The organism is Streptomyces dengpaensis (genome assembly GCF_002946835.1).
Taxonomy (GTDB): domain Bacteria; phylum Actinomycetota; class Actinomycetes; order Streptomycetales; family Streptomycetaceae; genus Streptomyces; species Streptomyces dengpaensis.
In genome coordinates this window covers 2,119,935-2,177,373 of sequence record NZ_CP026652.1, presented here as the reverse complement: position 1 = coordinate 2,177,373, position 57,439 = coordinate 2,119,935, and the positions used below count along the sequence as shown (strand labels likewise).

Annotated in this window: 48 protein-coding genes and 2 pseudogenes (2 of these 50 only partly in view); 23 read left to right on the top strand and 27 right to left on the bottom strand. The window is 71.7% G+C overall.

Annotation, left to right across the window (positions count from 1 at the left end; genetic code table 11):
- The 4 genes in view from C4B68_RS09865 to C4B68_RS09850 are tightly spaced (each overlapping or abutting the next) and all read left to right on the top strand, a layout consistent with a single transcriptional unit that may run on beyond the window.
- Positions 1-921 carry the 3' portion of a TIGR02677 family protein gene (locus C4B68_RS09865; RefSeq protein WP_099506146.1) on the top strand. It extends 636 nt beyond the left edge of the window, so only the last 921 of its 1,557 coding nucleotides appear in the window; its start codon lies off the left edge, out of view; its stop codon occupies positions 919-921.
- Entirely contained in the window at positions 918-2,153 is a 1,236-nt protein-coding gene (locus tag C4B68_RS09860; protein ID WP_099506145.1) for a TIGR02678 family protein, read from the top strand. Before C4B68_RS09865 ends, C4B68_RS09860 begins: the two co-directional genes overlap by 4 nt.
- Positions 2,150-6,286: a TIGR02680 family protein gene (locus C4B68_RS09855; RefSeq protein WP_099506144.1), complete on the top strand. Its 4,137-nt coding sequence runs from the start codon at positions 2,150-2,152 to the stop codon at positions 6,284-6,286. Before C4B68_RS09860 ends, C4B68_RS09855 begins: the two co-directional genes overlap by 4 nt.
- A complete protein-coding gene (locus C4B68_RS09850; protein WP_240634282.1) occupies positions 6,277-7,527 on the top strand; it encodes a TIGR02679 family protein in 1,251 nt (416 codons plus the stop codon). Before C4B68_RS09855 ends, C4B68_RS09850 begins: the two co-directional genes overlap by 10 nt.
- A 245-nt stretch (positions 7,528-7,772) precedes the next feature.
- Here the strand turns inward: C4B68_RS09850 and C4B68_RS09845 are convergent, their stop codons facing one another.
- From C4B68_RS09845 to C4B68_RS09825, 5 genes are all read right to left on the bottom strand, one after another.
- Positions 7,773-10,157 (bottom strand): ATP-binding cassette domain-containing protein, encoded by a 2,385-nt coding sequence (locus C4B68_RS09845; protein WP_099506143.1) that lies wholly within the window; start codon positions 10,155-10,157, stop codon positions 7,773-7,775.
- A gap of 505 nt (positions 10,158-10,662) precedes the next feature.
- Positions 10,663-11,073, bottom strand: a complete 411-nt coding sequence (locus C4B68_RS09840; RefSeq protein ID WP_099506161.1) for a VOC family protein — start codon at positions 11,071-11,073, stop codon at positions 10,663-10,665.
- A 5-nt stretch (positions 11,074-11,078) separates the two neighbouring features.
- Positions 11,079-11,528, bottom strand: coding sequence for a helix-turn-helix transcriptional regulator (locus C4B68_RS09835; protein WP_099506142.1), 450 nt, complete (start codon positions 11,526-11,528; stop codon positions 11,079-11,081).
- A gap of 185 nt (positions 11,529-11,713) precedes the next feature.
- Positions 11,714-12,928: an acyl-CoA dehydrogenase family protein gene (locus C4B68_RS09830; protein ID WP_099506141.1), complete on the bottom strand. Its 1,215-nt coding sequence runs from the start codon at positions 12,926-12,928 to the stop codon at positions 11,714-11,716.
- Between the two features lie 5 nt (positions 12,929-12,933).
- Complete coding sequence (locus tag C4B68_RS09825) at positions 12,934-13,968, bottom strand: phosphotransferase family protein (protein WP_099506140.1); 1,035 nt, start codon at positions 13,966-13,968, stop codon at positions 12,934-12,936.
- A gap of 394 nt (positions 13,969-14,362) precedes the next feature.
- On the opposite strand from C4B68_RS09825, the gene C4B68_RS09820 reads away from it, so the two are divergent.
- The 4 genes from C4B68_RS09820 (at position 14,363) to C4B68_RS09805 (ending at position 17,616) form a co-directional block, all read left to right on the top strand.
- A complete protein-coding gene (locus C4B68_RS09820) occupies positions 14,363-14,698 on the top strand; it encodes an ArsR/SmtB family transcription factor (protein ID WP_099506139.1) in 336 nt (111 codons plus the stop codon).
- Positions 14,698-15,378, top strand: a complete 681-nt coding sequence (locus C4B68_RS09815) for a cation efflux transmembrane domain-containing protein (protein ID WP_099506138.1) — start codon at positions 14,698-14,700, stop codon at positions 15,376-15,378. Before C4B68_RS09820 ends, C4B68_RS09815 begins: the two co-directional genes overlap by 1 nt.
- A gap of 174 nt (positions 15,379-15,552) precedes the next feature.
- The gene (locus tag C4B68_RS09810) at positions 15,553-16,104 is read left to right on the top strand and encodes a DUF7144 family membrane protein (protein WP_240634280.1); all 552 of its coding nucleotides are present in this window, start codon (positions 15,553-15,555) and stop codon (positions 16,102-16,104) included.
- Between the two features lie 159 nt (positions 16,105-16,263).
- Positions 16,264-17,616 carry a hypothetical protein gene (locus C4B68_RS09805; RefSeq protein ID WP_240634279.1) on the top strand — a complete coding sequence of 451 codons (1,353 nt, stop codon included), beginning with the start codon at positions 16,264-16,266 and terminating at the stop codon, positions 17,614-17,616.
- 176 nt (positions 17,617-17,792) lie between these two features.
- Here C4B68_RS09805 and C4B68_RS09800 read toward each other — a convergent pair whose 3' ends face one another.
- Positions 17,793-18,212: a TOBE domain-containing protein gene (locus tag C4B68_RS09800; RefSeq protein WP_099506137.1), complete on the bottom strand. Its 420-nt coding sequence runs from the start codon at positions 18,210-18,212 to the stop codon at positions 17,793-17,795.
- Between the two features lie 226 nt (positions 18,213-18,438).
- Between C4B68_RS09800 and C4B68_RS09795 the strand changes: the two genes are divergently transcribed.
- The 4 genes from C4B68_RS09795 (at position 18,439) to C4B68_RS09780 (ending at position 21,280) form a co-directional block, all read left to right on the top strand.
- Positions 18,439-18,828, top strand: coding sequence for a cell division protein SepF (locus tag C4B68_RS09795; RefSeq protein WP_099506136.1), 390 nt, complete (start codon positions 18,439-18,441; stop codon positions 18,826-18,828).
- Positions 18,829-18,959: 131 nt separating this feature from the next.
- Entirely contained in the window at positions 18,960-20,153 is a 1,194-nt protein-coding gene (locus tag C4B68_RS09790) for an AAA family ATPase (protein ID WP_167459061.1), read from the top strand.
- Entirely contained in the window at positions 20,150-20,482 is a 333-nt protein-coding gene (locus C4B68_RS09785) for a nucleotide pyrophosphohydrolase (protein ID WP_099506135.1), read from the top strand. The genes C4B68_RS09790 and C4B68_RS09785 overlap by 4 nt, the downstream gene beginning before the upstream one ends.
- Positions 20,483-20,770: 288 nt before the next feature.
- Complete coding sequence (locus tag C4B68_RS09780; protein WP_240634277.1) at positions 20,771-21,280, top strand: DUF6099 family protein; 510 nt, start codon at positions 20,771-20,773, stop codon at positions 21,278-21,280.
- Between the two features lie 102 nt (positions 21,281-21,382).
- Here the strand turns inward: C4B68_RS09780 and C4B68_RS09775 are convergent, their stop codons facing one another.
- Positions 21,383-22,306, bottom strand: a complete 924-nt coding sequence (locus tag C4B68_RS09775) for an LLM class F420-dependent oxidoreductase (protein ID WP_099506134.1) — start codon at positions 22,304-22,306, stop codon at positions 21,383-21,385.
- A 267-nt stretch (positions 22,307-22,573) separates the two neighbouring features.
- Here C4B68_RS09775 and C4B68_RS09770 point away from each other — a divergent pair, with 267 nt between their 5' ends.
- From C4B68_RS09770 to C4B68_RS09745, 6 genes and pseudogenes are all read left to right on the top strand, one after another.
- Positions 22,574-24,097 (top strand): 3' terminal RNA ribose 2'-O-methyltransferase Hen1, encoded by a 1,524-nt coding sequence (locus C4B68_RS09770; RefSeq protein WP_240634275.1) that lies wholly within the window; start codon positions 22,574-22,576, stop codon positions 24,095-24,097.
- 5 nt (positions 24,098-24,102) lie between these two features.
- On the top strand, positions 24,103-25,326 hold the full coding sequence (locus C4B68_RS09765) for an RNA-guided endonuclease InsQ/TnpB family protein (protein ID WP_099506158.1): 1,224 nt from the start codon (positions 24,103-24,105) through the stop codon (positions 25,324-25,326).
- 97 nt (positions 25,327-25,423) lie between these two features.
- A pseudogene (locus tag C4B68_RS09760) lies at positions 25,424-25,960 on the top strand (polynucleotide kinase-phosphatase); the annotation flags it as partial.
- 252 nt (positions 25,961-26,212) lie between these two features.
- On the top strand, positions 26,213-27,436 hold the full coding sequence (locus tag C4B68_RS09755) for an arginine deiminase (protein WP_167459060.1): 1,224 nt from the start codon (positions 26,213-26,215) through the stop codon (positions 27,434-27,436).
- 113 nt (positions 27,437-27,549) lie between these two features.
- Complete coding sequence (gene argF / locus C4B68_RS09750; protein ID WP_099506132.1) at positions 27,550-28,560, top strand: ornithine carbamoyltransferase; 1,011 nt, start codon at positions 27,550-27,552, stop codon at positions 28,558-28,560.
- Positions 28,561-28,713: 153 nt separating this feature from the next.
- Positions 28,714-29,088, top strand: a pseudogene (locus C4B68_RS09745) (amino acid permease C-terminal domain-containing protein); the annotation flags it as partial.
- On the opposite strand, the gene C4B68_RS09740 reads toward C4B68_RS09745, so the two are convergent.
- Positions 29,048-29,554, bottom strand: coding sequence for an ATP-binding protein (locus tag C4B68_RS09740; protein ID WP_180289389.1), 507 nt, complete (start codon positions 29,552-29,554; stop codon positions 29,048-29,050). The pseudogene C4B68_RS09745 and the gene C4B68_RS09740 overlap by 41 nt on opposite strands.
- Before the next feature lie 346 nt (positions 29,555-29,900).
- Between C4B68_RS09740 and C4B68_RS09735 the strand changes: the two genes are divergently transcribed.
- A complete protein-coding gene (locus C4B68_RS09735; RefSeq protein WP_099506131.1) occupies positions 29,901-30,728 on the top strand; it encodes an enoyl-CoA hydratase family protein in 828 nt (275 codons plus the stop codon).
- Positions 30,729-30,730: 2 nt separating this feature from the next.
- The gene (locus tag C4B68_RS09730; RefSeq protein WP_099506156.1) at positions 30,731-33,052 is read left to right on the top strand and encodes a bifunctional salicylyl-CoA 5-hydroxylase/oxidoreductase; all 2,322 of its coding nucleotides are present in this window, start codon (positions 30,731-30,733) and stop codon (positions 33,050-33,052) included.
- Positions 33,053-33,069: 17 nt separating this feature from the next.
- Here C4B68_RS09730 and C4B68_RS09725 read toward each other — a convergent pair whose 3' ends face one another.
- Positions 33,070-33,903, bottom strand: coding sequence for a PaaX family transcriptional regulator (locus tag C4B68_RS09725; RefSeq protein WP_099506130.1), 834 nt, complete (start codon positions 33,901-33,903; stop codon positions 33,070-33,072).
- 15 nt (positions 33,904-33,918) lie between these two features.
- Positions 33,919-35,634, bottom strand: a complete 1,716-nt coding sequence (locus tag C4B68_RS09720; RefSeq protein WP_099506129.1) for an AMP-binding protein — start codon at positions 35,632-35,634, stop codon at positions 33,919-33,921.
- Between the two features lie 122 nt (positions 35,635-35,756).
- On the opposite strand from C4B68_RS09720, the gene C4B68_RS09715 reads away from it, so the two are divergent.
- Both C4B68_RS09715 and C4B68_RS09710 read left to right on the top strand, forming a co-directional pair.
- A complete protein-coding gene (locus C4B68_RS09715) occupies positions 35,757-36,884 on the top strand; it encodes an acyl-CoA dehydrogenase family protein (RefSeq protein WP_099506128.1) in 1,128 nt (375 codons plus the stop codon).
- The gene (locus C4B68_RS09710; RefSeq protein WP_099506127.1) at positions 36,881-37,279 is read left to right on the top strand and encodes a RidA family protein; all 399 of its coding nucleotides are present in this window, start codon (positions 36,881-36,883) and stop codon (positions 37,277-37,279) included. The genes C4B68_RS09715 and C4B68_RS09710 overlap by 4 nt, the downstream gene beginning before the upstream one ends.
- A gap of 19 nt (positions 37,280-37,298) precedes the next feature.
- On the opposite strand, the gene C4B68_RS09705 is transcribed toward C4B68_RS09710, so the two are convergent.
- The gene (locus C4B68_RS09705) at positions 37,299-37,493 is read right to left on the bottom strand and encodes a DUF5999 family protein (protein WP_099506126.1); all 195 of its coding nucleotides are present in this window, start codon (positions 37,491-37,493) and stop codon (positions 37,299-37,301) included.
- Positions 37,494-37,745: 252 nt separating this feature from the next.
- On the opposite strand from C4B68_RS09705, the gene C4B68_RS09700 reads away from it, so the two are divergent.
- A complete protein-coding gene (locus tag C4B68_RS09700; RefSeq protein WP_099506125.1) occupies positions 37,746-38,216 on the top strand; it encodes a DUF6299 family protein in 471 nt (156 codons plus the stop codon).
- A 47-nt stretch (positions 38,217-38,263) separates the two neighbouring features.
- Here the strand turns inward: C4B68_RS09700 and C4B68_RS09695 are convergent, their stop codons facing one another.
- The 16 genes from C4B68_RS09695 to C4B68_RS09615 all read right to left on the bottom strand — a co-directional run.
- Positions 38,264-39,832: an acyl-CoA carboxylase subunit beta gene (locus tag C4B68_RS09695; protein ID WP_240634273.1), complete on the bottom strand. Its 1,569-nt coding sequence runs from the start codon at positions 39,830-39,832 to the stop codon at positions 38,264-38,266.
- Positions 39,829-40,545 carry a 4'-phosphopantetheinyl transferase family protein gene (locus tag C4B68_RS09690; protein WP_167459059.1) on the bottom strand — a complete coding sequence of 239 codons (717 nt, stop codon included), beginning with the start codon at positions 40,543-40,545 and terminating at the stop codon, positions 39,829-39,831. The genes C4B68_RS09695 and C4B68_RS09690 overlap by 4 nt, the downstream gene beginning before the upstream one ends.
- On the bottom strand, positions 40,508-41,551 hold the full coding sequence (locus C4B68_RS09685; protein ID WP_167459058.1) for a Gfo/Idh/MocA family protein: 1,044 nt from the start codon (positions 41,549-41,551) through the stop codon (positions 40,508-40,510). The genes C4B68_RS09690 and C4B68_RS09685 overlap by 38 nt, the downstream gene beginning before the upstream one ends.
- Complete coding sequence (locus C4B68_RS09680) at positions 41,548-42,945, bottom strand: NDP-hexose 2,3-dehydratase family protein (protein WP_099498972.1); 1,398 nt, start codon at positions 42,943-42,945, stop codon at positions 41,548-41,550. Before C4B68_RS09680 ends, C4B68_RS09685 begins: the two co-directional genes overlap by 4 nt.
- A 194-nt stretch (positions 42,946-43,139) precedes the next feature.
- A complete protein-coding gene (locus tag C4B68_RS09675) occupies positions 43,140-43,883 on the bottom strand; it encodes an NAD-dependent epimerase/dehydratase family protein (protein ID WP_099498971.1) in 744 nt (247 codons plus the stop codon).
- Positions 43,884-43,962: 79 nt separating this feature from the next.
- Positions 43,963-45,267, bottom strand: coding sequence for a lipopolysaccharide biosynthesis protein RfbH (gene rfbH, locus C4B68_RS09670; RefSeq protein WP_099498970.1), 1,305 nt, complete (start codon positions 45,265-45,267; stop codon positions 43,963-43,965).
- On the bottom strand, positions 45,267-46,418 hold the full coding sequence (locus C4B68_RS09665) for an NAD-dependent epimerase/dehydratase family protein (protein ID WP_099498969.1): 1,152 nt from the start codon (positions 46,416-46,418) through the stop codon (positions 45,267-45,269). The genes rfbH and C4B68_RS09665 overlap by 1 nt, the downstream gene beginning before the upstream one ends.
- Entirely contained in the window at positions 46,411-47,397 is a 987-nt protein-coding gene (gene rfbB / locus C4B68_RS09660) for a dTDP-glucose 4,6-dehydratase (protein ID WP_099498968.1), read from the bottom strand. The genes C4B68_RS09665 and rfbB overlap by 8 nt, the downstream gene beginning before the upstream one ends.
- Positions 47,394-48,461, bottom strand: coding sequence for a glucose-1-phosphate thymidylyltransferase (locus tag C4B68_RS09655; protein ID WP_099498967.1), 1,068 nt, complete (start codon positions 48,459-48,461; stop codon positions 47,394-47,396). Before C4B68_RS09655 ends, rfbB begins: the two co-directional genes overlap by 4 nt.
- Before the next feature lie 145 nt (positions 48,462-48,606).
- A complete protein-coding gene (locus tag C4B68_RS09650; protein ID WP_167459057.1) occupies positions 48,607-49,740 on the bottom strand; it encodes a glycosyltransferase in 1,134 nt (377 codons plus the stop codon).
- A complete protein-coding gene (locus tag C4B68_RS09645; protein WP_099498966.1) occupies positions 49,737-50,318 on the bottom strand; it encodes a dTDP-4-dehydrorhamnose 3,5-epimerase family protein in 582 nt (193 codons plus the stop codon). Before C4B68_RS09645 ends, C4B68_RS09650 begins: the two co-directional genes overlap by 4 nt.
- Complete coding sequence (locus tag C4B68_RS09640; RefSeq protein ID WP_099498965.1) at positions 50,312-51,508, bottom strand: nucleotide disphospho-sugar-binding domain-containing protein; 1,197 nt, start codon at positions 51,506-51,508, stop codon at positions 50,312-50,314. The genes C4B68_RS09645 and C4B68_RS09640 overlap by 7 nt, the downstream gene beginning before the upstream one ends.
- A gap of 108 nt (positions 51,509-51,616) precedes the next feature.
- Entirely contained in the window at positions 51,617-52,906 is a 1,290-nt protein-coding gene (locus C4B68_RS09635) for an activator-dependent family glycosyltransferase (protein WP_099498964.1), read from the bottom strand.
- A 133-nt stretch (positions 52,907-53,039) separates the two neighbouring features.
- Positions 53,040-54,263, bottom strand: a complete 1,224-nt coding sequence (locus tag C4B68_RS09630; protein WP_099498963.1) for an MFS transporter — start codon at positions 54,261-54,263, stop codon at positions 53,040-53,042.
- A 158-nt stretch (positions 54,264-54,421) separates the two neighbouring features.
- Positions 54,422-56,512, bottom strand: coding sequence for an SDR family oxidoreductase (locus tag C4B68_RS09620; protein ID WP_276311565.1), 2,091 nt, complete (start codon positions 56,510-56,512; stop codon positions 54,422-54,424).
- 3 nt (positions 56,513-56,515) lie between these two features.
- A protein-coding gene (locus C4B68_RS09615; protein WP_099498960.1) for an aromatase/cyclase crosses the window boundary here: on the bottom strand, positions 56,516-57,439 show its 3' portion. The gene runs 15 nt beyond the window's last position; only the last 924 of its 939 coding nucleotides appear in the window; its start codon lies off the right edge, out of view; it ends in the stop codon at positions 56,516-56,518.

Here is a 57,439-nt window from a genome sequence, read left to right as displayed (position 1 = left end):
CTGATCACCCTCGGCGGGCGCATCGCCCAGCTCATCCTGAGCCTGGAGACGGACGGCCGCATCGATGTGCTGCTGCGGGCCGCTGCCGCACGTGAGGCCGCCGACGCCGCGCCCGAGCAGGCCGGGCATGCCGAGCAGGAGGCTTACCTGCGGTGGGCCGGACGGTGGGACGGGCTCGCGGCGTGGTTCATCAGCCGGGACGGGCGCGAGTCGCAGGCCCGGCTGCTGCGCGGCCGGGCCCTCGGGGCGATCCCCCAGATGCTCGCCGTCGTACGGTCGCTGGGGGAGCGGCGGGCCGGGCGTTCCGACCGGTCCGCCGACTTCCGCACACTCGCCCGCTGGTTCGCCGAAGCCCCCGACGACGACTCCCGGCACCGGCTGTGGCGTACTGCGTTCGGGCTCTACCCCGGACGGCACCTCACCATCGACGCCGACACCCTTGCCGCACGCGCCGCCCGCCCGGTTCCCGCCGCCACACCCTGGGCCTCGGCCGACCCGCTGCGGATCAGCCCCCAGCTGCGCCGCACAGGCAGCTACGAGCGGCGCGGCAAGCCCCGCAAGGTCGAGGACCGGCAGGATCGGCGCCGCCACCTCGGCGAGGTGGCGGCCAAACAGGCCGCCGAGACCGCCGCGGCCCGCGCCCGGCTCGTCACCGACGGCATCACCCGGCTCTCCGAACTCGGCGAGCTCGACCCGGCGTCCTTCCAGTTCTTCCTCCAACTGCTCGGCGATGCCCTCGCCACCTGGCGGCCTGGTATGCGGCACACGGTGGCCACCAGTAACGACGGTTCCATGGAGATCCGGATGAGCGCACTCGCCGACGGTGGCGAGGCTGAGGTCCGGACGCCCTCCGGCACCTTCCGGGGACCGGATCATCTCATCGAGATCGTCGATCTGACGGACGGAGGCGGCCACCGATGACCACCCCCCTCGCCGAGGTGCTCGACGAACAGCACGCCGCCGACCTCCGCAAAGCCGCCCGCACGCTGCTGAAAGCGCCTCTCCTGCTCGCCCGCGGCCGGCACGCCGACGAGTTCCGTCTCGTCCGCCGCCATGCGTCCGAGCTTCGCGAGTGGTTCGACCGCAACACCGGCTGGTCCCTCCAGGTGGACGCCGAGACGGCCAGGCTGCGGAAGATCCCGGGCGTCTTCACGGACGCAACCCACCCTGCACGGGAGGCGACCCGTGCTGCCAACCCCTTCACTCGCCGCCGCTACGTGCTGCTCTGCCTCGCGCTCGCCGCCCTCGAACGCGGCGAGGCCCAGATCGCTCTCGGCCGCCTCGCCGACCAGGTCGTGCTGGACGCCGCGGACCCGCAACTCGCCCGTGCCGGAATCGAGTTCACCCTGGACCGCCGTGACGAACGCCTCGACCTCGCCGCCGTCGTACGGCTTCTGCTCGGCCTCGGTGTGCTGCGCCGGGTCGCCGGCGACGAGGAGGCGTACATCAGCGGAGCCGGAGACGTCCTGTACGACGTCGAACGGCGGGTGCTGGCCGGGCTGCTCGCCACCCGCCGGGGCCCCTCCACGGTGCACGCCGAGGCTCTGGACGACCGGTTGCACGAGCTCGTCTCCGAGACCGCCCTGGACAGCGATGAACTGCGCTTCCGCGCGATGCGCCACTCGCTCACCCGCAGGTTGCTGGACGACCCGGTGCTCTACTACGACGAACTGACCGACGCCGAGCTCGGCTACCTCACCCGGCAGCGGGGCTTCCTCACCGCCCGCATCACCGAACTGACCGGCCTGGTCCCCGAGATCCGGGCCGAGGGCATCGCCATGGTCGACCCCGACGACGACCTCACCGACGTCCGGATGCCGGAGCAGGGCACGCACGGCCACATCACTCTGCTGCTCGCCGAGTACTTGGCCGGGGCGGCCGACGCGGTCACCACCGACCAGCTGGCCCGCCGGGTACGCGAACTTGCCGCCGAGCACGGTGGATTCTGGGCCAAGTCCGCGCGGGACCCCGGCATGGAGGCCGAACTCGTCGAACAGGCCGTCACCCGGCTCACCGCCCTCGGGCTGGTCTCCCGCACCGCCCACGGGATCGTGCCGCGCCCCGCACTCGCCCGATACGCGGTCGGCGATCCCGTCGTACTCGAACCCGGCACCGCACGCATGCCGGCGCAGCGAAAGGCCGGCCCATCGTGACCACCGCTCTGCCCGCGCCACTCCGTTCCCGCTGGCAGCCCCTGCGTATCGGACTCGTCGATCTCTTCCACTACGACGTGGAGGAGTTCCACTTCCGGGACGGACGACTGTTGCTGCGCGGCAACAACGGCACCGGCAAGTCCAAGGTGCTCGCTCTCACCCTGCCCTTTCTGCTGGACGGGGACCTCAGCCCGCGTCGGGTCGAACCGGACGGCGACCCCGGCAAGCGGATGGAGTGGAATCTGCTCCTCGGCGGTGAGCACCCGCATTCCGAGCGACTCGGCTACACCTGGATCGAGTTCGGCAGACTCGACGGGTCCAGCGGCGAGCAGCACTTCCGCACGCTGCTCTGCGGACTGAAGGCCGTCAGCGGACGCGGCATCGCCCGCCACTGGTACGCGCTCACCTGTCAGCGTGTCGACCATGGCCCCGGCGCCCGCGCCGAGGAGTCCCTGAGCCTGCTCGACGCCACCGGCACGGCCCTCTCCCGGGACCGCCTCGCCGAGGCGATCGCCGGGCACGGCATGGTGTACGACCAGGCCAGGCCGTACCGCAAGGCCGTGGACGAAACGCTCTTCGGGCTCGGTGAGCAGCGCTACGGCGCTCTGGTCGACCTGCTTGTCCAGCTGCGCCAGCCCCAGCTGTCCAAACGCCCCAACGAGGCGGCTCTCTCCCGGGCCCTCACCGAGGCCCTGCCCCCCATGGACCAAGCCGTCATCGCCGATGTCGCCGAGGCCTTCCGCTCGCTGGACGAGGAGAAGGAGGAGCTGGCGGCCGCCTCTGCCGCCGATCGGGCCGCCTCCGGCTTCCTGGAGCACTACCGGCGCTATGCCCGTATCGTCACCCGTCGGCGCGCCCGCCTTCCGCGTGGCGAGCACGCCCGCTACGAGCACCTCCAGCGGGACCTCGCCGAGGCGCAGGCCCAGCAGGCCAGGGCCGAGGAGGAACGGACCGCGGCAGAGCGCCGGATCGCCGCCCTGGAGGAGACGCAGGCCCGGCTGCGGGCTCAGGACACCGCCCTGCGTGAAGGCCCCGAAATGCGCAGCGCCCGGGAACTCGAACAGGCTGCCACGGCGGTGGAGCACACGGCCGCCGCCTTGCACCGGGCCCGGGACGACCGGGAACAGGCCGCACGACTCCACGCGCGGGCCCTGGAGCGGCTCGGCGCGGCCGAAAACCGGCTGCGCGCCGCCCGGCAGCTGGCCGCGGACACCTTCGGTAAGGCAAGCGAGGCGGCCGCCGCCGCCCGGATCGAGCTGCCCGAAGGCGACCGGCTGTCCGACACGGAACTGCGGCGCGCCACCGAACAGTCGGTGGAACGAGGGCACCGTGTCCTGGTCCACGTGGAGGGTCTCGCCGAGGCGGCCGTGCGCGCGGCCGAAGAACGCCGCCGGCAAGCCGTTCGGCTGGACGAAGCGGACACCGATCTCGGCGAGGCCACCACGGCACACCTTCAGGCCGAGGCCGAGGCAGCCGCTGCCGGCCGGGCCCTGCTCGACGACGTACGGGAACGTGCCCGCGCCTGGACCGAGCTGGCCTACCCCGATCCGGTCGGTCTGCTGGACGAACTCCAGGACTGGGTCCTGCACCTCGATGGGCCCTACCCGGCGCGTGCCCACGCCACCCGGGCCCACAGCACCGCCTCTGCGCAACTGGCCGAGCAGGCCGCCGAAGCCGACCGTCGGCGGGCGGAGCTGACGGAGCACACCGACCAGGTGCGCCAGGAACTGGCCATGCTCGAAGCAGGCGGGCGCCGAGCACCCCAGCCTCCGCCCACCCGGACCCCGGGCCTGCGCGAGCGGCTGCCGGGCGCACCCCTGTGGCGGCTGGTGGACTTCCGCGACGGACTCCCGGAGCGGGAACGCGCCGGGCTGGAGGCGGCACTCGAAGCGTCCGGGATGCTGGACGCCTGGGTCCTCCCCGACGGCTCGGTCTTGGCCGCCGACGGCCACGACGTCCTGATCTCGCCGGCCACCGGCCCGGTGGACGGCGCATCGCTCGCCGGCCTGCTGCGGCCGGCCGTGGACCACGGGGACGCCCAGGCCGCTGCGGTGGGCGAGGAGACAGTGGCGCGGCTGCTCGCGGCCATCGGCGGTGCAGCGGACGGCGAAGCCGGGACCTGGGCCGCGTCGGACGGACGTTTCCGGATCGGCACACTGGACGGCCGGTGGACCAAGCCTGCCGCCGAGTACATCGGCGAGGGTGCGCGGGATGCCGCACGGCGAGCTCGTATCGCTGCCCTGCGCACCGAACTCGCCGCGCTCCAGGGCGAGATGGACGCCGTCACGGCCGCACTCGACGCGGTGGCCGCCCGTCGGCGTACCCTCGACGGCGAGTTGGCAGCGGTACCCGACGAGCGCACCCTCACCCAGGCACATGCCCAGGTGGCCGCCACCGCCGAGACGGTACGCCGGGCCCGTACGCGGCGCGAGGAAAGGGCCGCCGACCTCACCGAAGCGGCCGAACAGGCCGAGCGGGCAGCCGCCGAACTCGCCGGGACTGCCGCTGATCTGGGGCTGCCCGCCGACCCGGTGGGGCTGTCCGCCGTGCGTGACGCCCTCGGTTCTCTCGCAGCCGTCCTGGCCGCCCTGTGGCCTGCCCTGCGGGAGCGGGGCGAGGTGGCCCGCCAGGCGGAGGAGGAGGCCACCGAGGCCGGACAAGCAGGGGACCGGGCCGCCGAACTGGCGCTGCGTGCGAAGGAGGCCGGGCGCGAGGCGGCCGCCGCGGACGAGCGCCATACCACCCTGCGCTCGACGGTGGGCGCCGCCGTCGCCGAACTTCAGCGGCGGCTGGCCGAGACCGCCGAGGCGCTGCGCACCTGCGAAGCCGATCAGCAGCTCACACGGAAGCGCCACGCCGAGGCCGACCGGGCGGCAGGCAAGGCCGAAGGTCGCATCGAACAGCTGGAAAAGGGCCTGACGGAGGCCGCCGAGGCACGCACGGAGGCCATCGCGTCGCTTCAGCGGTTCACGGCCACCGGCCTGATCGCGGTCGCCCTGCCCGAACTTCCCGTGCCTGCCGCGGACGGTGACCCCTGGGCCGCCACCCCCGCCGTCGCGCTGGCCCGCGCCCTCGAAGCGGGTCTGTCGGCGACCGACGACTCGGACGCCGCCTGGGAACGTGTGCAGCGCCGCCTCAGCGAGGAACTCAAGACCCTCCAGGACACCCTGTCCCGGCACGGACACAGCGCCTCCGCCCGGATGGTGGAGGACGGCGTGGTCGTCGACATCGTCTACCAGGGCCGTGAACGCGCCGTGCCCGAACTCGCCGAGGCGCTGGCCGCCGAGGTCGGCGAACTCACCCGCATCCTCACCGCACGAGAGCGGGAGATCCTCGAAACCCACCTGATCACCGAGGTCGCGGGCACGCTCCAGGAATTGATGGGGGCAGCCGAACGGCAGGTACGGGACATGAACGTCGAGCTGGAGGAGCGTCCCACCTCCACCGGCATGAAGCTGCGGCTCGTGTGGCGGGCCTCCCGCAAGGCCCCCGCCGGCCTCGGCCAGGCCCGTGACCGCCTCCGCCAGTCGGCCGACGCCTGGACCTCTGAGGACCGCGCGGCCGTCGGCGAATTCCTGCAGGCCCAGATCGCCCGGCAGCACACCGACGACGCGTCCGGCAGCTGGCTCGAGCACCTCACGGCCGCACTCGACTACCGCACCTGGCACGAGTTCGGGGTCGAGCGGCACCAGCACGGACGCTGGGTCCCGGCCACCGGCCCTGCCTCGGGTGGCGAGCGGGTCCTCGCTGTGTCCGTGCCGCTGTTCGCCGCCGCCTCCTCGCACTACGCGAGCGCCGGCAGCCCGTACGCGCCCCGTCTGGTCACCCTCGACGAGGCGTTCGCCGGAGTGGACGACGACTCACGCGCCAAGTGCCTCAGCCTGCTGCACGCCTTCGACCTCGACGTGGTGATGACCAGTGAGCGGGAATGGGCCTGCTATCCGCAGGTGCCGGGCATCGCCATCGCGCAGCTGTCGCGGATCGACGAGGTCGCGGCGGTGCTCGTCACCCGCTGGGAATGGGACGGCACCCGGCGGCTGCGCCGCGAGGACCCGGTGCGGCAGGAGAGCACGATGATCCCGGCACCGCGCGCGGATTCGGCGGAGGCCGGACCGGAGCAGCTGTGGACCTGACACCCGCCACACCCGACACCGCCGGGGTCGACGAGCAGCGGCTACGCCGCCTGTTGGGCGATCCCGGCCTCGCCTGGCTGGTCGACCGGGCACGCCGACGCCTGGAACGAGGGCAGCCGCTCACCGGCCCGGTCTCCCTCGGCACACCGACCCCTGACCAACGGGCGGCGGCGGAGCGGCTGCTGGGTCGGGCTCCGGGCAGTGGACGGTCCCTGACCGTGCGGCTCGACGCGGTGGACGCCCTCCTGCGCCGCTCGGGCGTCGGCCCCGACGGTCTGGCCGACGCCGTGGCCGCGCTCACCGGTCCGGTCGTGCCGCTCGGCCCGGCCCGCGAGGCCGAGGAACGGGCCTGGCAGGAGGCATACACCTCGCTCAACGCCCTCGTGGACCAGGCCCCGGCCCTTGCCGCATGGGCCGACCGGCTCCGGGACGACGGCCTGGTACGTCGCCTCTCCCGCACCCCCGCCGCGGCCCGCGACCTCCTCGGCCAGGTCGCGACCGCCCTGCGCGCCCTGCCCGCGGAGCCGTCGGTGTCGCTTCCCGCCTTCGCAGCCCGCCACCTCGGCAGCGCGCACGCCCTGGACGACGGAACCGCACTCGCCACCCTCACCCTCTCCGGCATCCGGGCCCTGAGCGGTCACCCGGACGGCACCGGCGCCCAGTGGCGGCGGGACGCCTGGGCATCGGCGGGCCTGCTCCGCGACGAACTCTCGTCGACCGTGCTCACACTGAACCTGCGCGGCACTCCCGCCCTGGACTGGACGGCTGACGCGGGTGAGCCGACCGTGCTCACCCTGCGCCAGCTCGTGCGCCGTCCGCCCGCTTCGACCGGCGCGACCGTTCGGATCTGCGAGAACCCGGCCGTGCTCGCAGCGGCGGCCGATACCCACGGCCCTCACTCCGCACCGCTCGTGTGCCTCCAGGGCCAGCCGTCCGCCGCCGCCCTCACCCTCCTGCGCCACCTGCATCAGCACGGGACGACACTCCAGTACCACGGGGACTTCGACTGGGGCGGGTTGCGCATCGCCGCAGCCCTGATGCGCCACGTCTCCTGGCGGCCCTGGCGCTTCACCGCCGCCGATTACCGTGACGCGGTGCGCGCAGGCGCTGGCGGCACACCCCTCACCGGTCGGCCGACGGAGGCGCCTTGGGACTCGGAACTGCCCCGGGCTCTCGCAGAACTGGGCGTCCGCGTAGAGGAGGAGACGGTCCTTGACATCCTGCTGTCTGACCTGTCGTGAGAGCGGTGTGTGTCGGGGGGACGGCGGAGGGCATGACCGAACCGGCCGGTGCCCCACCGCGACGAGGGCAGCAGGGCAGCTTGCAGAGCACCGCCATGGGCCGACATGCGTGCCCAGCAGGTCGAGCCCTACGAAGGCCGGCGTGGGCTCGACCCGCTCGCAGCTCGTGACGCTCTTTTGACGCTGTGAGCCCTGGTTGATTGCGGTGATCAGAGCGCGTCTCACGTTGTCCGCGAGGGGCTCCCTCAGGTGCCTACGTAGGCCGCGAGGTGCTCGCCGGTGAGGGTGGAGCGGGCGGCGACGAGGTCGGCGGGGGTTCCCTCGAAGACGATCCGGCCGCCGTCGTGACCGGCGCCGGGGCCGAGGTCGATGATCCAGTCGGCGTGCGCCATGACCGCCTGGTGGTGCTCGATGACGATGACCGACTTGCCGGAGTCGACGAGCCGGTCGAGCAGGCCGAGCAGCTGCTCGACGTCGGCGAGGTGGAGGCCGGTGGTCGGCTCGTCGAGGACGTAGACGCCGCCCTTCTCCGACATGTGGGTGGCCAGCTTGAGCCGCTGCCGCTCGCCGCCGGACAGCGTGGTGAGCGGCTGGCCGAGAGTGAGGTAGCCGAGACCCACGTCGGCGAGCCGTTCGAGGATCTTGTGCGCGGCGGGCGTACGCGCCTCGCCGGCGCCGAAGAACTCCTCGGCCTCGGTCACCGACATCGCGAGCACCTCGCTGATGTCGCGGCCGCCGAGGTGGTACTCGAGGACCGTTGACTGGAACCGCTTCCCCTCGCAGTCCTCGCAGGGGCTGGAGACGCCGGCCATCATCGCCAGGTCGGTGTAGATGACGCCGGCGCCGTTGCAAGTGGGGCAGGCGCCCTCGGAGTTGGCGCTGAACAGCGCCGGCTTGACGCCGTTGGCCTTCGCGAACGCCTTGCGGATCGGGTCGAGCAGTCCGGTGTACGTCGCCGGGTTGCTGCGCCGCGAGCCCTTGATCGGGCTCTGGTCGACCGACACCACACCCTCGCCTTTCGGGATCGACCCGTGGATGAGCGAGCTCTTGCCGGAGCCGGCGACGCCGGTGACGACGGTCAGCACCCCGAGCGGGATATCGGCGTCGATGTTTTGCAGGTTGTTCGCCGTCGCGCCGCGGATCTCCAGCGTGCCGGTGGGCTTGCGCACCGTCTCCTTCACGGCCGCCCGGTCGTCGAGATGGCGGCCGGTGATGGTGCCGCCGGCCCGCAGCCCCTCGAGCGTGCCCTCGAAGCAGACGGTGCCGCCCGCCGTACCGGCGCCGGGGCCGAGGTCGACGACGTGGTCGGCGATCGCGATCGTCTCCGGCTTGTGCTCCACGACCAGCACCGTGTTGCCCTTGTCGCGCAGCCGCAGCAGCAGGTTGTTCATCCGCTGGATGTCATGGGGGTGCAGGCCGATCGTCGGCTCGTCGAAGACGTACGTGACATCGGTGAGCGAGGAGCCGAGGTGGCGGATCATCTTAACGCGCTGCGCCTCACCGCCCGACAGCGTGCCCGCCGGCCGCTCCAGCGAGAGGTAGCCGAGGCCGATCTCCTCGAACGAGTCGAGGGCGTGCTGCAGCTTGGCGAGCAGCGGCGCCACCGACGGCTCGTCGAGCTCCCGTACCCACTCGGCCAGGTCGCGGATCTCCATCGCGCAGGCGTCGGCGATGTTGATCCCCTTGATCTTGGAGGACCGGGCCCCCTCGGCGAGCCGGGTGCCGTCGCACTCGGGACAGGCGGTGAAGGTGACCGCCCGGTCCACGAACGCCCGGATGTGCGGCTGCATCGCCTCCCGGTCCTTGGAGAGGAACGACTTCTGGATCTTGGGGATCAGCCCCTCGTAGGTGAGGTTGACGCCGTTGACCTTCACCTTGGTGGGCTCCCGGTAGAGGAAGTCCTGCATCTCCTTCTCGGTGTACTTGCGGATCGGCTTGTTCGGGTCGAGGAAGCCCGACTCGGCGTAGATCCCCACGGTCCACACGTTGTCCGACTTCCAGCCGGGGATGGTGAACGCGCCCTCGGCGATGGACTTGGAGTCGTCGTAGAGCTGGGTGAGGTCGATGTCGGAGACCGTGCCGCGGCCCTCGCAGTTCGGGCACATGCCGCCGGTGCGGGTGAAGGTGACCTTCTCCGCCTTCTTGTTGCCGCGGTCGACGGTGATCGAACCCCCCGCCCGGACCGAGGGGACGTTGAAGGCGAACGCGCCGGGCCCGCCGATGTACGGCCGGCCCAGCCGGCTGAAGAGGATGCGCAGCATCGCGTTGGCGTCTGTGGCGGTGCCGACCGTGGAGCGGGGGTCGGCACCCAGCCGCTGCTGGTCGACGATGATCGCGGTCGTCAGCCCGTCGAGTACGTCGACATCGGGCCGCGCCAGCGTCGGCATGAAGCCCTGCACGAACGCGCTGTACGTCTCGTTGATCATCCGCTGCGACTCCGCGGCGATCGTGTCGAACACCAGCGAGCTCTTGCCCGAACCGGACACGCCGGTGAACACCGTCAGCCGGCGCTTCGGGATCTCGATGCTGACGTCCTTGAGGTTGTTCTCGCGTGCGCCGTGCACGCGGATCCAGTCGTGGCTGTCGGCAGCGTGTGGCGCAGACGACTGCGTGTCCGTCTTCGTGGCCATGCTCTTCGTATCTCCATCTGTTGGGCGGGTCCGCCTTCGCGGTCTCCGTCGGCGTCGCCTGGCTCGATCCGAGCAGCTGCGAGCAGTACGTCTGCCGGGACGCCCGTCCGCCTGACGCGGCCGCGCGTCGCGCTCGGGCGCGAGAACCCCAGCAATTCACGCCGCTTCGGCCTCTGGCGCCCCCGGGCCCCGGCCACGCGGCGCGCCCGGCCGAGGCGTCAGACTAACCTGCGGCGGGCGCGCATCAGCTCGCGTTCGGGTAACTCGTTACCTCGCGCCAGGCCTGGCCGCGTCGGTGTCGCGACGAGGCTGAGCGCGGAAGCCGGGGCGGCAGTCCTCGGTCATCAAGCAGCTCGGGGACGTTGCCCTCGGGGCCGGTGGCGGTCACCAGGCGGCCGCCACCGGCGTCGTGCGCGGGGCTCCTGCACGGTGCCGTCCGCTCGGGTCGCGCGGGGCACCTGCACAGTGCTGTCCGCGCGGGTCGGCGCTGCGTTCGCCGTACGGCTCAGCGCTTCTCCTGGATGCGGATCAGGTTGCCCGCGGGATCGCGGAAGGCGCAGTCGCGCACGCCGTACGGCTGGTCGGTCGGCTCCTGGACGACCTCGGCGCTGCCGGCCTGCACCTGCTCGAAGGTGCTGTCGACGTCCTTGGTGGCCAGGAGGATCCAGCCGTAGGTGCCCTTGGCCATCATCTCGGCGATGGTGCGGCGCTCGTCGTCGGTGATGCCGGGGTCGGCGGCCGGCGGAGCCAGGACGATGTTGGTGCCGGGCTGGTCGACGGGGCCGACCGTGATCCAGCGCATCTTGCCGGTTCCCACGTCGTTGCGGACCTCGAAGCCGAGGGTGTCGCGATAGAAGGCCAGGGAGGCGTCCGGGTCGTCGTGCGGGAGGAAGCTTGCGTGAATGGTGATGTCCATGGCTTTCACGCTAGCTGCGGCCCGGTGGCCGCGGCTTCTCGATTCCTGATCGGTCGGGTCACCTGCTTGGCCACGCAGGACGGCATCCCCGCCGTCGCGCGCGCCGCCTCGCGCCGATAGACGCTGGGCGGCATGCCGACCAGCTCGGTGAAGCGCGTGCTGAAGGTGCCCAGCGACGAGCAGCCGACCGTGAAGCAGACCTCGGTGACGCTGAGGTCGCCACGGCGCAGCAGCGCCATCGCGCGCTCGATGCGCCGCGTCATGAGATAGGCGTACGGCGACTCGCCGTACGCCCGCCGGAACTCCCGGCTGAGGTGCCCGGCCGACATGTGCGCGCCGCGGGCGAGCGCCTCGACGTCCAGCGGCTGCGCGTACTCCCGGTCGATCCGGTCGCGGACGCGGCGCAGCCGCGCGAGGTCGCGCAGGTGCTGGTCCGGGGCGGGGCTGTTGGTCACACGCGAAATCGTACGTCGCGCCGTTGCCCGGCGCTGAGCGATTGAGGGCTGGTGAGGAGTGTCCGGCGCGGCTCGATTGAGGGCTGGTGGAGTGCCCGGCGCGGCTCGATTGTGGGCTGGTGAGGAGTGCCCGGCGCTGGGCGATTGTGGGCTGGTGAGGAGCGACGGCTCCTCACCAGCGCCGCTCACAGGTACTTCTTCAGTTCCCGCCGTGCCAGCGACCGCTGGTGGACCTCGTCCGGTCCGTCGGCGAGCATCAGGGTGCGCGCGCCGGCGTACAGCTCCGCCAGCGGGAAGTCCTGGCTGACTCCGCCCGCCCCGTGCAGCTGGATCGCCCGGTCGAGGATGCCGACCACCGCGCGGGGCGTGGCGATCTTGATGGCCTGGATCTCGGTGTGGGCGCCCCGGTTGCCGACGGTGTCCATCAGCCAGGCCGTCTTCAACACCAGCAGGCGCAGCTGCTCGACGGTGACCCGCGCGTCGGCGATCCAGTTCTGGACCACGCCCTGCTGGGCCAGCGGCTTGCCGAACGCCGTACGGGACACCGCGCGCCGGCACATCAGCTCGATCGCCCGCTCGGCCATGCCGATCAGCCGCATGCAGTGGTGGATGCGGCCCGGACCGAGGCGGGCCTGGGCGATGGCGAAGCCGCCGCCCTCCTCGCCGATCAGATTCGAGGCGGGCACCCGTGCGTGATCGAAGATCACCTCGGCGTGGCCGCCGTGCCAGTGGTCCTCGTAGCCGAACACCTGCATCGCGCGCTTGACGGTGACGCCCGGCGTGTCGCGCGGGACCAGGATCATCGACTGCTGGCGGCGGATGTCGGACCCCTCCGGGTCCGTCTTGCCCATCACGATGAAGATCTTGCAGTCGGGGTTCATCGCCCCGGAGATGTACCACTTGCGGCCGGTGATGACGTACTGGTCGCCGTCCCGCTCGATGTGCGTGGTGATGTTCGTGGCGTCCGAGGAGGCCACCTCCGGCTCGGTCATCGCGAACGCCGAGCGGATCTCACCGGCCAGCAGCGGCTCCAGCCACTGCTTCTTCTGCCGCTCGTCGCCGAACTGCGCGAGCACCTCCATGTTGCCGGTGTCCGGCGCGGCGCAGTTCAGCGCGGTGGGCGCCAGCTGCGGGGAGCGGCCGGTGATCTCGGCGAGCGGGGCGTACTGGAGGTTGGTGAGCGTGGCCCCGTACTCGCTGTCGGGCAGGAAGAGGTTCCACAGGCCCTGCCTGCGCGCCTCCGCCTTCAGCTCCTCGACCATGGCCGGGGTGTCCCACGGCGAGGCCAGCGCGGCCCGCTGCTCCTCGGCGACCGCCTCGGCCGGGTAGACGTACTCGTCCATGAAGGCGAGCAGCTTGGCGCGCAGTTCCTCGGTGCGCGCGTCGAACGCGAAGTCCATGGCAGTCAGCCTTCCTGGAGACCTGTGTGGAGCATGCTCAGACCGTGCTCGATGAAGACCGGGACCAGGTCGCCGATGCGGTCGAAACCGCGGCCGACCGTCTGGCCCAGGGTGTAGCGGTAGTGGATGCCCTCGAGGATCACGGCGAGCTTGAACCAGGCGAACGCCGTGTACCAGGAGACCGCGGAGACGTCGCGCCCCGAGCGGGCGGCGTACCGTTCGATCAGCTCGGCCGGTGTCGGGTGGCCGGGGGCCTCGGCGGTGGTGGAGACCGGCGAGTGGGGCATGCCGAGCGGCGTGCTGTACATCACCAGCAGTCCCAGGTCGGTCAGCGGATCGCCGAGCGTGGACATCTCCCAGTCGAGGATCGCCTTGATCTGGTCGTGGTCGCCGATCAGGACGTTGTCGAGCCGGTAGTCGCCGTGGACGACGGTGGGCGCGGGGGAGTGCGGAAGCGCGCGTCCCAAGGCCGCGTGCAACTCGTCGATACCCGTGAGCTCACGATTCCTGGACGCGTCCAACTGCTTTCCCCAGCGGCGCAGTTGCCGGTCGAGGAAGCCCTCGGGCCGCCCGAAGTCCGCGAGGCCCACCTCGGCCGGGTCCACCGAGTGCAGTTCGACCAGGGTGTCCACCAGCGACAGCACCGCGCCCCGGGTGCGCTCCGGGCCGAGCGGGGCGAGCTCGTCGGCGGTGCGGTACGGCGTGCCCTCGACGAACTCCATGACGTAGAAGGACGCCCCGAGCACGTCGTCGTCCTCGCACAGCAGCACCGGCCGCGGCACCGGGACATCCGTCGGGTACAGGGCGCTGATCACGCGGTGCTCGCGCTTCATGTCGTGCGCGGTGGCCAGCACATGGCCGAGCGGGGGGCGTCGTACGACCCAGCGCGAGGTGCCGTCGGACACCGTGTAGGTGAGGTTCGACCGTCCGCCCTCGATCAGCCGGCCGGTCAGGGGACCCTGTGCGAGACCGGGCCGCTCGCGGTCGAGCAGGCCGCGCAGCCGGTCGAGGTCGAGTCCGGGCGGGTGGTCGGGGCTCATCGGTGCTCCTGAGAACGAAGGGACATCGGGCTCCCGGCAATCATGCTGACTAGTCGGTATGTCGTCCAGTGCGTGTCAGATGAAAGTGATCCGAGTCTCGACGAACTCGGCCTCACCTTCTGTCCGGCCACCGGCGATGCCGGCCAAGAAGCCGCCGCCCGAGCGCTCGCACGTCCATGCTCGCCGACGAGTCGACACCCATCCATGCCTGAAGTGTGGTCCGCCGACGAGTGGTTGTGCGCAGGCGAGTTCGCTGCGGGGTTGTTCCTTCGCCTCGTTCAGTTTCCGGTTCCGGTTGGCGTCCTGCGGAGCCCTCACCAGTGCTTCGTCAGGGCAGGGGTGTCCGGATGCTTCACGATCTCCTGAATTCATGTATCCATGTATCGTTGGGGGTGTGCTGACACTCGCCTCCGAGATCGAGGTCCTGGCCCGCTTCGGCCGGGCCCTCGCCGATCCGATTCGCTGCCGGCTGCTGCTCGCCCTGCGCGAGGCGCCGGCCCACCCGTCCGATCTGGCGGACGCGCTGGGCATCTCGCGGACGCGGCTCTCCAACCACCTGGCCTGCCTGCGGGACTGCGGCCTGGTCGTGGCCGTACCGGTGGGCCGCCGTACGCGCTACGAGCTCGCCGACCCGCGGCTCGGACACGCGCTGGACGATCTGCGCACGGCCGTGGTCGCCGTGGAGGCGGACCGTACGTGCGCGGACGCCGAGGAGAAGGGCTGCTGCTGATGGCCGGCGCATCTCCCGGACTGTCCACGGTCCGCCGTGACCTGCTCGCCCGGCGCATACGCCTCCTGGTCGGCGCGACCATCGCGTACAACGTCGTCGAGGCCGCCGTCGCCCTGACCGCCGGGGCCGCCGCCTCCTCCACGGCGCTCATCGGCTTCGGCCTCGACTCCGTCATCGAGGTGTCCTCGGCGGCGGCCGTGGCCTGGCAGTTCTCCGCCGGCGACCACGCCGTGCGCGAGGCGCGTGAACGCAGGGCGCTGCGGATCATCGCGATGTCGTTCTACGCGCTCGCCACCTACGTCACGGTGGACGCCGTACGGACCATCGCGGGCGCCGGGGACGCGGACCGCTCCTTCGTCGGCATCGGCCTGGCTGCCGTTTCGCTGTTCGTGATGCCCGTCCTGTCCGCGGCCCAGCGCCGGACCGGGCGCGAACTCGGCTCCGCCTCCGCCGTCGCGGACTCCCGGCAGACCCTGCTGTGCACCTATCTGTCGGCCGTGCTGCTGGCCGGCCTGGCGGCGAACGCCGCGTTCGGCTGGACGTGGGCCGACCCCGTCGCCGCCCTGGTCATCGCCGGAGTCGCGGTGAAGGAGGGGCGCGACGCGTGGCGGGGCGAGGGGTGCTGCGCCCCATCGGCGGACGTCCCCTCCTGCGGCGGAGGTTGTGACTGCTGCTCCTGACCGCGCGGGGCGCGTCGTGTCGCCGGACGTGGTTCCGGAGCCCGGACCGCCGTCACCCGATCGGTCGAGGTCGCGTGGCGGAGCGGTGGGCCGGAATGGAGGCTCGAAGACGCCTGTCGCCTCGGCGTTCACCGCACCGGGCGCGAACCCGCCGACACCACGCAGGGGGCGATCATGAGCCAGGATGCCTCGCAGCCGTCGGGCACTCCGCATGCCACAGGGGACCCGTCGCACACGGCCGGGGACCCGGCGCGCACCACCGGGGACCCGGCGCGCACCACCGGGGACCCTTCGCGCACCACCGGTACGGGAGCGCCGGGCTCCGGAGTTCCGTCGGGGGGCCAGAACGCCTGGGCGGCCGGAGGCGCCTTCTTCGCGGGCATCCTCATGGTGGTGAACGGCATCCTCGCCGTTCTCCAGGGCATCGCCGCCATCGCCGAGGACGCCATGTACGCAAGCGTGGACGGCTATATGTACCGGATCAACCTCACCGGCTGGGGCTGGATCCTGGTGATCCTCGGCGCCGTCGCCATCGCCACCGGCTGGGGCATCCTCAAGGACGCCGAGTGGGCACGCGTCACCGGCATCGTGATCGCGGCGCTGAGCATGATCGCCCAGTTTCTCTTCCTGCCCTACGCGCCCCTCTGGTCCTTCATCGTGATCGCCGTCGACTTCTTCGTGATCTGGGCGCTCGCCACGTACAGGCCGGTCGCCGCGCGGGCCTGACCGCCGCCCCGGCGTCCCCGCCCTCGCGTTCCCGTAGTTGTGCAAGGAGCCTGTCATGGCCGTTCCCACGTCGGACACCGCACGCCGTACGGCCGTCGCCGTCGCCGACCCGTCGAACGCCGGCCTCGCCCTCGGCGATGTGATCGGCGGTGCGGTCGCATGACGGGCCGGGACGCGGACAAGGGCGCGGACGAGGGCATGGACAAGGCCGCGGACAAGGCCGCGGACAAGGCCGCCGACGGGGACCCGCAGCGGGAACTCGCCGATCTACGGGTCCGGGTCGCGGAGTTGGAACGGCGTGGCGCCGTGGCCCGCGAGCACCACCGTCTGCGGTCGCTCTTCGCCGCCCTGCTGATCCTCCTCGCCGCCGTGCTCACGCCGCTGAGCGCCGTCGGGGTCTGGGCGAGCGACGAGATCGGGGACACCGACCGGTACGTGGCGACGGTCGCGCCCCTCGCTTCCGACCCGGACGTCCAGGCCGCCGTCGCCAACCGCGTGACCGACGCGCTCATGAAGCGTCTCGATGTGAAGGCGCTGCTCGAGTCCGTCGAGCCCGCCGACCGGCCGAGGCTGGCCAAGGCCCTTGACCTGTTGAGCGGCCCGCTCACCTCCGGACTGAGCGGTTTCGTGCACAGCACGGCGGAGAGGTTCGTCAGCAGCGACGCGTTCGCCACCCTGTGGACCCAGCTGAACCGGAGCGTTCACGCCACCGTCGACAAGGCGTTGACCGGCAGCGGCGGAGGAGCGGTGAAACTCACCGACGACGCCGTCGTCATCGATCTCGCTCCCGTCATCGACCGGGTCAAACAGGCGCTCGTCGACCGCGGACTGACGGTGGCGGCCAAGATCCCCGCGGTGCACACCAACTTCACGGTCATGACCTCGAAATCCATCGGAAAGGCGAAGAGGGGCTTCCGGCTGCTGCAAATCCTGGGGTTCTGGCTGCCGTTGGTGGCCCTGGTGCTCGCGGCGGCGGGTGTGCTCACCGCCGTACGCAGACGCCGTGCCCTCGTCGCGGCCGCCCTCGCCGTGGCGGCCGGTGCCGCGCTCCTCGGACTGGCGCTCTGGATCTTCCGCGCGCTGTACCTCGACGTCCTGCCGGCCGAGGTCTCCCAGCCCGCCGCGGCGTCCGTCTACGACGCGCTGGTGCGCAGTCTGCGGACGACCGTACGCATGGTGATCACCCTCGGCGTCGTTGTGGCGCTCGCGGCCTGGCTGACCGGCGACGGCCGGGCGGCCTCCCGGGTCAAGGCCGCCTGGACCGGTGGCATCGGCGCCGTACGCACGGCGGCAGGCCCCGGCCCCGGACCGATCGGAGGCTGGGTGCACCGGGCCAAGCCCTGGCTGAACTGGACGGTGGTCGCCGTCGCGGCCGCCACGCTGATCGCCTGGGACCGCCCCACCGGCGCCGTCACCCTCTGGATCGCGCTGGGTGCGCTGCTGGCCCTGGCCCTGGTCGAGTTCCTCGATGACCAGGAACCGCACGTCAGCGCGGTGACGCCGGCGACGTAGGGCACCCCTGAGACGCGTAAACCCTGCGCGCCGGTACGCGGATACGGTCCGTACGCGGATGGCCCGTACGCGGATGGCCCGTACGCGGATACGGACGCCCGCCCGGCGGAGGGCGAACCTGCCACCGGGCGGGCACCGCGGCCAAGTGCCGCCGCGCGGGCGCCCCGTCCCGCGCGTCACGCGTTGGACAACGACACCTCGGTGGACTTGATGAGAGCCACGACGGACGAACCGGCGGCCAGGCCGAGTTCCGCGACCGCGTCTTTCGTGATCGCGGAGGTCATCTCGGCGCCCGCGACCGCGACCTTGACCTGTGCCATGGCCCTGCCGGTGACGATTTCGGTGACCGTGCCCGGCAGTTGGTTGCGGATACTCACCCCGTTCACCGGGCCGGTGGCCAGGGACACCTCCGTCGACTTGACCAGGGCCCGCACCGTGGACCCCTGAGCCAGTCCCAGGTCCTCGACGGCCTCCTGGGTGATGGCCGCCGTGATCTCCTGGCCGCCCTCAAGACGGACCTTCACCGTCGCCATCACCTCGCCCGGAGTGACGGAGTCGACGGTGCCGGGGAGCTGGTTGCGGATGCTCAGGCTCATGCGGGGCCTCGATTGCTCTGTGCGGTGGGTCGATTTGGACTTCTATGGGCAGTTTGCCGCAGCCGTCGTCCACGCGGCCGCGTCGCGGACCGTGTCGCTGTTGGGCCGGACGGGTGACCATGCGTAAGAATTGCCCGGTGCAGATACTGAGTGCGAGCCAGCAGAAAGAGGTGCGGCGCGCAGCGCCTCGTTCAAGGGTGGCGGTGGGTTTCGGGTGGGCGGGCCAGTGAGCAGCCACGACGTCACCGACGAACAGTGGGAGGGGCTCGCCCAGGTCGTTCCGTTGCGGGGCCGGGACGCCTGGCCGTCGGCGGTCGGCCACCGGTCGATACCCAAGGCCGAGACGGAGGCCCGCCGCCGATTCGTGGTCCTGCGGGTCAACGTCTTCGCGGACGCCCGCGAGGTCGCCGAGACACTGATGGCGGGCATCCCCGTACTCCTCGACCTGACCGGCGCGGAGACCGAGGTCGCCAAGCGGGTACTGGACTTCAGCACAGGTGTGGTCTTCGGACTCGCGAGCGGTATGCACCGGGTGGACCGGAACGTCTTCCTGCTGACACCGCCGGGGACCGAGGTGCGGGGGCTGATGGAGGGGGCGAGGGTTCCCGGCGTCTGACGGGCCTCTGGGGGATCGGGGTGTGTCGGGGCCTGACGGGCCCCGGGGGTCCGGTGATCCGGTCCCTCGTTAGTAGGAAGCACACGGGGGTGGAACGGTTCGCCTGACAGACGGAGGCCTACCGTCCGCATATGACCGCGTCATCCCTGGAGGCCCACGCTCGGGCCCAGGCCCACGCCCAGGCCCAGACTCCCGCGGCGGCGGAGACGCGCCCCGACCGCCCGGGCGTCACCGAGCTGCGGCTCGCCGCCTTCGCCACGCACCGCCGCGTCCGGTTCCCGCTGGGACCACTGACCCTCGTCGCGGGCCCGAGCGGCAGCGGCAAGACCGTGGCCCTGCGGGCGTACGAGGCGCTGGCGCGGCTCGGCAGCGGCGGCGAGCTCGGAGAGGTGTTCCCGGACCCGGTCACCTGCGTACCGGAACGGGCCCGGCCCGACGCCCAGCGCAGACGCGGCTTCCGTATCGGCTGCACGGTCGACGGCCCCGAGGGCCCCGTGCGGCTCGATGTCGCCGTACAGGCCGAGCCCGAACTGCGCATCGTCGGCGAGCGGTTGACGGCGGGCGGGCAGACCCTGCTGGAGACGGCGCTGCGCGACCCGGGCCGCCCGGTCGTCCAGGCGGCCTGGCACACGGCGGGCTCGTGCGCGGTGACCCGGGGACCGCTCCCCGACGACCGCCTCGGCACCGCGCTCCTGCCGTTGCGCGTCGCGGGCCGCACCGACGGCGAGCGCCAAGTCCTCGCCGCCGCCGAGCAGATGGTGCTCGCGCTGCGGTCCGTCTACGCCTGCGATCCGGGCCCGCAGCGCATGCGCGCCCCGGCCCCGGTCGGCTCGGGACGGCTGCTGCGGGGCTGCGACAACCTCGCCGAAGTGCTCTGGCGCACCCGGTCGGAGTGCGGCCACCGCTACGCGCACCTGGTCGCGGCGGTACGGGCCGGATGCGCGGGCCCGGTCACGGACGTGCTCGCCGAGCCGCTCGGCGACGGCACGATCCGCGCGCTCCTCGACCGCGGCGACGGTGTCCGTACGCCCCTGGGGCTGCTCGGCGACGGCGAGTTGCGGTACCTCGCGCTGGCCCTGGTCCTGCTGACCGGGCCCGGCGTGCTGGAGGTCGACCCGGCGGGCGAAGTCCCCGCGGCCCTCCAGACGCTGACGGTCCTGGCCGACGGCTTCGACCGCTGCCTGGACGCCCGGCAGGCGGCGGAGCTGGTGCGGCTGGCGTCGCGGATGTGCGAACGCGGGCACATCAGACTGGTGGGCACGGCGACCGACGCCTCCTGGGCCTTCGGGGTCGCCGGCGTCACGGTGGTAAACCTTGAGCCGTGACAGAACTGGACGTAGCGAAGCTGCAGCGCAGGCTGGCCGAGTTCGCGGCCGCGCGGAACTGGCAGCCGTACCACACCCCCAAGAACCTGGTCGCCGCGCTGAGCGTGGAGGCGTCCGAACTGGTCGAGATCTTCCAGTGGTTGACGCCGGAGGAGTCGGCCCGGGTCATGGACCACGCGGACACCGCCCACCGCGTCACCGACGAGGTCGCTGACGTCCTGGCGTATCTGCTCCAACTGTGCGAGGTGCTCGGCATCGACCCGCTCGCGGCGCTCGACGCGAAGATCGACCGGAACGAGCGGAGGTTCCCGGTGCCGGAGGGGCCGTGACGGTGACCGGGGCCCGCCATCGGGCGCGGGGGTCGTCCGGTCGGCGGGAGGAGGCGATCGGCGGGGGCGCCTGATCAGCGGGCTCCCGGTCAACGGAACCCCCGACCCACGATCGACGGGCTGATGCTCGTCACTCTCCGGAGTCAGTTTGCTATCCACATTCAATTCCGTGTCCACAGATTTCGGGCTTCCTCTGGCTTTTCGTCCCACGGACCTTCACTCTGGGTAGTGGACAAGGGAGTTCGGGCGGACGTGCGACAAGCGCGTCGGGACAGACGGGGGCAGCGCATGGACGCAGTGCGGCTCATCGTGGCGAGCAGGCGTGCCCTGGCGGAGAGCGGCGACACCCCGGAGGTGATGGCGGAAGCGTGGCAGGCGCAGGCCCTGGCCCAGGCGATAGGCAGCCGTTTCGCCGTCTCCGGGCCGCCTGAACTCCGGGGCGAGGCCCTCGGCCTGACCGAGCTGGCCGGCCGGGGCTGCGGCGTCCTCGACGCCCCCGCCCTCGACGTCGGCGCCTTACGTGCCGCCAAGCTCACCGAGTTGGGCGACGCCCGCGAGGCACTCCTCTGCCTCGGCGCTCTCCTCGGCGAGGTCGGCATAGCCCTCGTCGGCATCGCCTGCGCGGCGGACGACGAGGGCACGTACTGGCAGTGCATGGAGGGCATCGACGCGGCGGACGAGTCCCGCGACAGGGTCGTGGAGATGCTGAGACGCCTGAATCTCCTGGCCCGTCCGGCATGTGAGGACGAGGCCGTTCAGGCCGACAAGGGGGTCCGGGGGCGAAGCCCTCAGCCGTGAACGCCCCCGGCCGGGGACGGAAGCCCCCGAGCGGAAGCGGCTGCGGGCGAACGGAGTTGACCGAGGCGCGGGCCTTTGACCGAGCTCGGACTTGCCGGTCCGTTATCCGAGCTGAGGCATCACCTCGGACGCGATCAGCTCCAGGTGATCCAGGTCATCAAGGTCCAGCATCTGGAGATACATGCGCTGTGATCCGACGGACTCGTACTGGGCGATCCGCTCGACGACCTCCGCGGGGGAGCCCGCGAGACCGTTCGCCTTCAGCTCGTCGACATCACGCCCAATGGCGTCGGCCCGCCGCTTGACCTCGGCGTCGTCCTTCCCGACGCAGGCCACGAGCGCGTTGGAGTACACCAACGCGTCGGCCTTGCGTCCGGCCTGCTCGGCCGCCGTGCGCACCCGGGCGAATTGCTGCTCCGTGTCCGCGACGGAGGCGAAGGGGATGTTGAACTCGTCGGCGAACCGCGCCGCGAGCGCCGGGGTCCGCTTGGCTCCATGGCCACCGATGAGCACGGGCACCTTCGACTGCGCGGGCTTCGGCAGTGCGGGCGAGTCCTTGAGCCGGTAGTACTTCCCGTCGAAGGTGAACCGCTCGCCGACCGGCGTGCCCCACAGGCCGGTGACGACGGCGAGCTGTTCTTCGAGCCGCCCGAACTTCTCCTTCGGGAAGGGAATGCCGTACGCCTCGTGCTCGGCCTCGTACCAGCCGGACCCAAGACCGAGCTCGACACGCCCGCCCGACATCTGGTCGACCTGCGCGACCTGGATCGCGAGGACGCCGGGCAGCCGGAAGGTCCCGGCGGTCATCAGGGTGCCGAGGCGGATCCGGCTGGTCTCACGGGCGAGACCGGCCAGCGTGATCCATGCGTCGGTGGGCCCGGGGAGGCCGCTGACGGATCCCATGTGCAAGTAGTGGTCCGAGCGGAAAAAGGCTCCGTAATGAAGGTCTTCAGCGGCCTTGGCGACGCGGAGCAGCGTCTCGTAGGTCGCTCCTTGCTGCGGTTCTGTGAAGACTCGAAGATCCATGCATCCATCATGCATCGGCCGCAACTACCGCCCCACCGTGAACCGCTGGCGCACCCGTAACCCGGAACAGGCAGGCCTTCGGCAGGCACGCGCCGTTCGACGTTCGGCTCGCGTACCTGCCTTCCTGAGACCCGTGCGGGAGAACGGGGCCGCGGGATAATTCCCGAGCCTGTCCGCCGCGCTCGCCGTACGCTGTGCAGGCGCGCCGAAGCAGCCCGCGCGCCCCACGTTTCCGCAGCTCAGCAGACGTTTCGAGGCAGACCCACCGTGTTCCTTACGATCAGTACCACCGGTACTCCAGAGCGCCCCGCGACCGACCTCGGCTTTCTGCTGCACAAGCATCCCGATAAATCGCAGGCGTTCTCGACCTCCTACGGCACGGCGCACGTCCTCTACCCGGAGGCGTCCGTCGGGCGGTGCACGGCCGCGTTGCTGCTCGAGGTCGACGCGGTGGCGCTGGTCCGGCGTGGCAAGGGCAAGGGGCGCGGTGGCGCACCCGACGCCGCGCTCGCGCAGTACGTCAATGACCGGCCGTACGCGGCCTCGTCCCTGCTCGCCGTGGCGCTGAGCGCTGTGTTCTCCAGCGCGATGAGGGGGCAGTGCGCCGCTAAGCCCGACCTGCCCGCGCGGCCGCGGCCCCTCAGGATCGAGGTGCCCGCGCTGCCCGCGCGAGGCGGCGCCGACCTCGTACGGCAGCTCTTCGAGCCGCTGGGATGGGCGGTGACGGCCGAGGCCGTGGCCCTGGACGCGCGGTTCCCCGAGTGGGGCGACTCCCGTTACGTACGCCTGGAAATCGAAGCGGAGCGGCTGACGCTCGCCGAGGCCCTGCGCCACCTGTACGTGCTGCTCCCGGTGCTCGACGACGCCAAGCACTACTGGGTGTCGTCCGACGAGGTCGACAAGCTGCTGAGGGCGGGCGAGGGCTGGCTGGCGGACCACCCGGAGCAGAAGCTGATCACCAGCCGGTATCTCTCGCGCCGCTGGTCGCTGACCCGGCAGGCCATGGAGCGGCTCGAACTCGTACGGCTTGCCGAGGCCGACGACACCGAGGTCGAGGAGATCGACAACGCGGTCGACGAGGAGACCGACACGGAGGAGAAGCCGGTGCCGCTCGCCGTGCGGAGGCGGGACGCGATCCTCGCCGCGCTGCACGCGTCCGGCGCCGGCCGCGTCCTCGATCTCGGCTGCGGACAGGGCCAGTTGGTGCAGGCGCTGCTCAAGGACCCGCGGTTCACCGAGATCGTCGGCGTCGACGTGTCGATACGCGCGCTCACCATCGCGTCGCGGCGGCTCAAGCTCGAGCGGATGGGCGAGCGGCAGGCTGCGCGCGTGCGGCTCTTCCAGGGCTCGCTCGCTTACACCGACGACCGCCTCAAGGGGTACGACGCCGCCGTGCTCAGCGAGGTCATCGAGCACCTCGACCTGCCCCGGCTGCCGGCCCTGGAGTACGCGGTGTTCGGCTCCGCGCGCCCCAGGACCGTCCTCGTGACGACACCGAACGTCGAGTACAACGTCCGCTGGGAGACCCTCCCGGCCGGGCACTCCCGGCACGGCGACCACCGCTTCGAGTGGACGCGGGAAGAGTTCCGCGCTTGGGCCCGGCAGGTCGCCGAGCGCTACCGGGATTCATTCGCAGTGCTCCGACCCTTCAGGCCGAGGGTGAAGCGAATCTCGTCGGGGCGACGCGGAGCGTCGCGGTGTTGTTCCGGCGGAGCCGGACAGTACACGGCGCCGGTGACATCTCGTGCACATGTTCCCGGTGACAGTGGGCGTTCGAGCTTTCTAGGGTGATCGTCATGCAGCTCCGGTACGCCTTCAGGATCTACCCGAATGCCGGTCAGCGCACCGCGCTGGCCAGGGCGTTCGGGTGCGCCCGGGTGGTGTTCAACGACGCGGTCCGCGCCCGCGAGGAGGCCCGTCAGGCCGGGCAGCCGTTCCCGAAGGCCGGGGAGCTGTCCACGCGCCTGATTGCCGAGGCCAAGCGGACAGCGGAACGGTCCTGGCTGGGGGAGGTGTCCGCCGTCGTCCTCCAGCAATCCCTGCGGGACGCTGAGACCGCCTACAAGAACTTCTTCGCCTCCCTCAAGGGTACCCGCAAGGGCCCCAGGATCGGCCCGCCCCAATTCAAGTCCCGCAGGGACGCCCGGCAGTCGATCCGGTTCACCGCAAACGCCCGCTGGAACGTCACCGACAGCGGCCGTCTGAACCTGCCGAAGATCGGCGCGGTCAAGGTGAAGTGGTCCCGCGCGCTGCCCGCCACCCCCAGCTCCGTCACCGTCATCAAGGACGCGTCCGGCCGGTACTTTGCCTCCTTCGTCATCGACACCGACCCCGCCGCCGACGCGACACGGATGCCCGAAACCGACCGCACCATCGGCATCGACCTCGGCCTGACCCACTTTGCAGTCCTCTCCGACGGCACGAAAATCAACTCCCCGCGCTTCCTGCGACGCGCGGAGAAGAAGCTGAAGAAGGCCCAGCGGGAACTGTCCCGCAAACAGAAGGGAAGCAAGAACCGCGCCAAGGCCCGCCTCAAGGTCGCCCGCGCCCACGCCAAGGTCACCGACGCACGCCGCGAGTTCCACCACCAGCTCTCCACAAAGCTGATCGCCGAGAACCAAGGGATCGCCGTGGAGAACTTGTCCGTGGCAGGACTGGCGCGCACCAAGCTCGCCAAGTCCGTGCATGACGCCGGATGGTCATCGTTCATCAGCATGCTGAAGTACAAAGCAGAACGGTACGGCCGCACCCTGGTCAAGATCGGCCGGTTCGAGCCGACCTCCCAGACCTGCTCCACCTGCGGCGTCAAGGACGGACCCAAACCCCTGAACGTCCGGGAATGGACCTGTACCGCCTGTGGCACCGTCCACGACCGGGACATCAACGCCGCGATCAACGTGAAGACGGCCGCCGGACTGGCGGTATCGGCCTGCGGAGCGCCGGTAAGACCAGGAGCAATCCCGGCACAGCGCGAAGAAACAGGAAGCCACGGATTCCCGACCGAACCCCGTGCCGCGTAGCGGCACAACAACAAGTCGAGAAGGCCAGAATGCTCGGGCTTCAGCCCGAGGAGCAAGTCAATGCTGGACGACGGAGGGGCCCCGCCCGGGGGGCCCGGGCCTGGACGGAGTCCGGCTGGCGCCGTTCCAGATCCTCGCGGTCCAGGGGCGGAGCCTTGCCGGGCTGCCGCACGACGAGCAGCTCGCGCTGATCGACCGGCTGGTGGAGCACGACGGGACCGGACTGCTGCAGACCACCCGGCGGATCTTCGTCGACACCGGTGACCCGGAGTCGGTACAGGCCGGCATCGACTGGTGGCTGGAGATGACGGGCCGCGGCGGCGAGGGCATGGTCGTCAAGCCGGTCGACGCCGTGGTGCGCAGCGAGGAGGGGCGTCTCGTCCAGCCCGGTATCAAGTGCCGGGGCCGTGAGTACCTGCGGATCATCTATGGTCCGGAGTACACGCGCCCTGAAAACCTCGCGCGGCTGCGCGGCCGTTTCCTGAACCACAAGCGGTCGCTGGCCATTCGCGAGTACGCGCTGGGTCTCGAGGCCCTGGACCGCCTCGCGGAGGGCGAGCCGCTGTGGCGGGTACACGAGGCCGTCTTCGGGGTGCTGGCGCTGGAGTCGGAGCCGGTGGACCCGCGGCTGTGACGGGTCGCCCGCCCTCGGCGAGGCCACCCGGCTCCGCCGAGGGCGCCCCGGGGAAGCACCCGGGGGAAGCACCCCGGCCGACAGCGGGCCGTCTGGTGGCCCGCGGCTCCCAGGTAGATCGTCTTTGTCGTCAATGCGCCGATAATGACTCGACCCGTGACTCGACCCGCTTATCGTCACGAAGACAAAACGAGGGGATCCGACTCGGCCGATCCACGGGTGAACGCGCGTCCGGATGGTCAGGATGGAGGCATGGGATTCCATGTCGACTCCGAGGCCGGGCGGCTGCGCCGCGTCATCCTGCACCGGCCGGATCTTGAGCTCAAAAGGCTCACCCCCAGTAACAAGGACGCCCTGCTCTTCGACGATGTGCTGTGGGTGCGCCGGGCGCGCGCGGAGCACGACGGGTTCGCCGACGTACTGCGCGACCGTGGGGTCACCGTCCACCTCTTCGGCGACCTGCTCACCGAGGCCCTGGAGATCCCGGCGGCCAGATCACTCGTTCTGGACCGGGTCTTCGACGAGAAGGAGTACGGACCGCTCGCCACCGACCATCTCAGGGCCTCCTTCGAGACCCTGCCCGCCCCGGAGTTGGCGTCCGTGCTCGTCGGCGGCATGACCAAGCGGGAGTTCCTGGACGCCCACCCGGAGCCGACCTCCGTGCGCTTCCATGTCATGGACCTCGACGACTTCCTGCTCCGGCCGCTGCCCAACCACCTCTTCACCCGGGACACCTCCGCCTGGATCTACGACGGGGTCTCCATCAACGCCATGCGCTGGCCGGCCCGGCAGCGCGAGACCGTCCACTTCGAGGCGATCTACCGGCACCACCCGCTCTTCCGCGACGAGACGTTCAACCTCTGGTCGCAGGGGCAGGCGGACTATCCGTCCACCATCGAGGGCGGTGACGTGCTCGTCATCGGCAACGGCGCCGTGCTCATCGGCATGAGCGAGCGGACGACGCCCCAGGCCGTCGAGATGCTCGCGCACAAGCTGTTCGCGGCGGGCTCGGCGCGCACCATCGTGGCGCTCGACATGCCCAAGCGACGGGCCCTCATGCACCTCGACACCGTGATGACGATGGTCGACGGCGACATCTTCACCCAGTACGCGGGGCTCGGCATGCTCCGCTCGTACACCATCGAACCGGGCGCCGGGGACAAGGAGCTGAAGGTCACCGACCATCCCCCGGAGCACATGCACCGCGCGATCGCCGCCGCGCTCGGACTCAACGAGATCCGCGTCCTGACCGCCACGCAGGACGTCCACGCGGCCGAGCGCGAGCAGTGGGACGACGGCTGCAACGTCCTCGCCGTCGAGCCCGGCGTCGTCGTCGCCTACGAGCGGAACTCCACCACCAACACGCATCTGCGCAAGCAGGGCATCGAGGTCATCGAGATCCCGGGCAGTGAGCTTGGCCGGGGGAGGGGCGGGCCCCGCTGTATGAGCTGTCCGGTCGAGCGGGATCCGGTGTAGGAATCCAGGTCCGTCGCAGGGGTTCGTCCGTGGGCAAGCTCACGTCTGTATATAAATGCCAAACATCGTATAGAATTCCAAGGTCCTCGTCTTCGTACCCCTGGAGCGCCCCCATGGCGACAGTCCCGACCGCCCTCGCCGGCCGCCACTTCCTCAAGGAGCTGGACTTCACGGAAGACGAGTTCTGCGGGCTGATCGAGCTGGCCGCCGAGCTCAAGGCCGCCAAGAAGGCCGGGACGGAGACCCGGTATCTACGGGGCAGGAACATCGCGCTGATCTTCGAGAAGACCTCGACGCGTACGCGCTGCGCGTTCGAGGTCGCGGCGGCGGACCAGGGCGCCTCGACGACGTATCTGGACCCGTCCGGCTCGCAGATGGGCCACAAGGAGTCCGTGAAGGACACCGCGCGCGTCCTCGGCCGGATGTTCGACGCCATCGAGTACCGGGGCGACAGCCAGGCAACCGTCGAGGAGCTGGCCGCGTACGCCGGAGTCCCCGTCTACAACGGCCTGACCGACGACTGGCACCCCACCCAGATGCTCGCCGACGTGCTCACGATGCTGGAGCACAGCGACAAGAGCCTCGACGACGGCATCGTCTTCGCCTACCTCGGCGACGCCCGCTTCAACATGGGCAATTCCTACCTGATCACCGGTGCGCTGCTCGGCATGGACGTGCGCATCGTCGCCCCCCAGGCGTACTGGCCGAGTGACGAGGTCATCGCCCGGGCGCGCAAGCTCGCCGAGGACAGCGGCGCCGCCATCACCCTCACCGAGTCCGTGGAGGAGGGCGTCCTCGGCGCCGACTTCGTCGCGACCGACGTGTGGGTCTCCATGGGCGAGCCCAAGGAGGTGTGGGACGAGCGGATCAAGGCCCTCGCCCCGTACGCCGTGACCATGGACGTCCTGCACGCCACCGGCAACCCGGACGTCAAGTTCCTGCACTGCCTGCCGGCCTTCCACGACCTGGGCACCAAGGTCGGCCGCGAGATCCACGAGACCCACGGGCTCGACTCGCTCGAAGTCACCGACGAGGTGTTCGAGTCGGCCCACTCGGTCGTCTTCGACGAGGCCGAGAACCGCCTGCACACCATCAAGGCGGTCCTTGTCGCCACACTGGCCTGAGACTCCTCTCAGCAGGCCTTATGCTGACCCGCGGCCCGGAGCCAACCATTCCGTGGCCGCCTCGCGACTGACCCGGTCGCACCCGCGCCCCATGGTGCGCTTGAGGCCATGGCCTGCGAGGTCCGCGCCGGATTCGGCGATCAGGAGCTCTGGGCGGGCACCTTGATCGTCGGAGTCGTCTCCGCCGTCCCGGCGGCCTTCGCGTCGCTCGACGCCGTGGTCAACCTGTGCACCATCGGCACGCTCGCCGTCATGGCCATCGTCAATATCGCGGTGATCGCGCTGCGCCGCCGCGAGCCGGGCCTCGCCCGCTCCTTCCGGGTGCCGCTCTACCCCGTCGTACCGCTGCTCGGCGTGGCTTTCTGCCTGTATCTGATGTACGAGACGGGCTGGACGACCTGGATCCTTCTCGCGTTCTTCCTCGCGGCCGGATTCCTGGTGTACGTCCTCTACGGGCGCCGCCACTCCCGGCTGGCCGGAGCCGCTGCTAAGCAGACCGCCGCTGACGAGGAACTACAGGCAGTGTGAACCAGACCGCCTTGCCGGAGTCGGTGGGGCGGTGGCCGCAGGACGAGCTGAGGGTGCGGATCAGGAGCAGTCCGCGCCCGTGCTCCTGCCAGGGGTCGGGTTCGCCGGCCTGGTGGGGGACCGTGAGATCGCCGGGCGGCGCCGGGTCCGGGTCGTGCACCTCGACCTGGCAGCCGGTCGGCATCAGCTCCACGACCAGCTCTATGGGGCCGTCGCCCCCGGTGTGCTCCACGGCGTTGGCGACCAGTTCCGCGGTGAGCAGCTCCGCCGTGTCGCTGTCGGCCGGGTGCTCCAGCGCGGCCAGCGCCGTACGGACCAGCGCGCGGGCGACGGGCACGGCCGCGGTGGTGTGCGGCAGCGCGATGCGCCAGGAGGCCGGAGAAAGGGGCGGCACGAAGTCCCCCGACGCGGGATGGTCGTCGGGAGACGGGCGGGTGGGGATGTCGTGCAAGGCGTGTCCGTTCATGGAGCAGGCTGTCCTGCTTTCAACCTTGTGAATGGTACGTCGGTGCCCGGCAGAGGCACTTGGCGGGCTCTTTCCGGGGCGTTGGACAGGCGTCGTACCGGGACGTTCGGCCCGGCGTCAGGCTCCGTACCCAGGTGAACGGCCGGTGTCCCACGGGGGCCTCCCACCGTTACGGGTCCGTCGAGAATCCGTGACCCGGTGACGGGGAGCCGTCACGTGGTCAGCGCGCTGCCACGACTGCTCTGTCGCGACCCTCTATCGCGCAGACGTGACGACAGTCACGAATGAGTGATAGCTTCGAGGGATAGCCGCAGAGCGCCGCCCCCGCCCGAGGAGGCCGCACGTCATGAGTCCCTTCACCGGCTCCGCCGTCCGCACCGCCGACTGGAAGCACCTGAGGTGCGTGATCGCCGACGGGGTCGCCACGGTCACGCTCGCCCGCCCCGAGAAACTCAACGCGCTCACCTTCGGCGCGTACGCCGATCTGCGCGACCTGCTCGCCGAGCTGTCCCGGGAGCGGGCCGTACGTGCCCTGGTCCTTGCCGGCGAGGGCCGTGGCTTCTGCTCCGGAGGCGACGTCGACGAGATCATCGGCGCGACCCTGTCCATGGACACCGCCCAGCTCCTCGACTTCAACCGGATGACGGGGCAGGTCGTACGGGCGGTACGGGAATGCCCGTTCCCGGTGATCGCGGCGGTGCACGGGGTGGCGGCGGGCGCGGGAGCCGTGCTCGCGCTCGCGGCCGACTTCCGGGTGGCCGACCCGAGCGCCCGGTTCGCCTTCCTGTTCACGCGCGTCGGCCTGTCCGGCGGCGACATGGGCGCGGCCTATCTGCTGCCCCGGGTCGTCGGGCTCGGCCACGCGACCCGGCTGCTGATGCTCGGCGAACCGGTCCGTGCGCCCGAGGCCGAGCGGATCGGCCTGATCAGCGAGCTGACCGACGAGGGCGCCGCCGACGAGGCCGCACAGCGGCTGGCCCACCGCCTCGCCGAGGGCCCGGCCCTCGCGCACGCCCAGACCAAGGCCCTGCTCACCGCCGAACTGGACATGCCGCTCGCCGCCTCCGTCGAACTGGACGCCTCGACCCAGGCCCTCCTGATGAACGGCGAGGACTACGCCGAGTTCCACGCCGCCTTCACGGAGAAGCGGCCACCGAAGTGGCGGGGGCGGTGACCATGAGGGTCGCGGTCATCGGAGGCGGACCCGGGGGCCTGTACGCGGCGGCACTGCTCAAGCGCCTCGACCCGGCCCGCGAGATCACCGTCTGGGAGCGCAACGCCCCCGACGACACCTTCGGCTTCGGCGTCGTCCTCTCCGACGAGACGCTCGGTGGCATCGAGCACGCCGACCCGGTCGTGTACGCGGCGCTCCAGGACGAGTTCGTGCGCTGGGACGACATCGACATCGTGCACCGCGGGGTGCTCCACACCTCGGGCGGTCACGGTTTCGCGGCGCTCGGCCGGCGCCGCCTCCTGGAGATCCTGCACGAGCGCTGCCGCTCCCTCGGTGTCGAGCTGCGCTTCCGGGCCGAGGCCCCGCCGGTGTCCGAGCTGATGACGGCGTACGACCTCGTCGTCGCCGCCGACGGTGTGCACAGCCTCACGCGCGCCGCGTACCCGGAGGTGTTCCGCCCGTCCGTCGAGGAGCACCGCTGCCGCTACATCTGGCTCGCCGCCGACTTCGCCTTCGACGCCTTCCGCTTCGAGATCGCCGAGACCGAACACGGCGTGATGCAGCTGCACGCCTACCCCTACTCCCGCCCGTCGCCCGACCACCACCCCTCAACGAGGCCCTCCGGGCCGCAGAATCAATTCGCTGCGTCCACCGTGATCGTCGAAATGCGTGAGGAGGTGTGGCGGGCGGCCGGATTCGCGGACCTCGGCGAGCAGGAGTCCGTCGAACGCTGCGCGAAGATCTTCGCGGACGCGCTCGACGGGCGGCCCCTGCGGTCCAACAACTCGGCGTGGACCACCTTCCGCACGGTCGTCAACGACCGCTGGTCGCACGGAAACCTGGTCCTGCTCGGCGACGCCGCGCACACCGCCCACTTCTCCATCGGCTCCGGCACCAAGCTCGCCGTCGAGGACGCGCTCGCGCTGGCCGCCTGCCTGGAGGAACGGGCAGGGCTCGAAGAGGCGCTCACGGCCTACGAGGAGGAGCGGCGCCCGGTCGTCGCGTCCACGCAGCGGGCGGCCCGCGCCAGCCTGGAGTGGTTCGAGAACCTGGCCCGGTATCTCGACCAGCCCGCACGGCAGTTCGCCTTCAACCTCCTGACCCGCAGCCGTCGCGTCACGCACGACAACCTGCGGCTGCGCGACCCGCACTTCACGGCCGCGGTCGAGCGCGAGTTCGGCTGCCCGCCCGGGACGCCGCCGATGTTCACGCGGTTCCGGCTGCGCGGCCTGACCCTGCGCAACCGCGTCGTCGTCTCGCCCATGGACATGTACTCGGCCGTGGACGGCCTCCCCGGCGACTTCCACCTCGTCCACCTGGGCGCGCGGGCACTCGGCGGCGCGGGACTGATCATGACCGAGATGGTGTGCGTGAGCGCCGAGGGCCGGATCACGCCCGGCTGCGCGGGGCTCTACACCCGCCGGCAGGCCGAGGCCTGGCGGCGGATCACCGACTTCGTGCACACACAGGCGCCGGGTACCGCGATCGGCGTACAGCTCGGCCATGCGGGCCGCAAGGGTTCGACGAAGCTGATGTGGGAGGGCATCGACGAGCCGCTGGAGGACGGCAACTGGCCGCTCGTGGCCGCGTCCCCGATCCCGTACAAGCCGGAGAGCCAGACGCCCCGCGAGCTGTCGCGCGCCCAGCTCACCGATCTGCGGGAGCAGTTCACGGCAGCCGCCTGGCGGGCCGCGCGCTGCGGCTTCGATCTGCTCGAACTACACTGCGCCCACGGCTACTTGCTTTCCAGCTTCCTCTCACCGCTGACCAACCGGCGCACCGACGCGTACGGCGGCTCGCTCGCGAAGCGGCTGCGCTTCCCGCTGGAAGTCTTCGACGCCGTACGGGCCGTGTGGCCCGAGGAACGGCCCATGACCGTCCGTATCTCCGCCACCGACTGGGCCGACGGCGGCACCACCGGCGACGACGCCGTCGCGATCGCGCGGGCCTTCGCCGCGCACGGCGCCGACGCGGTCGACGTGTCGACGGGCCAGGTTGTGGCGGACGAGCACCCCGAGTACGGGCGGTCGTACCAGACGCCGTACGCGGACCGGATCCGCCACGAGACCGGCCTCCCCGTGATCGCCGTCGGCGCGATCTCCTCGTGGGACGACGTCAACTCCCTGATCCTGGCCGGGCGTACGGACCTGTGCGCGCTCGCCCGGCCGCATCTGTACGACCCGCACTGGACGCTGCACGCGGCGGCCGAGCAGGGGTACGAGGGTCCGGGCGTCGCCTGGCCGATGCCCTACCGGGCGGGCAGCCGGCGCCCGCAGACCGGACGCACCGACGCCCCCAAGCCCCGCCTTTCGCTGGGAGCGTGAGGACGTCCGGATTGAGGTCAAACTCCCTCAGTGGCTTCGGGCAGCCTCGCGAAGACCGCCCCCGCGTCCCGCAGCCGGTCGTGCAGCGCGCGGAAGACGGCCGCCGAGCGGGCGCCCGGCCAGTCCTGGGGCAGCAGCGCGGCGGGCAGGCCCGGGTCGGTGTACGGGAGATGGCGCCAGGAGTCGAGGGCGAGCAGATAGTCGCGGTACGCCTCCTCGGGCGGGGTGTTCGCGCGCCGCTCCCACGCGTGCAGCACGGGCGCGTGCTGGTCGAGGAACGCCTCGTGCTCCTTGGCGATCGCGGCCAGGTCCCACCAGCGGGCGACCGCCTCCGCCGTCGCCGAGAAGCCCAGGTGCTCCCCGCGGAACAGCTCCACATACGGGTCGAGCCGCAGCCGCAGCAGGGTGTGCCGCGTCTCCTCGTAGAGCCGCGCCGGGGCGAGCCACACCCCCGGGGCCGCCGTCCCGAAGCCGAGACCGGCGAGGCGCGAGCGCAGGACGTGCCGCTTCTGGCGCTCGGACTCCGGTACGGAGAACACGGCGAGCACCCAGCCGTCGTCCTTGGGCGGCGCCGTCGCGTACACCCGCCGGTCGCCGTCGTCGAGGAGCTGCCGGGCGTCCGGGGACAGCGCGTACCCGGCCGCGCCCGCCGCCGTGCGCGCCGGCTCGAGGAGACCGCGGCGCTTGAGCCGGGACACCGAGGACCGCACGGAGGGCGCGTCGACGCCGACCGCGGCGAGAAGCCGGATCAGCTCGGCCACCGGGACGGGGCCGGGCAGGAAGCGGCCGTACGCGCCGTAGAAGGTGACGATCAGGGACCGGGGGGCGTGCTGCTCTGACACGTTGATCACTCTAGTGCGCGAAGATCACTTGGGGTCGCCGTCCGGGGACATATCACCCTCCGGGGCGGACGGCGGCGGGGCGCCCACGGGGATGTCGGTACGCAGCCGGAACCGCTGGAGCTTCCCCGTCGCGGTGCGCGGCAGCGCGTCCAGGAACAGGATCTCGCGGGGGCATTTGTACGGCACGAGCTGGGACTTGAGGAAGGCGCGCAGCGCCTCCGCGTCCTGGTGCGCGCCCGGGCGCAGGACCGCGTACGCCACCACGACCTGCCCGCGCGCCTCGTCGGGCCGCCCTACGACCGCCGTCTCGACCACGTCCGGGTGACGCAGCAGCGCGTCCTCGACCTCCGGGCCCGCGATGTTGTACCCGGACGAGATGATCATGTCGTCGGCGCGCGCGACGTACCGGAAGTAGCCGTCGGGCTCGCGCACATAGGCGTCGCCGGTGATGTTCCAGCCGTGGCGTACGTATTCCCGCTGCCGTGGGTCGGCGAGATAGCGGCAGCCGACCGGGCCGCGCACCGCGAGCAGCCCGGGCTCGCCGTCCGGCACCGGCGCCCCCTCGGCGTCGACCACGCGCGCGTGCCATCCCGGTACCGGGACGCCCGTGGTGCCGGGGCGGATGTGTTCGTCGGCGGCGGAGATGAAGATGTGCAGCAGTTCGGTGGCGCCGATGCCGTTGATGATGCGCAGCCCGGTGCGGGTGTGCCAGGCCTGCCAGGTCGAGGCGGGAAGGTTCTCGCCCGCGGACACACAGCGCCGCAGCGAGCCGGTGTCGTGTCCGTCCAGCTTCGCCAGCATCGCCCGGTAGGCCGTCGGCGCGGTGAACAGCACGGAGACGCGGTGCTCGCCGATCGCGGGCAACAGCTGCTGGGGACCCGCCTGTTCGAGCAGCAGGGCGCTGGCGCCGGCGCGCATCGGGAAGACGACGAGACCGCCGAGCCCAAAGGTGAAACCCAGCGGCGGACTGCCCGCGAAGACATCGTCCTCGTGTGGTCGCAACACATGCTTCGAGAAGGTGTCCGCTATCGCCAGCACATCGCGGTGGAAGTGCATACAGCCTTTGGGCCGGCCGGTGGTACCCGAGGTGAACGCGATCAGGGCGACGTCGTCGGCGGCCGTGTCCACGGCCGTGAAGGGCTCGTCCGGAACGCCCGTGATCCGCAGCAGCAGGTCGTCGGGCTCGTCACCGCCGTACGTGGTGACCCGCAGCCCCGGGATCTTGGCCGTCACCAGGTCGTCGAGCGACCGTACGTCGCACAGGGCGTGCGTCACCCGCGCGATCTCGCACATCGTGGTCAGCTCGTGCGGGCGCTGCTGCGCCAGCACGGTGACGGCGACCGCGCCCGCCTTCAGGACCGCAAGCCAGCACGCGGCGAGCCACGGTGTGGTGGGCCCGCGCAGCAGTACCCGGTTGCCCGGGACGATGCCCAGTTCGCCGGTCAGCGCATGGGCGATGCGGTCGACCCGCGCGCGGAGCTGCCCGTACGTCCACGGGTCGCCGGCCGCCGTACGGAAGACCGGGCGCTCGGGGCGGGCGTGGTCCAGCAACTCGGCGGCGCAGTTCAGCCGATCGGGGTAGCGCAGCTCCGGCAGATCGAAGTGGAGCTCGGGCCAGTGCTCGGGGGGAGGGAGGTTGTCGCGCGCGAAGGTGTCGACGTGGGCGGAGGCGTAAGCGTTTGCGTAAGCGTTTACGCCGGCGTCCGCGTCCGCGTGAGCGCTGGTGTCCCTGGGGTCCATGACGGTTCGCCCCCTTGCCGTGGTGGTAGTGGGCTCGCACAAGGAGCGTATCGGGTTGGTGACGACAGTCAACGGTCCGCGATAGCGTGGGTGAGGTGACCGACGGGGAGAGAGGACCGGCGATGACCGCATTCTCGCTTGATCCGGCACAGACCGCCTGGTGTGCCGAGCTGCGCACGCTGGCGGCGGAAATCCTGCGTCCCCTGGCGGAGAAGGGCGAGGCGGGCCACGTCAACCGCCCCCTCGTCGCCGAACTGGGCAGACTGGGCCTGCTCGCCCGCCTGTTCACCTCCGGGGCGCTGGACCTCTGCCTGATGCGCGAGTCGCTGGCCCAGGCGTGTACCGAAGCCGAGACCGCGCTTGCCCTCCAAGGGCTGGGCGCGCACCCCGTCCATGCGTACGGGACCCAGGACCAGCGCGAGCGCTGGCTGCCCCAGGTCGCGGACGGCGGTGCGGTGGCCGCCTTCGCGCTCAGCGAGCCCGGTGCCGGGTCCGACGCGGCCGCGCTGGCGCTCAGGGCGGACGAGGACGGCCCCGACGGCTGGCGCCTGACCGGCGAGAAGTGCTGGATCTCGAACGCGCCCGAGGCCGACTTCTACACCGTCTTCGCGCGAACCACCCCCGGCGCCGGAGCCCGTGGCGTCACCGCCTTCCTCGTCCCCGCCGACCGCCCGGGCCTCACCGGCACCCCGCTCGACATGCTCTCGCCGCACCCGATCGGAGCCCTCGCCTTCGACGCCGTACCGGTGACCGCCGACGACGTTCTCGGTGAACCCGACCACGGTTTCCGGGTCGCCATGCACACCCTCAACCTCTTCCGGCCGAGCGTCGGCGCCTTCGCGGTCGGCATGGCGCGGGCTGCGCTGGACGCGACCCTTGAGCACACCGCTCAAAGGGACGCCTTCGGCGGCAAGTTGAGGGACCTTCAGACGGTGGCCCACCAGGTCGCCGAGATGGCGCTGCGTACGGAGGCGGCCCGTCTGATGGTGTACGCGGCCGCGGCGGCGTACGACGAAGGGGCCCCGGACGTACCCCAGCGCGCCGCGATGGCGAAGCTGCTGGCCACCGAGACGGCCCAGTACGTCGTCGACGCGGCGGTCCAACTGCACGGGGCCCGCGCCCTGCGCCGTGGCCATCTCCTCGAACACCTCTACCGGGAGGTGCGGGCACCCCGTATCTACGAGGGTGCGAGCGAGGTGCAACGCGCGATCATCGCCAAGGAGTTGTACGCGGCAGAGGAGGCGTCATGACCACCGAGCGCGTCAATCCGCCCGAGCTCTCCCCGCCCACCGGCTTCTCCCACGCGGTCGTCGCGACCGGCGGCCGCCTCGTCTTCCTGGCGGGCCAGACGGCGCTCGACGCGGACGGGAAGGTGGTCGACGGGACGCTGCCGGAGCAGTTCGAGCGGGCGCTGACGAATCTGCTGACCGCCTTGCGGGCCGCGGGCGGCACCCCGGCGGACCTCGCCCGGGTCACGGTCTACGCCACGGACGTCGCCGACTATCGCGCCCACGCCCCCGAACTCGGCCGTGTCTGGCGCGAGTTGGCGGGCCGCGACTACCCCGCGATGGCGGTCGTCGGCGCCGCCCGCCTCTGGGACGAACAGGCCCTGGTCGAGCTCGACGGCTTCGCCGTGCTGCCGTAGGACTCGGCGGAGGGGTGGATCAGGCCGCGACGGCCAGCTGCTCGGCGTACACCCGGTGCGGAGCGACCACGCTGCCGTCGGGCAGCAGTTCGCCGCTGTCGTCGAAGACGATCGCGCCGTTGCACAGGAGGTTCCAGCCCTGCTCGGGATGGGCCGCCACGATGTGCGGGGCATGGGAGTCCGCGGACGGGCACGAAGACCGGTGGGAACACATGGCGCACCTCCACGTCGGATGCGATGAGTGTCGGCGGCGGTGCCGCCGCCCTCGCATGCTTAGACCATGCGCGCCCGGCGAACTCATCGGAACCGCCCGCTGTGAAGCGTGACAACACGCGGACAACTCTCGGACGTCCCCAAGACGGACGGTGCCAACTCGCCACCAAAGGGTGATGATCACCGTCCTCGGCGCACCGGACCGGTACCTGTGGAGCGCCCCTTCCCGGCCCCCGTTCCAGGAGGTACTCCCATGTCCTTGCGCCAGGTCATCGGCGCGGCCACCGGCGTCGCGCTGCTCCTGCTCGCCGCCCCGTCCGCCGTCGCCGCCCCGTCCGCCGTCGCCGCACCGGCCGCCGCGCCCGCCTCGCACGACCTGCACGACGAGGTGACCGTCGATCCGACCGGCCACGTCGCGGCCGACGGCACCATCACCCTCTCCGGCACCTACCGCTGTCTCGACGCCACCGGGCCCGTGTTCGTCTCCTCCTCGGTGTCGCAGGACGACCCCCGCGTGCGGCACGGCATCGGCGGCACCGTGGCGGCCTGCGACGGAGCGGAACACCGCTGGACCAACTCGGAGAAGCGCGACCTGGGCACCCTCAAGCCGGGCACGGCCCACGTCGAGGCCACCCTGATGGAACTGGCCCCCGGACCGCTGGGCCTGCCGCTGCCCACCTTCCACGCGACCCGGCAGCAGGACATCACCGTCACCGAGGGCTGACGACTGTTCTGGTGTCGCCGTCGGCGGCCGCGGGGAGCCGGGCCCGGTCACTGCGGCGGGTTGCCGTGCTTGCGGGGCGGCAGGTCCGCGTGCTTGGTGTGCAGCATGGCCAGAGAGCGGATCAGCACCGACCGGGTTTCGGCCGGGTCGATGACGTCGTCGACCAGGCCCCGCTCGGCCGCGTAGTAGGGGTGCATCAGCTCGGCCTTGTACTCCTTGACCAGCTGGGCACGCAGGGCCTCGGGGTCGTCGGCGGCGGCGATCTGACGGCGGAAGACGACGCCCGTGGCGCCCTCCGCGCCCATGACGGCGATCTCGTTCGTCGGCCAGGCGTACGCCAGATCGGCGCCGATGGACTGCGAGTCCATGACGATGTACGCGCCCCCGTAGGCCTTCCTGAGGACGAGCGAGATCCTCGGCACGGTCGCGTTGCAGTAGGCGTACAGGAGCTTCGCGCCGTGCCGGATGATCCCGCCATGCTCCTGGCCCACCCCCGGCAGGAAGCCCGGCACGTCGAGCAGGGTCACGAGCGGGATGCTGAAGGCGTCGCAGAGCTGTACGAAGCGTGCCGCCTTCTCGCTGGCCTTGATGTCGAGGACGCCGGCGAGGGTCTGCGGCTGGTTGGCGACGATGCCGACGACCTGGCCGTCGAGGCGGGCCAGTGCGCAGATGATGTTGCGGGCCCAGCGTTCGTGGACTTCGAGGTAGTCGCCGTCGTCGACGAGTTCCTCGATGACCTTGGCCATGTCGTAGGGGCGGTTGCCGTCCGCGGGGACCAGGTCGAGCAGGACGTCCGAGCGGCGGTCGGCCGGGTCCTCGGAGCCGACGCGCGGGGGGTTCTCGCGGTTGTTCTGCGGGAGCATCGACAGGAGGTAGCGCACCTCGGCGATGCAGGTCTCCTCGTCGTCGTAGGCGAAGTGGCAGACGCCGGACGTCTCGGCGTGCACGTCGGCGCCGCCCAGGCCGTTCTGGGTGATCTCCTCGCCGGTGACCGCCTTGACGACGTCCGGGCCGGTGATGAACATCTGCGAGGTGTCGCGGACCATGAACACGAAGTCGGTCAGGGCGGGGCTGTAGGCCGCGCCGCCCGCGCACGGGCCGAGCATCACGCTGATCTGCGGGATGACACCGGACGCCTTGGTATTGCGCTGGAAGATGCCGCCGTAGCCGGCCAGGGCGGACACGCCCTCCTGGATCCGGGCGCCCGCGCCGTCGTTCAGCGACACCAGTGGCGCACCGGCCGCGATGGCCATGTCCATGATCTTGTGGATCTTCGTGGCATGCGCCTCGCCAAGCGCGCCGCCGAAGATCCGGAAGTCATGGGCGTACACGAAGACCGTACGGCCCTCCACCGTGCCCCAGCCGGTGACGACACCGTCGGTGTACGGCTTCTTCGCCTCCAGCCCGAACCCGGTCGCCCGGTGCCGCCGCAGCTGCTCGACCTCCTGGAACGAGCCGGCGTCCAGCAGCAGCTCGATGCGCTCCCGCGCGGTCAGCTTGCCCTTGGCATGCTGCGCCTCGGTCGCCCGCCGGCTGGGCCCCTCCCGCGCCTCCCGCTTGATCCTCGCCAGATCCTCCGCCTGGGTGGCGGGCCGTCGCTCGTCGATGATGGTCATGCGTGTGCCCTTTCCAGCCGCTGATCGGTAACCAGGAGCGCCTCCAGGGGCAGTTCACGCACGACGATGTGCGTGGGCGGTGCGCCGCGCACCGCCACGGCCGCCGCATGGCCCGCCGGGCACGGCACATCGCGTACGGTCCAGCCGTCCGGCCCCCGCGGGGCGCCCTGGGCGCCGTCACCGACGTACACCTCGGACATCCACCGGCCGATCCCGGCGCCCGTCCCCTTGAGGTACGCCTCCTTGCGCGCCCAGATCCGGGCGAAACCGGCCTGCCGCTCCGGCCCCTGAAGACGCGTCAACTGGGCCTGCTCATAGGGATGAAGGGACGGCAGGCAGACATCCACCCGCTCCGGGCCGGGCACGCGCTCCACATCGGCGCCGACCGGCCGGGCGGACACCGCGATGAGCGCCCTGCCGTGACTGTGCGAGAGGGAGAAGTGCGGGACCGGACCCCGCGCCTCGACCACGGGCCTGCCGTGCGGGCCGCCGCAGCGGGGGCAGTCCGCGCGGCCGAAGACGAGCTCCCTCGCCGGTGCCCCCACGTACGGGGCGAGCACCCGGCGCAGCGCGATGTGCGCCGCCACGTACAGGGTGCGATCGGCGGGACGCCGGAAGGTGCGGGCCCGCCGCCGCTCGTGCTCATCCAGCTCGTCGAGCGCGAACGCCCGGGAGTCAGGCGCGCTGCCGGGCGATATGAGCCAGAGCTCCAACTCGCGCCTGTTCGGATGGCGTTGGCTTGCCGTCACCCTTCCCTCCCCCTGTCGCCGCTCGTCGTACGTCGTCCAGCAGCACCGCCTGCCGCAGCGTGTCCGCCCCCGGTGCGCTCCGGCTCCGTACCGCCGCCGCGAACGCGTCGACGGTCAGCGCCACCTGGTCCGCCGGGCCGAGCCGGATCTCCTCGGCCCCGGCGCTCCGGTGCACGGTGATGACGGGTACGTGGCCGGCGGGCGGTGTGAAGGCGCGGTCGACGGTGACGCGGCCCTCGCTGCCCCACAGTTCGTAGGCGGAGCGGTACGCGTGGTCCATGCCGAAGGTGATGTGCGCGGTGACGCCGCCGGGGGCGCGCAGCAGTGCCGCGCCGGATGTCTCGACCCGTCGCCCCGCACCGTGCGAGAGGTCGGCGCCGACCACCTCGACGTCCGGGCCGAGGTGGTGCAGGGCGGCCCGCAGGGGGTAGAGGCCGACGTCGGCCAGGGCGCCGCCGCCCAGCTCGGGGGCGTACCGGATGTCGTCGTCGGGGAGCGGCGGGATGGTGAACGCGGCGTGGAAGGACCTGAGTTCACCGATCCCCCCGTCGGCGACGAGGCGCCGCACCGCCTCGTGCCGGGGATGATGGACGAACATCACGTTCTCCATCAGCGCGAGCCTCCGCCCGGCGGCGAGACCGAGCAGCCGTTCGGTGCTCGCGGGGTCCATGGTGAGGGGCTTCTCCGCCAGGACGTGCCGGCCCGCGTCGAGCGCGGCCTCCACCCAGGGGCCGTGGAGCGCGGCGGGCAGCGGTACGTACACGGCCTGGATGTCGTCGCGTTCGAGGAGTTCGGCGTAGCCCTGGACGGGACGGCAGCCGAAGCGTTCCGCGACTCGTCCGGCCTTGGTGAGGTCACGGCTGGCGACCGCGGCGATCTCCCAGTCACCGGACGCGGCGAAGGCGGGCAGCATCCGGCGGACCGCGATGTCCGCGCAGCCGAGCACCCCGATCCGTACGGGCGCGCTCAAGGTGTCCTCCCCGGCAGGGCGTTGAGACAGGCGAGCAGCGTACGGGCCTGGACGTTGAGGTAGTGGCCGTGCCGGACGAGCCAGGTCAACTGGTCGGGGGTGACCCAGGCATAGCCCGGCGGCGGATCGAGCGGGGCGTCGCGCTCGTCGGCGTCGACGAGCAGGTAACGGCTCTCGGCATGGAGGAACCGGCCGCCCTCCTCCGCGTGCACGGCCTCGTAACGGACGCGTTCCGCGGGCGCGTCGAGGACCGTGTCGAGGAACAACGGACGTTCCTTCTCCGGCAGATGGGCGTAGTTGCCCGGCGTGTACTGGACCGTGGGCCCCAGCTCCACGGTGTCCAGGAAGCCGCCCTCGACCCGGGCGTGCACCAGGACGTGCGGAACGCCGTCGAACGCGCGGGTGAGGAACGCGGTGACGCCCCGGCCGACCGGCTCGAACAGGGGCTGGGTCCAGCTGGTGACCTCGCGGTTGCCCGCCTGCACGGACACCGCCACCACCTTGAAGTAGCGGCCCTCCTCATGCGCGACCGCCATCTCGTCGCGCCGCCAGCCGGGCAGCCCGGCGAGCGGGACACGCTCGGCGTGCACGTCGTGCCGGGAGCGCTCCCCGGTGATCCAGGACAGCAGCTCCACGTCGGACAACAGCGCGCCGGACGCGGTCTGCGGCAAGGGGAGACAGGACAGGACGGTGCGCGAGTCCATGTTGATGACGTTGTCCTGGTGGAGCAGTTCGCCGATCTGGCTGAGGGTGAGCCAGCAGAAGTCGTCGAGGAGGGGGACGTCGCCGGACGCCTCCACGATCATGTTCCGGTTGGACTTGCGGAAGAACCACGAGCCGTGCTCGGACTGCAGCACGTCCGCGATCACCCGGCCGCGGCCCGGACCGACGAAGTGCTCGATGTACTTCACGTCCGCGCCCTGGTGCGCCTTGGTGTAGTTGGAGCGGGTGGCCTGGACCGTGGGCGAGAGCTGGAGCAGGTTCGGGTTGCCAGGCTCCATCTTCGCCTGCATCAGGAAGTGGAGGACCCCGTCGAACTCCTTGACGAGGATGCCGAGGACACCGACCTCCGGCTGCTTGATGACCGGCTGGTACCAGTCGGCGTACGGGCCGTCGCCGTACGGGCCGTCCCGCTCGGTGACGTGCAGGCCCTCGACCGTGAAGAACCGGCCGCTGCGGTGCACGAGGTTGCCGGTCCGCTCCTCGAACGACCAGCCCTGGAGCTCGGCGAACGGGACACGGTCCACGCGGAAGGCGTTGGCCCGGCCGCGCGCGGCGAGCCAGCCAGGGAAGTCGGCGGTCGCCAGACGGGCGCCTCGGGAGGTGGCGGCCGACAGCGCCAGCCGGCCGGGCAGATCGGTCCCGGCGCGCGGCTGAAGGGTGTGAGACAGCATCAGAGAACTCCCTGTGTGTGGGGGTGTCCGGGGTGCGGCAGCGCAGCAGACGCTGCGGCACTTGCAGACGAACCGGAGCCTGGCCCGCGCCATCAAAACCCCACGGCGCGAGCCGTAGGAATCCCCCTCGTTTACGAGGGGGAGGAAGTCAACGCGGGTGCTTCAACGCCTTTCGCGGGTCGGTGGCGGCCGGGTCACACGTGCGCGGCCGCGGTGAATTCGGTCAGGACACGCCGGTAGTAGTCGGGGCCGAAGCCCATCGCGGCCACCTGGGGCACCAGGGAGCGCAGCTTCTCGATGGAGATGACGTGCTGGCCGCCGATGTCCAGGTACTCCCGGCGTGCCACGAGCCCCAGTCCGGCGGCGAGATGGTCGACGATCTCGTCCACGGGGACGGCGTGACCGGACGCCACGTTGACCGTCTCCGAGCGCAGACCGGTGGCGAGCAGCCGGTCGATGACGGTGATGACGTCCCGTACGGCGATCAGGTCCCGGGCGGCGCCCCGGTGCACCCGCACCACTCCCTCGCGCAACTGCCGTACCAGCGTGGGCAGCAGCTGATGCTCCGGCTGGTTCGGGCCGACCAGATGCCCCAGCCGCAGGATGAGGTGGTCGGCGCCCGTCTCCCGCACCAGCCCTTCGAGCGCCACTTTGTGCGCGCCGTAAGGGGTGCAGGGGACCACCGGGGTGTCCTCCCTGCCGGGGCCCTCGGCGAGCCCGTACATCCCCGTCGACGCCGTGGAGAAGAACAGCAGCCGCCGCCCGGTGGCCACGCAGTGCTTCGCGACGTCGCGCAGCAGCGCGGCCTCCCGCGCGAAGTCCGCGTCCGAGGTGCCGCTCGCCCAGGACACCCCCGCCGCGAGGGCCACGGTGTCCGGATGCCGGCCGGCCAGTGGACGCAGATTCCGCGCCAGGAACCCGGTTCCCACAATGTCCATACGTCGTCGTCCTGATCTCTGGGAGGGAGGAGGCCGTCGGCTCCGGGAGACGCCCACGCCGGGAGGCCGGCCGTCGGGCTCAGCCGCGCGCGGCCACGAACTCCTTGATCGACGCGGTCACGTAGTCCAGCATTTCGTCGGTGAGCGCCGGGTAGACCCCGATCCAGAAGGTGTGCTCCGTGATGATGTCGCTGTTCGTCAGCTCGCCGACGACACGATGGGGCCGGCCGATGTAGGCGGGGTGCCGGGTGAGGTTGCCGGCGAACAGCCGCCTCGTGCCGATCCTGCGGTCCTCCAGGAAGTCCACCAGCTCGGCGCGGCCGAACGGAGCCTCGGGGTCCACGGTGAGCACGAACCCGAACCAGCTCGGGTCGGAGCGGGGCGTCGCCTCCGGCAGCAGCAGTCCCGGAACGCCGTCCAGCCCCTCGCGCAGCCGCCGCCAGTTGCGCTTGCGGGCGTCGATGAAGTCGTCCAGCTTGGCGAGCTGGGTCAGGCCCAGGGCGGCCTGGATGTCGGTGGCCTTCAGGTTGTAACCGACGTGCGAGAAAATGTACTTGTGGTCGTACCCGGCCGGCAGCGTGCCCATCTGGTACGTGAACCGTTTGAGGCACTTGTCGTTCTCGCCCGGCTCGCACCAGCAGTCGCGTCCCCAGTCGCGCAGCGACTCCACGATCCGCGCCAGCGCCAGGTTCGAGGTCAGCACACAACCGCCCTCGCCCATGGTGAGGTGGTGCGCCGGATAGAAGCTGACCGTCGTCATGTCGCCGAAGGTGCCGGTGAGCTGCCCGTCGTAGAGCGAGCCCACCGCGTCGCAGTTGTCCTCGATGAGGAACAGGTCGTGCTCCTCGGCGAGTTGCGCGATCGCCGTGACCTCGAAGGGGTTGCCGAGCGCGTGCGCGATGATGATGGCGCGCGTCTTCGGCCCGATGGCCGCGGCGACCCGGTCGGCGGTCGCGTTGTACGTCGTGAGGTCGACGTCGACGAAGACCGGGATGAGCCCGTTCTGCAGGATCGGGTTGACGGTGGTGGGGAAGCCCGCCGCGACGGTGACGATCTCGTCGCCCGGCTTCAGCCGCCGGTCCTCCAGGGCGGGGGAGGTGAGCGCCGAGACGGCCAGCAGGTTTGCCGACGAGCCCGAGTTGGTGAGATGAGCCTTGCGCCGCTTCAGCCGCCGCGCGAACGCCGACTCGAACTTGCGCTGGCTGCGCCCGGCGGCGATCCGCATCTCCAGGGCGGCCTCCACCAGCGCCACCCGGTCCTCCTCCTCCAGGACCGCGCCCGACGGCCAGATCTCCGTGGTGCCGGGCACGAACTCCCGCTCCGGGGCGCTCACTCGGTGGTACGCCCGAACCGCTTCGAGCACCTGTTCCTTGGGGTCGCTCATCATCCTGTCCTTTCGTTGACGGGCGGCTCGGCGGCCGCGAAGGTGAGCGGCGGCTCGGCGCCCGCGGGCTTGACGGGCGGCAGGGCGGCCGCGAGGAGGTCGCGCAGTGCGGAGTCCAGGGGGCGGCTCGGTGCCCAGCCGAGCAGCTCCCGGGCCAGGGAGACGTCCAGGCACTGCCGGTCGACGTCGCTGCGGCCCGGTGGGACGCCGGCCCCCTCGGTCACCGGCACGTCGAGGCCGCTGAGCGCGACCATCCGGTCGATCACGTCCCGGACGGGCACTGCCTCGCCCCGGCCCACGTTGATCACCCGCCCGTTGACGTACGTGGCGGGCACGCGGGCCGCGGCCAGCACGGCGTCCACCACGTCCCGTACGTCCACCAGGTCGCGGGCCGCGCGCAGCGGCGGCAGGCGTAGTGCGTCCGCCCGCTCCCCGGCGGCCTCGGCGCGCGCGGCGTCGGCCAGGTGCGCGGCCACGTCGCCGAAGAGACTCCCGGCCGGGGTTCCGGCACCGATCACGTTGGCGAGCCGGAGCACCACCCCCTCGACGTTCCGCTCCCGCACGGCCCGCAACACCGCCTGCGTGCCGAGGAGTTTGGTGCGTCCGTACGGGGTGACCGGTGCCGCCGGCCAGTCCTCGGGGGTGGCGCCGCCGGGAGTGCCGGCCCCGTACTCGTGGACGCTGCCCAGGTGGATCAGCCGGGGTCCGCCCGGCTCCCGGGGCAGCGCGGCGAGCGCCTCGGTGACCTTCGCGACCAACTCGGCGTTGGCCGCGGCCATCTGCGCCTCGTCGGCCCGCCAGGCCCGGCCGGCCGCGTTGACGACGGTGTCGGCGCCGACCCTGGCGAGCAGTGCGGCGAGTTCCCGGGGCGAGGCGGCGACTACGTCGAGGCGGATGAGGGCGGGGCATCCCGCGCCGGGCTGCATGCCGGGCTCCGCGCCGGGCTTGGCGCCGGGCTCCGCGCCGGGCTCCGCGCCGGGCTGCATGCCGGGCTCCGCGCCGGGCTTGGCGCCGGGCCCCGCGCTGGGCGAGACCAGATGCACCCGCGCCCCGAGCGCGCCGAACGCCGCACCGATGTGACGCCCGAGGAACCCGGTGCCGCCGAGCACGACCACCGTGCGGGAGGAGGCGGACCCGCCGAGGTCAGGCAACGGCCCGGTCCGTCCCGTGCTTGGCGGCCTTCCACCAGTCGGGGTTGTCCCGGTACCAGGCGACCGTGTCGGCGAGGCCCTGCTCGAATCCGATGAGCGGGGCGTAGCCCAGCTCCTCGCGGATCTTGGTCTCGTCGATCGAGTAGCGCAGGTCGTGTGCCTTGCGGTCGGCGACCCGCTGGATCGCGGCCGCGTCCGAGCAGGTCAGTTCGAGGAGCTGCTCGGTGATGGCGAGGTTGGTGCGCTCGTTGCCGCCGCCGATGTTGTAGATCTCACCGGCCCGTCCCTGATTGAGGACCAGGTGGATGCCCCGGCAGTGGTCGTCCACGTGCAGCCACTCACGGACGTTGCCGCCGTCGCCGTACAGCGGCACCCGGCGTCCCTCGAGCAGGTTCGTGACGAACAGCGGGATGAGCTTCTCGGGGTGCTGGTAGGGCCCGTAGTTGTTGGAGCAGCGGGTGACCGACAGGTCGACGCCGTGGGTGCGCCAGTAGGCGCGGGCCACCAGGTCGGAGCCCGCCTTCGAGGCCGCGTACGGCGAATTGGGCGCGAGCGGCCACTCCTCGGTCCAGGAGCCCTCCGTGATGGAGCCGTACACCTCGTCCGTGGACACGTGCACGACCCGGTCCACCCCGCTGTCGAGCACGGCGTCGAGCAGCGTCTGGGTGCCGAGGACGTTCGTACGGAAGAAGTCGCCCGCGCCCTCCAGCGAGCGGTCGACGTGCGTCTCGGCGGCGAAGTGCACCACCGCGTCGTGGCCGGGGACCAGTTCGCGCATCAGGCCGCGGTCGCAGACGTCGCCGCGCACGAACACCAGCCGTTCGTGCGTCCCCGGCAGGTTGTCGCGGTTTCCGGCGTACGTCAGCTTGTCCAGGGCGGTGACCTGGGCGCCCTCCCAGCCGCTGTACGCGTCGGCCAGCAGGCGTCGGACGAAGTGGGAGCCGATGAACCCGGCCGCTCCGGTGACGAGGATCCTCATACCGTGACCTCCACTCGGGTGTGGTCTCCGACGACCAGCCGGTACCGGCCGGCGCCCTGCTCGGTGGCTCCGACGGAGGCCGCGCGCCCGATCAGCGAGCTGCGCAGGCCCCTGACGCCGCTGACCGACGCCTCGTCGAGCGCGATGGAGTTCTCCAGCCCGCTGTCACTGACCAGGCAGCCGCGGCCGATGGACGTGTGCGGTCCGATGTGGCTGTCCTCCACCACGGCGCCCGCGCCGATGATCGCCGGGCCCTCGATACGGGAGCGTGTGACGCGGGCGCCCGCCTCGACGACGACGGTGCCCACCAGTTCACTGGCGGCGTCGACATGTCCCGCCACGGCCGGCGCCAGCCGCTCCAGCAGGTAGCGGTTGCAGTCCAGGACGTCCTCGACGTTCCCGGCGTCCTTCCAGTAGCCGTCGTACTGGGTGGCCCGGACCTCGGCGCCGGAGGCGAGCAGCCACTGGATGGCGTCGGTGATCTCCAGCTCGCCGCGGGCGCTCGGCCTGATCGAGTCCACGGCGCGGTGAATGGCGGAGGTGAAGAAGTACACGCCGACCAGCGCCATGTCGCTGCGCGGCTCGGCCGGCTTCTCCACCAGGCGCACCACCTCGCCGTCCGGCCCGAGTTCGGCGACCCCGAACTGGCGCGGGTCGGGCACCTTGTGCACCACGATCTGCGCGGCCGGGCGCCGGACGGTGAAGGCCTCGGCGGTCGCGGCCACCCCTTCGGGCAGCACGTTGTCGCCCAGGTACATGACGAAGTCGTCGTCCCCGAGGAAGTCCCGGGCGACGGCGACGGTGTGGGCGAGGCCACGCGGGGCGTCCTGAAGGAGATAGGTGAGTTTCACTCCGTGTCGGGAGCCGTCGCCGAGCGCGGCCTCGATGTCGGGGCCGCGGTTGCCGACGATGACGCCGATGTCGGTCACGCCCAGGTCCCGGATGTTGTCCAGGACATGGACCAGGACGGGCGTATTGGCGATCGGGATGAGCTGTTTCGGCATCGAATAGCTGAAGGGTCGCAGGCGGGTACCGGAACCGCCTGCCAGCACAAGCGCCTTCATGAGGGGTCCTCTCGATTCACGTGTGCGTGCCTTTCGGGATGCGGAGCAGGTCCAGTGCGACGCGGAGCGGTGCCGTGGCGGCTTACAGCGGTGCCGTGGCGGCTTACAGCGGTTCCGCGGCGGCTCAGAGCGGTGCCGTCGCGGCTCACAGCAGTGCCAGTGCCGCGACGACGTCGGAGGGCAGCGGCATCGCGGCGATCTCCGCGGAGAGTTCGCCCGCCCGCTCGCGGTACCCGGAGCGCGAGAGCAGTTCCTCGCAGGATTCGGCGATCCGCTGGTCCGTGTCCTCGCCGGGCAGCAGCGTGATCGCCGCCCCGCGCTCGGCGACGCGGAGGGCCGGCACTTCCATGACGGCCCCCTTGGGGATGAGCAGTTGGGGCACCCCCGCGTTCAGGCCGGTCAGGGTGCTGACGCCACCGGCGTGATGGACCAGCAGGTCGCAGGTGAGCGCGATGACGTCGAGGGGCACCCAGCCGGCGCGCAGGCCCGGCAGTTCGGCGGTGAGGGCTTCGGCCACCTCGTCCGGGGCGGCGACGATGAGTTCGACGTCCCACGCGGTGACCTCCTTGGCCAGCCCGCGCAGGAACTCGAAGTTCCTGTCGTAGCTGTCCCGGGCGACCCTGCTGCCCGAGGTCACGCAGATCCGGCGGCGCTCGCCGCGCGCGTACATCCACGGTTCCAGGAGCCGCTGCCCGTTGGCCGGGACGTAGCGCATCATCTGTGCCGGTTCGGCGTTCGCGGGGCGCAGACTGGGCGGGCAGATGTCCACGAAGAGGTCGGGGACAGGCAACCGGCTCAGGCCCAACTCCGCGAGCTCCGGGGCGAGTTCTGCCTCGGCGCCCGGATGGATGCCGTCGGCCTCGATGGCGTCCCAGGCCTGGCGCACATGCGGGATCCTCAGATGGGCGGCGACCAGCGGGGCGACGTAGCACATGGTGCCGCCGACGACGAGGTCCGGCCGCCAGGACCGGGCGAACTCCAGCATGCGCGGCAGGCTCTCGGCCGCCATGCGGGCGAACCAGCGGCCGGTGAACAGCGCCTGTTCGACCGGGTCGGAGGGAATCGCCTCCGGGTTTCCCTCGCGGTCCTGCGTGATGAAGTCCCTGATCGGCCAGTGGGTGGTCGGAACACCGGGCAGGCCGGAGCCGGTGATGTGCGGCATCATGTCGGCGTTCGCGGCCATCACGACCTGGTGCCCGGCATTGCGGGCGGCGGTGGCCAGCGGGGCGAGCGCGAAAACGGTCGCGGGGCTGCCCGCGGCGACGAAGAGGATCCTCACGGTGTCCCTGCCTTGCTGAGTCGGGGCAGAATGCCCGCCGCCGCGGCCTCGGCCACGGTCGGTGCCTTGGCGTCCTTGTCGGAAATGAGCGGGATCTCGGGGCAGTTCCACGGCAGACCGAGTTCCGGGTCGAGCGGATTGATGTCGATCTGCGTTCCCGGCACATAGGTGCTGGAGACGACGTAGCAGATGCACGCGTCGTCGGTGAGCGCGAGAAATCCATGGCCGACGCCTTCGGGCACATAGACCGAACGGCCCGATTCCGCGTCGAGTTCATTGACCTGGTGCCGCAGGAACGTCGGTGATCCGATCCGCAGATCGACCACGATGTCGCGCAACGCGCCCCGCACACACGTGACGAACTTCGCCTGCCCGGGTGGAATGCTCACGCTGTGAATGCCGCGCAACGTGTGGCGTTTGGACACCGAGTAGTTGATCTGCCGGGGCCGGAAGGCGACGCCGGTGGCCTTCTCCAGCAAGTCGTCGCGCATCGCCTCGTAGAACGTCCCCCGCTCGTCCGGGATCTGCCGCGGCGTGATCACGAAGGCGCCGGGGACGACCATGTCCTCGATCAGCATCGCGTGCCCGCCTCCCCGGCAGGTGATACGGACAGCCGCTCCAGATCGGCTGCCACGGCGGCGGGGGACGGCATCGCGGCCATGTCCGCGGCCAGCCGGCGGGCCGCCTCCCGGTACGCCGGGTCCGACAGCAGTGCGTCCAGGGCACCGGCGACGAGCCGCGGGTCGTCCTGTTCGGCCGCCTTGTCGAAGGAGAGGCCCGCGCCGGTCGCGGCCAGCCGGTCGCCCAGCGGGAAGTGGTCCGCCAGCTGCGGCAAGGTGAGCTGCGGCAGCCCGAACGCGGTCGCGGTCATCGCGGTGCCGGCCCCGCCGTGGTGCACCATCGCGTCGCAGCCGCCGAGGAACAGATGCAGGGGCAGCGGATCGATCAGCCGTACGTTCTCCGGTACGGCGCCGATCCCGGCCCGGTGCCGTTCGGGAACCGTCGCGAGGATCTCCGTACCGTGCCGCCCGGCGAGGGCGCGCAGCAGATCCCTGGCGAACGGCTCACCGTGCAGAGCCAGGGTGTTGCCCAGCGAGACGGCCACCCGCTGCCGTCCGGCGCCGGGTCCCCGGTCCGCGCGCAGCCACCCCGGCACCTCGCCGCCACCGCCGTACGGCACGTACCGGATGGACGTGCCCGGGTCGGAGTCCGGCAGCCGCAGGGCCGGCGGGCACGGGTCGAGCAGGACCGTCGGATCCGGCAGCCCAGGAAGGCCCCATCGCGCGCACAGCTCCTGGAAGCCGGGGCGCACCGAGCGGCGGGCGGGCCCGGAGATGGCGTCCACCGTCCACCGGTGGTGCACCACCGGCACACCGAGCCGGGCGCCGAGGAGCAGCGAGCAGAACTCCATCGGGTCCGCGAGGATCAGTTCCGGCCCGAAGTCCTCGGCGAGTCCGGTGTAGTGCCCGAGGACGGACTTGGCGTGCGCCATCCACAACCTGCCGTATCCGCCGACCAGTTCGGGGGCCGGCCGGGGTCGGGCCTGCAGCGGCCGCTGCTCCTCGGGAAGCCCCCGCAGCAGCATTCGGTCGACGTCGAAGCCCTCTCCCAGGGCCACTCCGGTGAGCCCGGCGGCCCGCACGGCACCGAGCACATCGGGCTGCCCGGCCACCAGCACGTCGTGCCCCGCCGCGCGCAGCGCCCAGACCAGCGGGACGAGCGGCAGGAAGTGGGTCGGTACGGGGGTGGAGATCACGAGTACGCGCATCTGGCGGGACGTCCTCTCGGAGGCCGGCGTTCGGTGCCGGTGGGGAGGCTGACCTTCGTCGGGTGGCGGTGGCCGGACGGCGGGGCCGGACCGGCCGGCGGGCGGACGTCAGCGGCGTTCGGCGGTCAGCCGCTCCAGCAGGGGTACGACGTCCTTGGGGGCCGGGGCGGCGAGCATCTCCTCGTAGAGGCCGCGCGCCCCGAGCTGGAAGGAGGGGTCCTCCAGGAGCCGCACGAGCTGCTGGTGCAGACCGTCGACGTCCAGGGACTCGGGGTCGGCGACCAGGCCCGCGCCCATGTCGGCGACATAGCGCGCCGTGACCATCTCGTCCCACATCACCAGGGGCACCACGAGCTGCGGCACCCGGTGGGCCACGGCCGCGGAGAAGGTGCCGCCGCCTCCGTGGTGGATGATCGCCGAGCTGGTCGGGAGAACCTGGTTGAGCGGTACGTACTCGACGGTGCGCACGTTCTTCGGCACCGTGCCGACCGTCGCGAGCTGCCGGCTGTCGAGGGTGGCGACCACCTCGGCATCCAGCCCGGACACCGAGTCGAAGAACTCAACGACCGGGAAGCCGCTGTACTTGCCGAAGATCTTGCGCCGGCTCACGCCCAGGGTCAGCACCGCGCGGGGCCGCTCGGGCCGCGCGTGCAGCCACGCGGGCAGCGAGGCCGCCCCGTTGTACGGCACCCGGCGGACCGGCACGTACGTGAGGTCCAGCGGCTGCCGCATCCGGGACTGCGTGAGGTCCAGCGTCCACTGGCCGAGCAGCATCTCGTCGGTGAACTCCAGCCCGTACCGCTCCAGCATCGGGCCGAACCAGCTCAGCCAGGGATGCTCGGTCAACTCCGTTGACAGATCGGCGAGTTCGCGCTTGGTCCGGTCGTGGATGACGGCGATGTTGTCCATGCCCCAGACCAGCCGGGCGTGCGCGGCGCCGCTGACCCGCGCGGCGACCGGCGCGGGGAACATCAGCGGATCCCAGAGCACGAGGTCGGGACGCCAGGCCCGGGCGAAGTCCACGAGGTTGTCGAGGACCGGACGGCGGCCGCCCTCCCGCTCCGGTGCCGGGTAGTGCAGCGAGAACATGCCGGTCAGGATGGAGCGCGCGGTGCGCCAGGCGCCGTCCTCCGCGTCGGCGGGGTCGAAGCCGAGTGAGGGCCGGTCCGGCTTGGCCTCCCCGGAGTGCGCGCCGAGCGCCGGGGGCAGCTCGTCCGGCGTGCCCAGCGGTACGGCGGTGAGCCCGGCCGCGCTGATGTTCCCGATCACTCCCGGGTCCACCACACCGGCGTGGCTCGCCACGACGACCTCGTGCCCGGCGCTCTGCAGCGCCCAGGCGAGGGGTACGACCGGATACAGGTGTGCCGTCGCGGGAAAGATGGTGAACAGGACACGCATCGTTGATCTCCGTTCGCGTTCGGGTGCGGCATCGGCACGTCCCGCGCGGGCCGGGGAGTGCGGGCCACGTCAACTTGTCCGGCCGGCGCGGGAGGTGAGGTTCACAGGGCGCGGACGGCCATCGGGGCCGCCGTCACGTTGTCTTACGGGGCGCAGAGGTTCGGGTCACAGAGGTTCGGCTTACGGCGACGAGCACGCCCAGGGCCGACACCACGGTCAGGAACAGCACCGCCCGGCGGTACCCGGCACCGGCCAGCGCGGCCACTGTTGGCAGCGCGAGCACCGCCCCGAGCTGCACGGCCGTCTGATAGACCGGCACCGCCCGGCTCTTCCACTCGGCGGAAACCCCGGACAGGGCCTGCAGGTTGAGCGCGGCGAACGACAGCACGAAGGCGGCGCCGACCAGCAGCAGCACCGGCAGCACCCCGGTGACGTAGCTGTCGGGCGCCCCCCGTAGCAGCGCGGTCAGGCATCCGGCCGTCGCCGCGCAGCCGCCCGCGACGATCAGCCGCTCGCTGCCGAGCCGCGCCACGAGCCGCCCCGCGAAGGGCAGCGACAGCGCCAGCGGTACACAGGCCGGCAGAAAGGCGAGCGCGAGGCGCCAGGAGTCCCAGCCCCACGCGGTGTGCATCCGGTAGGTGAGCAGCAGGAGCAGCCCGAGGTAGGTGCCGTTGAGCGCCGCCGCGCAGAGCGCCGAGCGCACGAACGGGCCGTTGCGCCCCACGTGGGCGAGCGTCTGCCGCAGTGGCGGCGCGGCGGCCGGCGCCGGGTCCTTGGGGATCAGCCGGACGCCGAACACCAGCAGGAGCAGGGCGATGGGCGCGGGGAAGACGAGATCCCAGCGCCAGCTCAGCGTGGTCAGCGCCCCCGAGGACAGCAGCCCGGCCGTGAACCCCGCGGCGCCGAACCACGAGTACACGGAGACGGCCCGGCGCTGTTCGGCGCCCGCGGGGAAGGCGGTTGCGATGATCGCGAGGCCGGTCGGCGCGGTGAGCGCGGCGCACATGCCCTTGACGACCCGGGTCAGCACCAGGACCTCGCTCTGCTCGGCCAGACCGCCGGCTACGGAGGCGGCGACGAAGACCAGCAGGGCGGCCAGATACATCCGGCGTCGCCCCCAGCGGGCGACGAGACGCGGGCCGAGCAGCAGCAGCGCCGCGAAACCGGCCGCGAAACCGCTCATCACCCACTGCGTGCCCCACGGCGAGAGCCCCAGGTCGTCTCCGAGAGCGGGCAGCGCGACCAGCATCACGGACACTTCGAGCGCGTCGATGAGCATGTTCCCGGCGAGCACGAAGAGGAGAGCGCGGTGGCCGCCGGTGGTGCCGGTACCGGGGCGTGCGGAGACTGCCGTCATGACGTGCTGACCACCTTCGGGGCAGGGACGGAGCGCCTTGCGCGGTCCGGCCGCGACGAGAGGGCCTGGGGGACGCAGACCGGCCGCGGCTCTCGGGGCATCGGGACCGAGCCGCGGCCGGCCGGGGACGGGCCGCGGGAGGACGGCGGCCCGCCCGGTCAGCGCAGCAGCGTGCCGCCGCTGGCGTCGAGGTAGGAGCCGGTGATCCAGCGGGCGTCGTCGCTCGCCAGGAAAGCCACCACATCGGCGACGTCCTTCGTCTCGCCGACCCGCTCGAAGACCGAATAGCGCGCCATCTCGGCGACCGCCTCCGGATTGTCGAAGACCGGTGCCCCGTTGTCGGTGATGCCGGGGCCCACGCTGTTCACGGTGATGTTCCGCGGGCCGAGGTACTTGGCGTAGTGCAGCGTCAGCTGGTCGATCGCGCCCTTGGTCATCGCGTACGCGACTTCCTGCGGGTTGGCGAACCGGGTCAGCCCGGAGGAGATGTTGATGACCCGCCCGCCGTCGGGGAGGTTCCGCAGCGCCCGCTGCAGCAGGAAGAACGGCGCCTTGGCGTTGACGGCGAACAGATGGTCGAACTGCTCGGGCGTGACGTCCTCGGGGGCCACCCCGCCCATCACCCCCGCGTTGTTCACCAGGATGTCGAGCGTGGCCGTGCCGGTGCGCTCCTTCAGACCCCGCTCCAGCTCGAGGAAGAGCGCGTGTACGTCGCCGGACACGCCGAGTTCGGCCGCCACCGCGAACGACCGGCCGCCCTCCTTCTCGATCGTGGCCACGGTGTCGTCGGCGCCCGGGATGTCGCGGGAGCAGTGCACCGCGACCAGCGCGCCCTCGCGGGCCAGACGGATCGCCGTCGCCCGTCCGATACCGCGGCTGGACCCGGTGACGAGCGCGGTCCTGCCGGTGAGCTTGCCCATGGTGGTCCTCCTGTGCGTGCGTGTGAACGGGCCTGTGGCCGTGGGTTCTTCGGCGGGGCCGGCCGCCACGGCCGGCCCCGCCGCGGGCGGGACGAGGGGGCGCGGGCCGTCGAGCCCGCCGATCGTCGTGGCGAGATGGGTGCGCACCGGCGCCAGGGTCAGCAGCTCCGCGAACACCGCGCGCAGGGCATCCATCTCGGGGCCGCCGAACAGCAGGTGGGCCTGGGCCTCGATGTACCCGAGCACCCGCGCTCCCGCCGGGTGCCGCTCGGCGTGGTAGCTGTCGAGCACTCCGTCGTCCGCGCGCCCCGCGATCCGCGCCGTGAGCTTCTCGCCGAGCGAGGCCGCGTCCTGGAGGCCGAGGTTGAGGGCCTGGCCCCCGACCGGGAGCTGAGCGTGCGCGGCGTCCCCGGCGAGGAAGACCCGGCCCCGCCGGTAACGCGCCGCCTGCCCGCATGCGTTGTGGAAGGCGTTGACCCACACGGCCCGCGCGCCGCCGATGTCCTCACCGGTCACCCGCTTCCACACCCGGCCGACCTCGTCGGCGTCCGGTGGCGCGCCGTCCGGTGCGGGTACCCGGCCGTACTCGTGCACCATGAGCCGGGTGACGCCGTCCGGGCCTCGCCGCGCGTTCGCCACGCCGTTCGGATGCCGCTCGAAGCGCCGGTCGGGGATCTCGACGCCGGTGATGTCCGCCCGCAGCAGTTCCTTGGTCGCGGCGCTGCCGGGGAACGCGAAGCCGCCCAGGCGCCGTACGGTGCTCCGCTCGCCGTCGCAGCCCACGAGGTAGGCGGCGGTGAACTCCCGCCGCACGCCGTCCGGCCCGGTGGCGGTGACCCGTACCCGGTCCGCCGTCTCGGCCAGGCCGGTCACCGTGTACCCGCGCCGCACCTCGACGCCGAGCCCGGCGGCCCACCCGGACAGCACCGTCTCGACCAGCGTCTGCGGAGCCTTCCACTGGCCGGGAAAGCGGCTCGGGACCGCTGCCGTCAGGTCGAGGGGGATGCCGCCGAAGTGGCCGGGGCCGGCGTTCGGCGGTGGCCCGAACCGCTCCGTCAGGCCCAGGTCGTCGAGGATCTCCATGGTCCTGGCGTGCAGGATCGACGCCCTTGACTCGCCGGTGGGCTCGGTCAGCCGCTCCAGTACGGTGACCCGTACGCCGCCCCGGCCCAGGATCCCGGCGAGCAGCAGCCCGACCGGCCCGGCGCCCACGACGGCCACATCGACGTCCGGCGCCTCGGCGGAACCCGCCGCTCGTGCCTCCGCCACCGCGGAGCCTGTCGCTCCTGCCCCGGCCCCCTCGACGCCCGCCGCTCGTGCCCCCGCCACCGTTCAGCGCCGCGCTTCGGCGTACGTCTTGGCGTGGCCGAGCGTCGCCCGGCTGTTGTTGCCCAGCGCGTCGCGGATGAACGCGCGGGCCTCGGGGACCCCCGCGCCCTCGCCCAGGATCCCGCTGATGTTCTCGGTGTTGAGGATCACCGTGTGCTGCGAGGTGGCGGTGGTGACGCCGTCGGCCGACTCGTCGAGCTGCCAGTAGCCGGTGTGCAGGGTCATCAGCGCCGGCAGCGTGGTCTGCTTGTAGACGATCCGGGAGTGCGGGAAGCAGACCCGGACCGACTCGGTGGTGTGCACCGAGCCGTCCTTGGTCAGCGTGTCCATCCGCAGCACCTGGAGCCCCGGCGAGTCCTCTGTGAGGGAGACCTTCACGACGTGCGGCAGCCGCTCGCTCCACGACTGGGCCTCGTTGAGGAAGTCGTACACGTCCTTGGCGGAGCCCTTGATCTCCACACTGTCGATGAACGACAGAGTCAACTCGGCCGAGGCGGTGACCCGTTCGACATTGGTCTTCAGCGCTGCCAGCTCGGAGCGGCTGTTGCGGTCGACGGCCCGGTCGATCCACTCCAGACCCGCCGGGTCGTCGTCGACGGCCCGGTAGTCGTGCAACAGCCTTACCCGGCAGACGTTCTCCCCGGCCGGCTCGATGATCCACGTACCGCCCATCGAGGCCACCGGCGGGCTGGACACCTCCTGCCGGAAGGTGATGCGGCGGGCCGCGGGGTCGAGGGTCCGGTGCGAAGTCCAGCCCTTGGCCGCGCCGTTGGCGGTGGCCCAGATGCGGATGCGCTCCTCGCGCTCACCGCGTTCGACGTGGTCGACGTGGACGGTCGGCGGGAAGATCAGGGGCCAGTTCCCGACCTCCGCGATCAGCCGGTACACCTCGGCGGCCGGTGCTTCCACGGTGATCTCGTGCGCGAC

Bases quoted from the DNA above. Each gene is read 5' to 3' on its own strand.
- C4B68_RS09705 (WP_099506126.1), bottom strand. From the start codon at position 37,493: ATGTGTTCCCACCGGTCTTCGTGCCCGTCCGCGGACTCCCATGCCCCG.
- C4B68_RS09735 (WP_099506131.1), top strand. From the start codon at position 29,901: ATGAGTCCCTTCACCGGCTCCGCCGTCCGCACCGCCGACTGGAAGCAC.
- C4B68_RS09845 (WP_099506143.1), bottom strand. From the start codon at position 10,157: ATGGCCACGAAGACGGACACGCAGTCGTCTGCGCCACACGCTGCCGAC.
- C4B68_RS09645 (WP_099498966.1), bottom strand. From the start codon at position 50,318: ATGCTGATCGAGGACATGGTCGTCCCCGGCGCCTTCGTGATCACGCCG.
- C4B68_RS09635 (WP_099498964.1), bottom strand. From the start codon at position 52,906: ATGCGTGTCCTGTTCACCATCTTTCCCGCGACGGCACACCTGTATCCG.
- C4B68_RS09640 (WP_099498965.1), bottom strand. From the start codon at position 51,508: ATGCGCGTACTCGTGATCTCCACCCCCGTACCGACCCACTTCCTGCCG.
- C4B68_RS09695 (WP_240634273.1), bottom strand. From the start codon at position 39,832: ATGACCATCATCGACGAGCGACGGCCCGCCACCCAGGCGGAGGATCTG.
- C4B68_RS09700 (WP_099506125.1), top strand. From the start codon at position 37,746: ATGTCCTTGCGCCAGGTCATCGGCGCGGCCACCGGCGTCGCGCTGCTC.
- C4B68_RS09790 (WP_167459061.1), top strand. From the start codon at position 18,960: ATGACCGCGTCATCCCTGGAGGCCCACGCTCGGGCCCAGGCCCACGCC.
- C4B68_RS09765 (WP_099506158.1), top strand. From the start codon at position 24,103: ATGCAGCTCCGGTACGCCTTCAGGATCTACCCGAATGCCGGTCAGCGC.
- C4B68_RS09710 (WP_099506127.1), top strand. From the start codon at position 36,881: ATGACCACCGAGCGCGTCAATCCGCCCGAGCTCTCCCCGCCCACCGGC.
- C4B68_RS09675 (WP_099498971.1), bottom strand. From the start codon at position 43,883: ATGGACATTGTGGGAACCGGGTTCCTGGCGCGGAATCTGCGTCCACTG.
- rfbH (WP_099498970.1), bottom strand. From the start codon at position 45,267: ATGAGCGACCCCAAGGAACAGGTGCTCGAAGCGGTTCGGGCGTACCAC.
- C4B68_RS09860 (WP_099506145.1), top strand. From the start codon at position 918: ATGACCACCCCCCTCGCCGAGGTGCTCGACGAACAGCACGCCGCCGAC.
- C4B68_RS09780 (WP_240634277.1), top strand. From the start codon at position 20,771: ATGGACGCAGTGCGGCTCATCGTGGCGAGCAGGCGTGCCCTGGCGGAG.
- rfbB (WP_099498968.1), bottom strand. From the start codon at position 47,397: ATGAGGATCCTCGTCACCGGAGCGGCCGGGTTCATCGGCTCCCACTTC.
- C4B68_RS09730 (WP_099506156.1), top strand. From the start codon at position 30,731: ATGAGGGTCGCGGTCATCGGAGGCGGACCCGGGGGCCTGTACGCGGCG.
- argF (WP_099506132.1), top strand. From the start codon at position 27,550: ATGGCGACAGTCCCGACCGCCCTCGCCGGCCGCCACTTCCTCAAGGAG.
- C4B68_RS09715 (WP_099506128.1), top strand. From the start codon at position 35,757: ATGACCGCATTCTCGCTTGATCCGGCACAGACCGCCTGGTGTGCCGAG.
- C4B68_RS09830 (WP_099506141.1), bottom strand. From the start codon at position 12,928: ATGGACTTCGCGTTCGACGCGCGCACCGAGGAACTGCGCGCCAAGCTG.
- C4B68_RS09775 (WP_099506134.1), bottom strand. From the start codon at position 22,306: ATGGATCTTCGAGTCTTCACAGAACCGCAGCAAGGAGCGACCTACGAG.
- C4B68_RS09755 (WP_167459060.1), top strand. From the start codon at position 26,213: ATGGGATTCCATGTCGACTCCGAGGCCGGGCGGCTGCGCCGCGTCATC.
- C4B68_RS09840 (WP_099506161.1), bottom strand. From the start codon at position 11,073: ATGGACATCACCATTCACGCAAGCTTCCTCCCGCACGACGACCCGGAC.
- C4B68_RS09810 (WP_240634280.1), top strand. From the start codon at position 15,553: ATGAGCCAGGATGCCTCGCAGCCGTCGGGCACTCCGCATGCCACAGGG.
- C4B68_RS09800 (WP_099506137.1), bottom strand. From the start codon at position 18,212: ATGAGCCTGAGCATCCGCAACCAGCTCCCCGGCACCGTCGACTCCGTC.
- C4B68_RS09815 (WP_099506138.1), top strand. From the start codon at position 14,698: ATGGCCGGCGCATCTCCCGGACTGTCCACGGTCCGCCGTGACCTGCTC.
- C4B68_RS09720 (WP_099506129.1), bottom strand. From the start codon at position 35,634: ATGGACCCCAGGGACACCAGCGCTCACGCGGACGCGGACGCCGGCGTA.
- C4B68_RS09825 (WP_099506140.1), bottom strand. From the start codon at position 13,968: ATGAGCCCCGACCACCCGCCCGGACTCGACCTCGACCGGCTGCGCGGC.
- C4B68_RS09680 (WP_099498972.1), bottom strand. From the start codon at position 42,945: ATGCTGTCTCACACCCTTCAGCCGCGCGCCGGGACCGATCTGCCCGGC.
- C4B68_RS09740 (WP_180289389.1), bottom strand. From the start codon at position 29,554: ATGAACGGACACGCCTTGCACGACATCCCCACCCGCCCGTCTCCCGAC.
- C4B68_RS09805 (WP_240634279.1), top strand. From the start codon at position 16,264: ATGACGGGCCGGGACGCGGACAAGGGCGCGGACGAGGGCATGGACAAG.
- C4B68_RS09630 (WP_099498963.1), bottom strand. From the start codon at position 54,263: ATGACGGCAGTCTCCGCACGCCCCGGTACCGGCACCACCGGCGGCCAC.
- C4B68_RS09655 (WP_099498967.1), bottom strand. From the start codon at position 48,461: ATGAAGGCGCTTGTGCTGGCAGGCGGTTCCGGTACCCGCCTGCGACCC.